This is a genomic window from Bdellovibrio bacteriovorus HD100 (genome assembly GCF_000196175.1).
GTDB lineage: Bacteria > Bdellovibrionota > Bdellovibrionia > Bdellovibrionales > Bdellovibrionaceae > Bdellovibrio > Bdellovibrio bacteriovorus.
On the sequence record NC_005363.1, the window covers coordinates 57126 to 113356 of the forward strand.

Sequence of the window (56231 nt, forward strand, 5' to 3'; positions counted from 1 at the left end):
GCCCTGCCTTCTTATGCCAGTGCACAACCCGCAAAGTATGCGCTTGAAATGAATAAAGGCTGGTTCGATAAAAATAAAATCAAGATCGGCTCTAAGCTCAAGATCCACTAGATCAAAAGTCCAGTGATTTTCTTAGTGTTTGCATGACTTCGATCTTGTGCTTAGATTGTTAATAACGCTTAACTGAAACAGTATGTTTCGTGGCATCAATCAAGGATGAATACATGATGAAAAAACTCGTTATCTTACTAGCGTGCCTAGGTCTGGCATTCCAAGTAACAAGCTGTACGTCTAAAGATAGCCAAGCAGATGCGGAAGTTGCTTCCGACTTCGATTCCGCAGACCTTGAAAAACTAGAAGGTGATGACGCCCTTGAAATTGCTGGTGACGACTCTTTGGCCAGCGACCAACTTCCAGAAGATGCTCTGGGTGAAACCACCACGACCACCGAAACAACCACAACAACTGCTGAAACGACTCTAGGTGATGATCAGGCGACAACCGAACAGACCGACGTCGCAACAACCACCGAAACATTGCCAGCAGATCCGTTTGCAGAAGCACCGGCGGCGGACGTTCCGGCTCCGACAACGACTGTGGCTGAAACAACGACCGCGACAGACACTTCTTCCAACTCTGTTTTTGAAAGCTCTACGGTGACTGAATCCTCCACAACAGTGGTTGATTCCTCTTCTGAGGCTCCGAAGAAGGCCAGCGCGCCTTTGCAGAAGGTGGCAACGACTCCTTGGAAAGCCGGCGGCACTTGGTTCAACACCGTTTACTTCGCTCGTCCGGGTGACACTCTGAAGGGTATCAGTCAGATGATCTATGGCGCTGACAAGCGCAAAGAACTGAAAAAAGGCAATCCGACCTTCCATTCCCGTGATGTTCGTGCCGGTGACAAGGTTTATTACAACTCTCCCAACCGTCCGGACGATTCTGCCCGCATGATCACTTACTACGAAGACAACGGCATTGCGCCAGAGACTTACGTGGCTAAATCCGGAGACAATATCAGAACTGTTTCCAAAAACCTTCTGGGTTATGACAATGCCTGGAAAGAAGTTTGGTCATCCAACTCTGTAGATTCCAAAGGCAACATCGCAGAAGGCACTGAGCTTCGATTCTGGAGAGGCGGCGCTGTCGCTGCAGCTCCGGCTCCGGCGCAACCTGCGATGGAACAACCGCACCAGGAAGTGGCTGGCAACATGGCACAGGCTCCGGCAGAAGAGATCCCGGCTCCACCAATGCCGGAAGATCCAATGGCTCAGCAACAGGCTCAGATGGACATCCCGCCTCCGCCGATGGAGCCCGCGGGTGATATGGCTCCGCCTCCTCCGCCGCCAGACATGGCTCAGGACATGGCGCCACCTCCACCACCACCAGTGGAAGCAATCAACCCTCCAGCTCCGCAAGTGGCTGAAGAAGCTCCGACCGGCATGGACAACGACACAACAATGGCTTTGGCAGTTGTTGGTCTGGCAGCCGCAGGTTTGGCAGTCCTGATTGTGATGAGAAAGAAAAGAAAACAGAAAGAGCTTGAACAACAGGCGATGGACAACACTCACGTAGGAACATAATCAGTTCCCGGGTTCTCCAAAAAAGAAAAGAGCGAGTTTTCACTCGCTCTTTTTGTTTTTGCGGATCTTATCCGACTTTTTTAAAGATCGTGTCCATCACTGACCGGCGATCGTTTCGGGAGTTCTCCACGAAATAGATCAGGTCATCAACGATCTGAACGTCGCGATTGTTCACCGGCATGAACTTCACACCGACCCCAACGGAATTGGTCCAGATCACATGAGCGGCGATCTTGCGCTCACGACCGGCCACGATAATGACCAGGTTTAGTTTCTCATTGGCGCGAACTTCTCCGCCCTCAAACTCTAAAAAGGCTCCCGTGATGCTGATATTCTTAAGCGTGCCTTTGGTCTCTTCGCGCGCGTAATTGCGCTTAAAAGACACCTCGAGGTTAAGAGGGGTTCTTGGTGCCGGAACTGTATATGTGTCCTCCACGTCAGACTCCTTGTGCTTAAATTGGATACTATCCTTTCGGTATTACTTACCAAAAATTAATAGGGGGTCCGGGTGATTTTTAACTTTTCGGATTAAAATTCTGAAAACTGGACTTACTTAGGCTCATATTTAAACACCTGAAATAGCTTCATTTTTAGAAAACAAGAAAAGTGTTAAACCCTCGAACATTATGAACAATCTTCTGTTTCCTCGACCCCGTTTCAAGCTGGGACAGGCAAGGGGACCTGGGAGCCGCCAGAGTTTTGCTATTGACAAGCAGGGGGCGGCTCAAGGACAGTGAGGTCATAACGAATAAGCATGAATCCAATCGGATCAGCTTCCTATATATATCGCTCTTTTTTCTGATTAAATCCTACAAGGAGAATTTGTTTGTCTGAACCTAAAGATCAACAAGGCGTTGAGGTGGCAAAAAAACGTACTCGCACTGCGAAGAGTACATCTGAAGATACCTCCGCCCCCGCTGCTGAAGCTTCCCCAGCTCCGGCCGCCGAAGCCGCCCCTGCGGCCCCAGCACCTTCCGAAAATGCCCCTGTTTCAGCAGCTCCTGCCGCTGCTCCGGAAGCCCGCCAAGACAGACCTCAACAGCAAAACCAACAACGCCGTGAATTCCGCCCGCACAATCGCGACAACCGTGATCGTGGCGATCGCAATGACCGCGGCGACCGTAACGACCGTGGCGACAGAAATGATCGTGGTGGTCACCGTGGTGATCGTGGCAATAATCAGCGCCGCGACTTCCGTCATGACCGTGGCCGCGATGAAGCCCAGCCAATGGGTGACGATGCTCACTCAGCGATGCCGGCCCAGGTTCAGGACGTGGATTTAGCGGACATCTCTTTGACTGATGAGGAAAAGAGCTGGTTGTCCTCCAAGGACTTGAAATCAAAAAACATCACGCAGCTGACAGAGCTTGCGAACAAACTGAAAATCGAAAACGCTGCCGGTCTTCGCCGTCAGGACATGATCTTCGAAATTCTGAAACGTGCCGCGAAACTGGGTCAGGACATTTATGGTTCTGGCGTTCTGGAAATCCTTCCGGACGGTTACGGATTCTTGCGTTCTCCGGATTACAACTATCTTCCAGGTCCGGATGATATCTATGTATCTCCGTCCCAGATCCGTCGTTTCGGCCTAAGAACCGGTGACACCGTGACGGGAACTGTTCGCCCGCCGAAAGATGGCGAGCGTTACTTTGCATTGTTGAAAGTGGATTCTCTGAACTTCGAGACCACTGAAAAAGGCAAAGACAAGATCCTGTTCGACAACTTGACGCCGCTTTATCCGAATGAACGCCTGAAGCTGGAACACAACCCTGGTGAATACACCACGCGTGTTGTGGACCTGATGGCTCCGTTGGGTAAAGGTCAGCGTGCCTTGATTGTTGCCCCACCAAGAACAGGTAAAACCGTTCTGATGCAGCAAATTGCCAATGCGATCACACACAATCATCCGGAAGTGAAATTGATCGTTCTTCTGATCGATGAACGTCCGGAAGAGGTGACCGACATGCAACGTACCGTAAAAGGTGAAGTTGTTTCGTCCACGTTCGATGAGCCACCAACTCGTCACGTTCAGGTTGCCGAGATGGTTATCGAAAAAGCAAAACGTTTGGTTGAACACAAACATGACGTTGTAATCCTGCTGGATTCCATCACTCGTCTGGCGCGTGCCTATAACACCGTTGTTCCTCCATCCGGTAAAATTCTGTCTGGTGGTGTGGACTCCAACGCCCTTCACAAACCAAAACGTTTCTTCGGTGCGGCTCGTAACATTGAAGAAGGCGGATCTTTGACTATCATCGCGACGGCTTTGATCGATACGGGTTCCCGTATGGATGAGGTTATCTTCGAGGAGTTTAAAGGTACTGGTAATGCTGAGATCCATTTGGATCGCAAGCTGATGGAAAAACGTATCTTCCCTTGCATGGACATCAACAAATCCGGCACTCGTAAAGAGGACCTGTTGGTTGATAAAGCGGACTTGAACCGTCTGTGGATCCTGAGAAAAGTTTTGGCGCCAATGAACGTTATCGACGCGATGGAATTCCTGATCGATAAAGTTGAAGGTACAAAAACGAACAACGACTTCCTGAAAGCGATGTCCGGACCGGGCTAAGCTTTGCTTCGCACTGAAAATTTGAAGTTATGAAAAAGGGAGTCGATGAGACTCCCTTTTTTTATTTATGGATTGGGTTGTGGTTGAGGCTCGGGCTGGGGCTGGGGCTGGGGCTGGGGCTGGGGTTCTGGCTGTGGTTGTGGCTGTGGTTGTGGCTCAGGCTCTGGCGTGGGTTCGGTTTTTTTCAAAGTATCGGTTTCGCAACCGCCGTAGATTTGATCGGTGTTGATCACACCTTCAAACGGATAGACGAAGTCGGACATTCCGTCAGAGCCCTCTTTGGTCGTATTTACTGTCAGCTTGTGGTTCAGGCCTTCAGAGGTGATATGAATCAGGCCGCCTTTATCAAAAGTCACTTTGCCGGTCAGTTCAACCGAACCCTGATCCGGAGTGGAGACTTTCACTTTGTTGGTGTCGGAATTATAGGACACAGAAATAAATGGCTCAGTGAAGGTGCAGTAGATGCTTTCAGCCGAAGCCACATGGGACAGGGTTAAAACGGCCGCAAAAGGGATCAGAAATTTCATGGAAATCCTCCTTGTTATAGTGGCTCAAGGGTAGGTGCGCCCGGGGTGGCTCTCAAGAATCCGTCAGGGGCGAAGGTAAAATACAAGGGGCTGTCAGCTTCGGGGAGGTCTGGTTTTCCTGGGGGGTGCAAGAACACCGGAAAGCAATCGCCACCCGCCCTGGATATTACTTAAATATATGTAATCACGAATGTTTGTGTGAACTCGTCGGGCTTCTGAATGGGGTGTCTGTTGCTAAAAAAAGCAGCGATTTCTGCTCGACACGGGGTAGTCAGTATGTTACATCCTTACAGCTTAAGACCCATAGGTTAAATTATTTAGAAGGAATCAGGTCATGAAACAAAACCTACACCCAAAAGTAAATACTGTTGTATTTAAAGATATCTCTTGCGACTTCAGTTTCTTGGGAACATCTACTCTGCACTCTTCCGAAACTGTTAAATGGGAAGATGGTAAAGAATATCCACTAATCAAAGTTGAGATCTCTTCTGCATCTCACCCGTTCTTCACTGGTAAGCAACGTGTGATGGATACTGAAGGTCGTATCGATCGTTTCAAAAAACGTTACGGCAAGAAGTAAATTTCAGACCTCCGTTCGGAGGACGTTCTTGTATGAAATGCGGTTCAATCTTCGAACCGCATTTTCGTTTTCAGCGATGGTCCCAATCCCGATCAGCATGATGTATCAGACCTATCAATCGATCCGTTAGTACCAGGAGCCTCAGCCATGTTCTCGAAGTTAGATGCAGTCGAATCTCGTTACGAAGAAGTCAATATGGCTCTTCAAAGACCCGACATTGCCTCTAATCAGACGCAATACCGTGCTTTGATGAAAGAACTGGGCAATCTGGAAAAGATCGTTCTGGTTTATCGCGACTATCGCAAAAAAACTGAAAATCTGAAAGCCAGCAAAGAGCTTCTGACCGCGGAACAGGATGCAGAAATGCGTGAGCTGATCCGTGAAGAGGTGAAAGAGCTTGAGGCTGAGCTGCCTGATCTTGAACAACAGCTTAAAATCGCATTGATTCCCAAAGACCCGAACGATGACAAGAACACCATTCTTGAGATTCGTGCCGGAGCCGGCGGGGACGAGGCGGCTTTGTTCGCGGATGAATTGTTCCGTGGTTATGTTCACTATGCCTCCACTCAAGGGTGGAAGGTGGAAATGATTTCTTTCTCTGAAGGCAACGCCGGCGGAGCCAAAGAGATCATCGCCAGCATCACGGGCGATTCGGTCTTCAGCAAAATGAAGTATGAATCCGGCGTTCACCGTGTTCAGCGTGTTCCTAAAACCGAGGCTGCGGGCCGTATCCACACGTCTACTGTGACTGTGGCGGTGATCCCAGAGGTTGAAGTTTCTGAAATCAAGATCCCGATGTCTGACGTGAGAATTGAGACCATGCGTTCTCAAGGTTCCGGCGGTCAGTCGGTGAACAGAACTGAATCCGCGGTTCGTGTCGTGCATTTGCCGACAGGTATCGATGTGAAATGTCAGGAAGGTAAGTCGCAGTCCACGAACCGTGAGCGTGCTTTCCAGATCCTTTACGCAAAACTGCAGCAGATCGAGGACGAAAAGGCCCGCAAAGAGGCCTCCGATGTCCGTCTGGAGCAGATCGGTACGGGAGATCGCTCTGAGCGCATCCGCACCTACAACTTCCCTCAGACCCGTATCACCGATCACCGCATCGGTTTGACGATCCACCAGCTGGATCAGGTTATGAGCGGTTCATTTGAGTTGCTGATTGATCCACTCATTGCTAACTTCCAGGCAGAGGCACTTAAAAAACAAGTCTCTGCTTAATGAATGAAACTAAAAGAAATACTCGATAAAACCACAGCTTTCTTCAAAGACAAAAAAATCGACACTCCACGTTTGGATGCGGAACTGCTTTTGGCCCACGGGCTGAAGCTGGAACGCATTCAGCTTTATTTGCGCTTTGATCAGCCGATGAAGGATGAAGAGCTGGCCGTTCTGCGGGAACTGGTACGTCGTCGTGCTTCCGGAGAGCCGGTGGCGTACATTATGGGTTATCGTGATTTCTTCAATCACCGTTTCGAGGTGAACAACCAGGTGCTGATTCCGCGCCCGGAAACTGAACACATTGTGGAAGACGTTCTGGCGTGGGCTTCGGACAAAGAAGCTTCCTTGGGTCTTATTGACCTGGGATGTGGTTCGGGGTGCATTGGATTAAGTCTGCTGAAGGAATATCCGAACGCCAAACTGATCGCCGTGGACCTGCTTCCGGGAGCCATTGAGGTGGCTCAAAGAAATGCGCAGTCCCTGGATGTGGCCGATCGGGTTCAATTCCTGAACTTGGATGCGGGGAATGTGGAAGCCATCATGTCGGCTTACAAGGACTTTACCGGTCAGAGCAGCATTGATGTGCTGGTTTCCAACCCTCCGTACATTGCTTCGGACGATCCGCAGGTGGAAGAAAACGTTAAGAAGTTTGAACCCAACTCGGCTTTGTATGCCGAAGACAGTGGCCTGGCCCTACTAAAGGGATGGTCCAAAGCTTTCGCCCCCTACCTGAAGACACCCGGCTTGATGTTGATGGAAATGGGAATGAGTCAGGGACCGGCGATGAAGCAGGCCTATGAAAGCTTAAAAATATTTAACGAAATCAGTGTCATCAAAGATCTTTCTGGGCATGATAGAGTCATCCGCGGAGAAACACATGGATAAAATGGTCGTCATGGGCAATGGCCCACTAAAAGGTACTGTCGCTACGAGCGGCGCAAAGAACGCTGCTCTGCCAATTTTGTTTTCGACTCTTCTTGCTGAGGGCAACCACGTCTTCACAAATATGCCGAAACTGAAGGATATCGAATCCACTTCTGAACTTCTGAACAGCCTGGGCTGCGAAACGAAGTGGGTGGGTGATGAGTTTCACGTCACGGTGAACAAACCTTCTTCTTTCGAAGCGTCTTACGACCTGGTTCGCAAGATGCGCGCAAGCTTCCTGTGCATGGGCCCGATGCTGGCAAAATACGGTGAAGCCGTTGTGTCCCAGCCGGGGGGGTGTGCTATCGGAAGCCGTCCGATTGATTTGCATTTGGACGGTTTCAGAGCTTTGGGTGCCACAATCACACAAAAAGAAGGTTACGTTCACGCAGGTTCCCCAAAACTAAAAGGTGGAACCTTCCTGTTTGAAACTGTGACCGTGGGTGGAACTGAGAACGTGATGATGGCAGCAACCCTTGCTGACGGTGTCACGGTTCTTGAAAACGCTGCCAAAGAACCCGAGATCGTGGATCTGGCCGAATATCTGAACAAGATGGGCGCCAAGATCACCGGTCACGGCACCAGCGTGATTCGTATTGAAGGCGTGGCAAAACTGACGCCGGCCAAACACTCCATCATGCCGGATCGTATCGAAGCAGGAACTTTGCTGATTGCAGGTGCGATCACCAAAGGACAAGTGACGGTGACCAAATGTGTGCCGGCTCACCTGGAGGCATTGATCCTGAAAATGCGCGAAGCGGGTTTCAAGATTGAAACGACCAAAGATACCATGACGGTCTTCCCTTGTGATCAGTGGGAGGCGGTGGATATCACGACGGCCCCTCACCCCTTGTTCCCGACAGATCTTCAGGCGCAGTTCATGGCGTTGATGACGGTGGCTCACGGGACCAGTGTTATCACTGAAACCGTTTTTGAAAACCGTTTCATGCACGTGACTGAATTGTCCCGCTTGGGTGCGGATATCACTCCGAAAACCCGCGTGGCCGTTGTGCGTGGTTGCCCGGGTAAACTGACGGGCGCCCCGGTAATGGCAACGGACTTGCGTGCCAGTGCTTCCTTGGTGCTGGCGGGCCTGGTGGCTTCGGGTGAAACCGTTGTCAGCCGCATCTATCACCTGGATCGTGGATACGAAAAGCTTGAAGACAAGCTTTCATCCCTGGGTGCGAAGATTCGCAGAATTGAATAACAAAGAAAAGGCTCCTTCACGGAGCCTTTTTTATTTCTGCGAACTATCTTCCAACACAAGCTTTGATGGCTTTGCTGAACGCCGAAGATCCGGTGATGGAAGTTCCGGAGTTTGTATAACGAGCCCCCGCCTTCACCACGTATTGTGCGCGGCAACCGCCGTGAGTGTTGATCCCGACAAGTTCATTGGTCTTTTCATTGATCACCGGTGCACCCCAGCTGCCATACGAAGTATCGGCATCGTGTTCGATGATTTCTGGAATCAGGAAGATGCCAGCCTTCACCAGCTTTCCATGGGACACTTGTTGTGCAAAGTGCATTTGGTCCGGATTGGAATTCGCCGGCATATCGCCGCGTTTGATGTCATATAGATCATTCAAAGCGTAGCCATAGCTGACAACACGGATGGGATCATTGTTCTGGGATTTCTTTGTCGCCATACGATAGAAGCCCTGAACAGCTCCTGCATTTTTGCCAGTGACTTCGTTGGGTTTCAGTCTTAGCACAGCCCACTGATGTCCTATGCCGTCCGCTTTGTGGCGTTCCGTGCCTTTTTCTACATAGTAACGGTCTTCCAGGGAAGACTTCTGCGCGACACCTGCAACGGATACTGGAACGTTGAATTCGACATAGTCACGATCCAAGGCGCACGCCCCGACCGTCACAACACAGTTGTCACTGACCAAAGTCACTGTGCAGCCTTGAGTGGCACCGTCTTTAACCAGGCGGCCGACTTTGCTGTCGAAAGAAAGAGCGCGATCATCAGTCCCACCGCAGATTTCAGCGTGAGCCAAAGACGAGAAGACAGAAGCAAGCAAAAGAGAAACAACGAACTTCATTGAAAGACCTTTCTGGAAAATTTTGAAAGATCTAATGGGACAACCAACAACAAATCAAAAGAAAGATATTCACTGCAACCATTGGCTGCGTAAAGACATGCGTTCCAAAATTTAGCAGAAACAAAAAGTGAATCTACAAACCAAGAGCATCCATTTTTTCTTTTTCGTAAGTGTCGCTTTCGCCGGGATAGCGAAGTTCGGATTCGTGCTTTCCGCTTTCTTTGGCCAGTGCCCAGATCAGGCTTTGTCCTGAAGGCATGTTATTGGGAAGCTTTGTGAAGACCGGATCCTTGAAGGCTTTTTGGGCGTCGATGACTTTCCATCCGCGTTTTTTAAACATCGCAATCAGATCATCCAGGAAAAGGGCATTTAAAAGATTATAGTGAACCAGCAAAGTGTGTTTCACTTCGCGGCTCAGAACCTTTTTGGAAAGGTCATTGTAGTACTGCGCCCGGTCCCACATGTGCTGCAGATAAAAATCACGGAATTTGGTAAGATCAAAGTTGGGGTCTGTCGCAAGCTTGTCGCGCAGGCGTCGGTCCACATACCAGTCGGAAGCATCGATGGTCACATGGCCATTGCGATAGGAGTTCTTTTTCATCCATTCACGAACGGCATCGCGTTTTTCAGCAGTGTCCCCTTCCGCCAGCATGGGAAAGCGGAAGATCTTTTCAAAGTTCTTCTGGGTTTTCAGCTGCTCGTCGCATTGCTGGATTTCGGCGATCTCGTCAGTAACGCTGACCTTGGCATCGAAGCGCTTGTGATTCACCGTGTGGTTGCCGATCAGGTGGCCTTGGCGGGACCATTCGGCCAGAAGCTTTTCATCTTGCGGGGATTTCAGGTGCTTGCACGTCACAAACAAGGCGGCTTTGATTCTGTGCTTTTCCAGGGCGCCCAAGATGGCTTCATTTCTTTTGTCGGCAGGAAGTCGGGTTTCTTCATGCACATTGAAGTCGTCCATGGTGATGCTGACTTCGGCCGAGTGGGCGAAACTGGAAACGATCAGGGACATAAATACAGTGAGGAATGATTTCATTAATCAACCATGGCATTTAATTTCGAATTTTTGAATTTTAAAAAAGAAAAAGGCCTGCAAGGAGGGGGATCCGCAGGCCTTTTAAGAGAAAAAAACAGTCTCAGCCCGCGGAGGGGATGGGGCTGAGACTCATGATTGAGATTACTGAGTAACCTCGCTGATACCAAACACAAAGAAGACGACCGTTTTGTTCCCGAAGCCGAAACCAGGGAGGGGGTCCACAGTTTCCAGCTCAAAATTGGGAGCAAGTTGATGTTCAAGTTCAATACCGCTCATCATAACTTTAAAACCAATGTAAGGAGTCAGGTCGATTTGTGACTTCAAAAGGAAGAATGTTTGCTGGTCAGCCATCGCCAAAACGAGAGAGCCGTCAGCCAAAGCCACGATTTCACCTGTGTGAGTTTTGAAGTTGTAGTTTTGAAGATCGGAAACACCGACTTCTTCGCCCATTGCATTGTTTGGCAAAACACCAGCACGCGCCACCGCGGAAATCGCCAGTACTACCAAGATATATGCTGCAATCAAAGCGTTACGAATCACTACTTACTCCCCAATTCACGAACTAACGATGTCTTATAAAGCAAACCCTGTGCCAATATGAGACAGTCCTGAAAGTGCATTTAATTCGATTTGAGGTCGGCCAGGCTCGACTTAAGCACTCAAATCGGAACCAGGGGTAATTCCATAATGGGTTTTAGGTTCTATTCTGGAACCAGCTTCCTTGACCAAAGCACAGACCTTGAGACGCCCCCATGAGGGTCGTAACTTTTGTCAAAAAACCTTTGTATAATCAGGTGTCTATGTCACGCATTCAGGTCACTTGGGTTGTTAAAACAAGAAAGGGTCAGGTCAAAGGACCTTACTCCACCGAAGCCATTCTTAAAATGATTGGTGAGGGTGTCTTTTCCGGTCAGGAGATGATTTCTAAACTTCCTGATGGCCAGTGGACTCTGATTTCCAAAGAGCCGGCTTTCTACGACAAACTTCTGGAGGCTTTGGAAGGCGTCGTAGATGTCGATCCGAAAAAGGCCCAGAAGATGGAAGCCGAAACCGTGATCGTGCAGGCACCGAAAGCTCCGCGCAACAACACGAACACGGGCAGCACCCCTTCTCCGGAAAGTTTCGCCAACGTTCAGCCGCAAAAGCCGCTGCTGCAGCAAATCGATGTGCTGGACACGCCCGCCTATGTTCCTCCGGCGCAAAAGATTGCTTCCGTCAGCTCGGGTGATTCCAAGTCGGACTCCGTGATCGAACTTTCCAACATCAAAAACATGGAAAAAGGTGAAATTGCCAAGTCCCTCAAGCTCCCCGCACTGATTCTGGCGGTGGTGATTGTTCTGGGGGTGTGGCTGCTGTGGGACACCGGTCCTGCGGATGGATCCAAAATTCATCTTTTGGCGCCTGGAAAATCCACCGCCACCCTTTCAGATCAGCAGATCAAAGAAAAGCTGAACGAAGCGCTGTTTGCGATGGAGCAAGACACGTTTGAATCTTACGTGGCCGCCCAAAACAAGCTGGTCAGCATCGTTGAAGGCGCGCCGATGAACATCGAAGTGCGTGCGCTTTTGTGTGTCGTGTACTTTGAACTGTGGCCCCATGCCGTTCAGGATGCCCAGGACATCAAAACCATTGCTGGTGTGACCCAGGCCACGCGGGCCCTGAATGTAATCAGCCCGTTTGGACAGGTTTGCGAGGCGGTGAAACTGATGACCGCCGGTCGTTACAAAGAAGCCAAGGGCACCATCGAGGCGACTTTGGAAGGCTCTGAGCCGTTCTCGTTGTTGCCAGTGCTTTACGATTTCAAGGCCGAGCTTTTGGCGGGTGAAAAAGACTATGTGAATGCCGTGCCTTACTATGAAAAAGCCGCTCAGCTTTGGGAAAAGTGGCTGCATCCGCAGGTTTCTTTGGCCGAAGCGCTTTATCATCAAGGTGACTTCACCACGGCCGCCGGGATTCTAAGAAATGTTCTGACAAAGAATCCCAAACACAAAGAAGCCAAAGTCTTTGCCGGGATCGTGGAATACAACGGCTTTAAAAAATCCGACACCGCTTACGCTTTCTTGAATTCGGGATTGGAATCCAAGGGTCGCATTCCCTCTTTGATCGAGGCGGAAGGTTACGGCGCCCTGGCTGAAATCTTTGTCCTGCGGGGAGAGAAAAAGAAAGCCCTGGAAGTCGCGCAAAAAGCCTTCGGATTAAATCCCAATAACGGGGAACTTCGTCAGTTGGTGATCCGCCTGGGTGGCACTGACAAGGTGAAGGGTGATAAAGGCCGTAACAACGAGTTGTTGTATCTGGGAGACCAGTACGTTCGCCAAGGGGACTTCCTGGCGGCCCAAGCTGAATTCAAAGCGGCCTTTGAGGCGGATCCGAAGAATGGCACCGCGGCCATGAAAGCCGCCAAAGCGCTGTGGCAGTTGAATCAAAGTTTTGAAGCCATTGAATGGTTGAATAAAGCCATCAAAGCCGAACCCAAACTGGTGTCAGCTTACGTGCTTCAGGCTGACTATATGTCCCAGCGTTTTGATTTCATCGGGGCTTTGCAAATCCTGACCAATGCCATGCGAATTGCGCCCAACAACTATGAAGTTTTGCGTGGACTGGCGCAGCTGGAGTTCCGCAAGAACAACATGCCCGGCACCGTGAACTATGCTCTGCGGGCGGCGAAAGCCTATGATGGGGACATTGATACTTATATCTTGCTGGCTAAAGCCAACGGACTGCTGGCCCGCTCAATCATGCCGATCAACAAAAAGGAAATTGAGCGCAAAGACAACGCCTCCAAAGATGCGATCCGCTATGCCACCAAGGCTGTGGAAATTGACGCCACCAATCCGGACGCTCAGATCACTTATGCGAAGATGCTGGCGCAAACAAACGGGGTGGATTCCGGAATCACATACTTAAGCGAGCTGATCAAACGTTTCTCCTACACCTTGGATTATCGAATCGCCCTGGCGGAAGTGTATAAATCCGAAGACCGTTACAGTCAGGCCAAGGACATCTATGAAAAAGTCACCGAGGCGGATCCACGCAATAAGAAAGCGTGGTTGGGACTGGGTGAAAGTGAAAAGGCCCTGGGATTAAACGACAAAGCCCTGAAGGCGTTCTTAAGTGCGGCGGTTTTGGATCCCACTGATGGGGAGGCTTTGTTCCAGGCCGGGAAGTTATACTTGGAAACCAGCCGTTTTGAGGAAGCCATCCAGCAGTTTAAACGGGTGCAGCGTCTGAACGCCAACTACCCCCGCACGCACTATTATATTGGGAAGGCGGCGTTTGCTTCCGGGGATTTTGCGACCGCTTTGGAAGCCTCTAAATCCGAAAAGAAGCTGAATCCAAACGTGGCTGATTCCTATATTCTGGCAGCGGAAGTGTTCACCGCCCGCCGGCAGTATGCCGAATGTGCTGCAGAGTATTCGACCGCCATGAAGCTTCGTCCGCAAGGGGCGGATATTTATGTGAAGTCCGCCCAGTGTTATCGTCAGTCGGGATCCCTGGATGTGGCTGAAGACATGCTGGCCCTGGCGTCGGCCCGCGAAAGCGGTTATGCCGAAATCTACCGGGAACAAGGGGCCATTTACGAAATGAAGGGCGACACCCGCTCTGCGGCGCAGGCCTACAATAAATATCTTGGCCTCTCGCCAAATGCTTTGGATCGTGCTGAAATAGAAGCGAAAATTATGAGACTGGGCAACTAGGGACGGACAACGGAAGGAATTTAAGCCATGGGAATCGGCGATAAAATGCGTGGACTTGCCAGCAGCGCACAAGAGGGCGTGAAGTCTACAACAATGTCACTCTTTCATATCAGCTTGCGACTGATCACAGGTTTGCTCCTGGGGTTGACGCTGGCTTTGATCGGCCAGGAGCTGGCGGGGTACGGAACATTTGCCCTGCTGTTTGTCATGGTAGTGGTTGTGGCCGTTATCATGAAACTGCTGGCGAACTGGAGCTTTGGTCAGATTTTAATTTTTGATCTGATCTGTGTGCTTGTGGTGATGCTTCTTAGAATGTATATACTGGTCGCGCCTTAGTAGAGGCGCTAGTTGGTTAAAAGGACGTTGAGATGATTGATATTAAACTTCTTGAGAAAAAAGCTGAAACCGGAACTTCTTACTATGATGAATACAAGCAGGGTCTTGTGAATCGTGGTGCTTCGACCGAAGTTCTTGAGCAGATCATGGAGCTTAATAAAAAGCGTAAAGAACTGATCACTCAGGCGGAAACGGCCAAAGCCAGTCAGAACAAACTCAGCGGTGAGATCGGTAAAATCAAACGCGAAGGCGGCGACGCTTCTGCCATTTTGGCTGAAGTCGACGTTTTGAAAACCCAGGTGAAAGAGCTTGAAGCCAAGGCTGCGGAAGCCGACCAGCAGGTGACAAACCTGGCGTTGGTGATTCCGAACAAGCCGCACTCTTCTGTGCCTGTGGGTTCTTCTGAAAAAGACAATAAAGAGATCAAAGTTGTTGGCACTCCGACCCAGTTTTCTTTTAAAGCCAAAGAACACTGGGAACTGGGTGAAGCGCTGAACATCATTGATTTCGAGCGTGCAGGTAAAACCACCGGCACTCGTTTTGCCTTCCTGAAAGGGGCGGCGGCGCAAATGGAGCGCGCGTTGATCCAGTTCATGATGGACAAACACTCCATGAAACATGGTTACACCGAAATGATTCCTCCGTTCATGGTGAACAGCAACAGTTTGTTGGGCACCGGGAACTTCCCGAAATTCAAAGAAGACGTGTTCCATCTGGAAGGCTCTGACTTGTATCTGATTCCAACCGCGGAAGTGCCGGTGACGAATTACTACAACAACGAGATCCTGGATGAAAAAGATCTGCCACAAAGCTTCTGTGCGTATTCTCCGTGCTTCCGTTCTGAAGCGGGCTCAGCGGGTCGCGACACCAAAGGTCTGATTCGTCAGCACCAGTTCGACAAGGTTGAATTGATGGTGTTTGCTCATCCGGACAAGTCCCATGAAGTTCACGAGGCATTGACCTCCCACGCTGAACAGATCCTGATGGATCTGGAGCTTCCGTTCCGTCGTGTGCTTCTGTGCACCGGGGACATGGGCTTTGGATCTGCGAAAACTTATGATCTGGAAGTATGGTTGCCGGGTCAGAATGCGTATCGTGAGATCAGCTCTTGCTCTAACTTCGAAGATTTCCAGGCTCGTCGCGCGAACATTCGTTTCCGCAGTGCGGGTGGTAAACCTCAGTTCGTTCACACCCTGAACGGCTCTGCTTTGGCGGTGGGAAGAACCTTGGTGGCCATCCTGGAAAACTACCAGCGTGAAGACGGTTCCGTGGGCATTCCAAAGGCTTTACAGCCTTATATGGGCGGCCGTACGGAGATTCGTAAGTAAGTCCTTTAAATCCAGGCAGCATGAGGCGGCGACCTCGTGCTGCGTCATGGAAACAACTGCTTGAATACTCTCGTCAAAACCCATAAAACGGTCGACGGAGAGTTGGTAGAGCGGTTGAATACACCAGTCTTGAAAACTGGCAGCCCTTCGCGGGGCTCGAGGGTTCGAATCCCTCACTCTCCGCCATTTAGGTTTCTTCCCCAAAAAATCCTGTAAAACTGAATAATGTTTTCCCCGGAACCCGCTTTCCTATTGCGTTTGCGGCTGTGACTTGATGTGATTCGGACTTCAAAACAATGAGGTGATCACTATGTCGGTTCTTTTCAAGATCTGTGTTTCATTGATGTCTTTGGCTTTGCTTGCAGGCTGCGACAGCGGCGGTGGCTCGAAAGATGGCAACAACAACGCCAACGGAAAACCCAGCGTAAAAAACCGCATCAACTGGTCTTCCATTCCTTCTAAATACAATCCCTCTATTGAAGACGTTGAGTTCCGCGTGGACGGTTATGAAAAGATCAACGTGAACGTCTTTGGTTTTGATGACGACGTGGAAGTGGTCTATTCCAAAGATCTGCGTGCCGACTCCGGGCTCCTGCGTATCTATCGTGTCTGGGCGAAATCGGCTTCCTGGGGTTCTGTGAATGAAAGGCCCAACGGCACCACTTTGGATCTGATTGGTAACGGCAGCTATTCTTGTTCTATAGCCACTAGTAACCGTGAAATCGTGCAGCTTGAAGGCGGCTGTTATGTGCGCATTCAGGTCTTCATGCCAGCGGGTGCCGAAATCGAGGTTTATAACGTCAACAAACTGATGACCAAAAGATTCTTTGCCATCAAAACGGATGTGATGCTGGAACAACTCGACAGAGCCTCCCGGGATGAAGACAAGTTTGCGGTGATTGAAACTTATCTGGCTTCTTATCGCGGGTTGAAAAAGAAACCCGAAATGCAGGCGGTTCAGCTGGGTGACGTGGTATCTGAATTCCCGTTCTCTGAAGGAAAATTCAAAGCGCTTCGTTTGTTGCATGCGACAGTTGTGGACCGAGAAAACCTGTCCAAGATGATTGAAGACAGATTCAGTTACTTCGATCGCGCAGAGGCCCGCCGCATCGTCGGGATCTGATTTTTCTTGCGCTTGGGGGCCAATGCTAAGATTCTGGCCCCTATGATGGAACTCATTGATATTATATTGCACCTTGATAAGCACATCGCTGAATGGATCGTTTTCTTCGGACCATGGCTGTATGTGATTCTTTTCCTGATCATCTTTGCTGAAACCGGCCTGGTGGTGACACCGTTCCTGCCGGGGGATTCCCTGCTGTTTGCACTGGGTGCTTTCACCGTGGTGGAAGGTGGTCTGAATCTTTGGGTGATTCTGATCAGTCTGACCATCGCCGGGATTCTGGGCGACACCGTGAACTATCATATCGGGAAGTATTTAGGACCGAAGGTCTTTGAGTCGGATTCCCGCTTCTTCAAGAAAAAATATCTGGAACAAACCCATGCCTTCTATGAGCGCTGGGGAGCTTTTACAATTGTAGCTGCCCGCTTTGCTCCGATCGTTCGCACATTCGCTCCGTTTGTAGCTGGTATCGGTGAAATGCAATACCGCAAGTTCATCGTTTACAACATCGGTGGTGCGATTGCGTGGGTGTGGATCTTTGTTCTGGCAGGTCACTTCTTCGGAAATCTTCCGGTGGTGAAGCAGAACTTCCATATCGTTATCTTCGGTGTGATCGGTGTTTCTTTGTTGCCGATGGTGTGGCCGTGGGTTTCAAGTAAGCTTAAGAAAAAGCAGGCTTAATCAGCCAGTCAAGCGCGAGACCAGTTCCTTCAAGTGAGGGTTGGTCTCATAGAACACGGGGTCCACGGACTTATAGTGCTCACCCAGTGACTTCACAACAAAGCGGCCGCTGGCGACGAACAGCGGATTCTTGGAATCCAGATATTCCTTCAGCTTCTCGGCAAGTTCCTTGTCCATATTACGCTTACCACTGACTAACAAAGCATCCGCAGACACTCGGTTGTTCTTGGAATAAACAAATCGTCTGAGGAAGGCGATGTCTTCAGCCAAATCGCCCAGAACAATAATTGTGTTGGCCTGAACGCGGGGATCTGTATGTTCCAGACAAGAACTTAGGACTTCCAGCAGGGATTCTTTCACCAGATAAGAAGGCACAAAGTTCGATGCTAGAGAGATAGCGGCAGAAAGAACTTTGTCGTTGGCTTTTCCGGCTTTGTTGGCGTTTTGAATGGTTCGCAGGAAGCTTGTGAAGGCTTCGGCCTGCATTTCGCCGCTCATTCGCACCTTGTAGGTTTTTAAAATGCCAAAGGCTGTGAAGAAAGACTGATCTTTTCCAGATTCAATTTCAGCACTTAGAAATTCATAAGCGGCGCACAGGTCTTCATCGCTGCGGAAGTAAGTCAGAAGGCTCACGTCTTTCTGCAAAGCTTCAGTCACCGTGGTGAAGTTTTTTGCGCGGAACAAAGTCGAAGGCTTGGAGAAGCCTTTCAGCAAAGTTTCTTTCGTGTCAGAGACGGTGCAAAGACCCTCCACCGAATCGGCGGCTTCCGCATAGAAAGTGACCGAACTTGAAGCTTTGTCATCCACCTGACTTAGCAGGCGTGCGGATTCAATCAGGGGCAGGCCACTGAGGGCGAAGCCAGAATCCTGATTCACAAAACGGATCTTACCCAGGACAAAACTGCCCTTTACTTTGAAATAGTGATCAGCCCCTTCGGGAAGGCTTGCTTCAATCTGCTGGGCGGCTTCAAAGACACTGCGCAGGCACGCCAGCGCCAGGGCTTGGGAGTTCTGCTGGTCTTCTTTGATATGGAAAACGATTTCATCCCCCACGTACTGATAGATCAAACCGTTATAGCGTTCAATCAGTTCGCGGGCTTTGATGAAGTACGTGTTCATGATCTCGGTGACGTACTCGTCTTTCTTGTCTAGGAAGATCTGGGTGTAGCCGTTCAGATCCACGCGGATCATGGTGCTTTGGAAAGCATAGGGAGCTTTCTGGCCGGACTTCATTTCATGCAGGATCGCCGGAGTCAGGGAATCTGAGTAGTATCTGTTTTCGTGTTCGAGATACTTTTTTGTGCTTTCGTAGGTTTGGGTGGCTTTTAAAAGTGTACGGCCCTCTTTGGAAAGGGTCTTAATACTGGCAAGCTTTGAGCGATCACGATTGGAAAGAATCTGTGTGATGTCCAAAATGTCTTTCAGGAACAGATAAACGACCAAGCCCACAATCAGGGTTACGATCAGAAGATCCTGTAGGATCAGCCCTTTCATCGACAAAGCTGTTTGCAGCATGATCTGGTTTTTGTCCTGGAAAACGCCCACGGTGAAGCGATAGTCCATCAGTTTGATGGTGCGAATGGCGAGCTTGTCAGTTTCAAGAGTTTGATTGAAGTTTTGATAGTCGACATTGATTCCAGCTAAGTTATCAAAGTTGTTATACCAAAGAACCACCTCTGGTCCATTCTGAAGAATGTAGAAATCAATCAGGAACAGGTTGCGGGCACCTTCCAGTCGGTCCTTCAACTGAGTGAAGTTTTCGGTGATGACCAGCGGAGTGAAGCTTTCTTGCACGAAGCGCATCTGTATCAGGCGGCGTTCGACTTCGCGGTCGGTCAGCTCTTTCACGTTTAGATAGAACTGTACCGCAGAGGCGATCACGTACCCGATCCAAAACACACTGACGATCAGGACAACGACAGACTTGTTCTTTTTATTTTTGGCGAACAAAGCGATCTCCTTGATCCAGGAAGATCACCTCACCTTTGGTGGCCCCAAATGAATTGCCATACAGATCCAGAACGGTGATTTTCTGGGACTCAAGCTGCTTACCGAATGCTGGATCCGAAAGCTTCTTTTTTGCCTGAGCATAGTTGCTGTTTGAAATAAATGTGATCACTTCATCCCGCGCGGCGCTTGGCGCCGAAGATCCAGTGTCGGACTTGGCATTTTTCACAGGTTCCTTACCGCCGCCGTTAGGACGAGTGGCAGCCGGGCCCCGAACGGGAGATTGTGCTGGAGCCGATCCCAAGCTTGCGCCTGCGCCGGAACCACTATAGGAGCCTCCGCCCCCGCCAAAGGAAGCGCTGCCACCAGCCACTTCCCCTCCGCCACTGCCGCCAACAGAACTTTCATTCGCAGGAGCGCGGGAGGCAGAAGGTGCAGAAGTGCTTGCGACATTTCTAGAAGAAGAGGCAGCCGCTGGGGCCGATGGAGCTATGTTGGAGCCATCCAGCGTGATTTGTTCAACCACCCTTTCATCAGAGGCCATGGATCTGGTAGAGGCCTTCAATAGGGCCGCGCCAGGGTTGGAAGAAGAGCCCTTGATGGCAACATTGGATTTTGTCGAGGCGACAGAGCGAGAGACTTCAGAAGATCCGCTGCCAGCTTCCGAGCTGCCAGCATCAGTGGCGGCCAGAGCTTGGGTGTTCATCGCACCAACCAGATTGTTGGCCATGCGTAACATGCCACCGCTTTCAGACGCTGAACGGACCAGGGCCTGCTGGGAGCCGGCCTCGGTAGAGGGAGGTGGACTTACGATGGATTCAGACAATGTGGGAGCTGGCGGAACCTGAACTTGCGCCACGGTCAGCTCTACCGGAACATTGGCAGTCGAGGCAGCTGCTGCTTGCTGCGAGCCTCCTTTGACAGCGGCCGATGTCGCCGCCGAGCCCATTCCTTTATCGAATTTATTAGCGCTGGCTTTGGTCTTTATCTCTTGATCCATTAGATTGGCAGTTGACTGGGTGGCCGCCTGTTCCGCGCCATCTTGAGCGTTCTTTTTCAGGGTTCGGGTCATACTGAAGGGAGTCATGTCTATTGCGGAGATCTTCGGGTAATTGTCGGGGTGTCCTTTGCAGAAGTGTTCAACTGCAGCAACATCCTTTTCGCTCTTCAATCCCGCCCGATGTAAAAGTTCATGGGCCATGCTTGATGGTGATATCACCGCATTGGATTTTTTGTTGGTCTCCGGGGTCGCACCGCTCAAAGCTTCCGGATCCAGATGAATGAATCCGGTCGTCTCATCCGTGCTGAGGGCAGCCTTTTGGTCCTTCGCCTTTTCGCACTTGACCAGCGGCCCATAGTTTTTAGGTTGTTTTCCCAACTGGGCCACTTGCAACTGATACTTGGCCGCCAGCAGTTCGGGTTGAACCGGAATTTTATCTTTGGAGAAGGCTTTTTTGAACTCTTCGCCGTTCAGGCAGTCAGTCAGTTTGTTGGAGGAAGTCAGATTTTTACTGAGTGAATCAGTGAGGCTTTGCAGGAAGTCTTCGGATAATTTGTCCTGGCAACCACTGTCAATAAGGTGCTCTTCAATTCCCATTGCGAGTGCGCGACGGTTAAGATCGTCGCCTAAAGAAGTGATTTTCTTTTTGATCGCAGTGACTTCGCATCCCTCGTCCTGCAGGTTCATCAGGGTCGGCGCGCGAACTCCGGAAGCTTCAAGCGTCCATCGACCACCCGCCATCGTATAAGAAGCTTCGGTGATGACATTTCTTTTGTTGGTGCGAACTTCCCAGCGGATAGGATTTCCATCTGTGAAGTGAGTGTAAATTTCAGTGGAGCCTTTTTTCAGATACCAGAAGTCAATCTTTCCATCGAGATTGCTATCCAAGCGGATGTCTTCGAAATCTTTGTAGGAAATGACGTAGCGGCCAGGTTTGAATTTGCCGGGGTTGTAAACGATCTCGTCCGCCTTCAAATAGGTCTTCCCGGGGCTTTGAGCCCACGCAGATTGAAGGAAAAAGATGGCGGTTAGAAGGTTCTTCACAGTCTATAAATCGGCATAAATGCCCGATTGGTTTACGGTACTTAGATCTGGCTGGTCTATGGCCCAGTTTTGAGTTGGCACCATTCCTTAAGATCTTCCGCTCTTTCATCATATCAATATGAGACAAATTTTTACTTTGCTGGTGCTGTTTTTGGTTCTAATGACCGTAAATGCTGGAGCGGCGCCTGCGCGCAAGCTGAAGATGTTTACTCCCGAGACCAAAAAATACGTCGTTGTTTCTGTTTTGGATTATCAGGGACTGACGCTTTCTGAAAGCTGTTTAAAGAATGGCAAAATGAACTGCGACGCCTGGAAAGCGGCACAGACCAAGTTGGATGTGGCGAAGACTCCGAATGTGGGTGTGATCGGCAATCCAGCCGCTCGTTATTGCCTTTCACATAAGGCTTTGAATCGTATTCTTCTTGATGCCAAAAAAGCAGAGTACGATTACTGCGTTTTTCCGGACGGCTCGGTGATTGATTCGTGGACTCTTTATAACAAACACTTTTCCAAGAAGCAGTAGGTTGAGGCAATGAAGAGACTGTTGGTGGCATTTTCAATTCTGTTCGGAGCCAGTACAACGCTGGCCGAATATGGAATGATCCCGCATTCCCAAATAAAGTATGGAGAGGGCTACGCCTTAAAGGGTGAATCCACTGTGCAAGTGACTAATATGCCAAAGGTGAGATCTCAGGACAGCTTCGGGATCTGTTATGCTGCGGTGGCGGCAGTGCTGGTGGATGAGGCAAACTGTGTGCAAAGTGGAAATGCCAGCTGTGCCACTGCTCCGGATTCACAAAGGGTCTCGGCTTTGGATGTCACTCGGTACAGCCGCGCCCCTGAAGAAGGCGCGGATGGGGAAATGTGGCGTGACTACAAGGGACTAAACGAGGGAGGTATGCCCGTCTTCACTCTTTTGAATATCAACAAAGCCAAAGATGCCGTCAGTGAGCAGTGCGCTCCAACGGATCAGATCGTCGCCAGGGCTGGCAGCGAACAGGCGGCTCAGGATCTGGAAATCGCCATGTGGAAGTCGCTGAAAGATTCTTATGAGAGCTTCAGAAAGAAAAATGCCGAATGTACTGAGTGTGGTCTTGAGTATGCCACTGCCAAAGCCAACGATATTAAACAGAATTACAATCTGAAAGCTTCGAACAAAGAGATTCTGGATGCGTTTTCACAAGAGTCCTATTCTTTGTTCCTGGATAAACTTTTGATTCCTAAAGAATGCCGTAAGATGTCGGACATGATCAGTCTTGAGGGTAAGTGGGCGGTAAAGTCCTTCCCTATGGAAGGTGAAAAAGGCGACTACAAGTCGTCCATCAACAAAGTCAAAGAAGTCCTTACACAAAAAAGACCCTTGGCCCTTAGCTTCTGCGCTCAAGATCCTCTGTCGGTGAAATCCAACAAAGCTTGTGGAGAAATCAAGGACGCTTCGGGGAACGTGTCCGGTGCGGGTCACGCGGTGGTGATCAAAGGCTATCGCGAAATCTGTAATTCCAAAGGTGTCTGCCGTCAGGAACTTCAGGTGCAAAATTCCTGGGGTGAAGGCTGGCAGAAATCAAATGATGACGGCTGGGTGGATGCAAAAGAGCTTCTGGATCGCACCTTCTATGAGACCTACGCTTTAAACTGGTTGCAGCCTCGCAGCTAAACTTAAAATACAAGGGAAGCTCAACTTGACTAACTCCATGAGTCCCCATAAATTCGTCGGCCTATGAACAAAGAATTTATGTTAAGAGCCATCGAGCTTTCCAGAAACAACATGCGTGCCGGCGCAGGCGGTCCTTTTGGGGCAGTCATTGTTAAAGACGGCAAAATCATCGGTGAAGGTTGGAACAAAGTGACTTCCTCCAACGACCCTACCGCGCATGCTGAAGTTTCTGCTATCCGCGACGCTTGCTCCAAAATCAGTAATTTTGAACTGGCTGGTGCGGAAATCTACACAAGCTGCGAACCGTGCCCAATGTGCCTGTCGGCGATCTACTGGGCCCGCATTGAAAAGATCTATTACGGCAACACCCGTAAAGACGCCGCTGAAATCAACTTCGACGACGACTTCCTTTATCAGGAAATTCCAAAAGACCTCAAAGACCGCAAAGTACCCATGGTTCAATGCGCTCACACAGAGGCATTGGAAGTTTTCAAAGAGTGGGACAGTAAGACCGACAAGGTTCCGTACTAAAGCCCAGTAAATAGTTTTGGGACTGCAGTCCCATTCACAAGTCAGAGAGAATAAAGGAATGAAAGCACTTTCATTCCTTTTTCTTTTTTTGAGCGTTGTTGTCTCTTTGTCCTGCCAGCACAAGGAAAAACAAATCCCCCGCGATATCGCTTCTCTTCAAGCCAATGGCGGCATGGAAGGTATTTGGTTCTTGCAAGGAACTTCCTCCACCCGCGGGCCTTATAATGGTGAGCTGGAACTGCGCAAGGCATCCGATGGAACTTTTGATGTGGTTCGCGTGGTCACCTACATCAACTACTTCTTTGATGGCTTGAAAGTGCAGGAAGTATGGACCGGAAAGGCCGTGGCCACGCATGATTCCCTGACGATTTCCTATGACCTTCGCCAGGGTGATTTCATCACAAAGCTTGGCAATCAAAAGCGAGATCCGTCGGACTTCGATGCTCCGATCACGGTGCTTTCCCGCTATGTGGTGACTCCGAATGGCCTTGCGACTCACTATGCAGATAAAAAAGTTTCTAACTACAACGAATGGATCACCACCCGTCGTGATCTTGAAGCGCAACCGTTGTGGGTGAATCAGCGCCAGACCATCAGTGCCCAGGGACCGAAAGTTCCTCTGGTGGTTCGTGGCGTGATCAATCTTTTCAAAAAAGACATTGGTTACGAAAAAGATCCTTTGGTGAAGTCCTACAAAAACCGCCCCGAGTATAAAAACGAAAATCCGTACATCGTTTTTGATCCCACGGACTTCCAGTTCTATCGCAACAACAAGGATGTGATTCGTGTCACCAACAAGATCGTCGATGACATCAGCATCACCGAAGCGGCGGTGAAACGAAATGCCTATGCTCCGACGTTAGAGGAAAAAGCCAACAGCTATGACAAAAACACCCGTGACTTCCATATCAATGAAGCCGGCATGGTTGCGCACGCCGTGCTGGACGAAAACGGAAGACTGTTGAACTATTCCTTTGATGGGGATGCCGCCCTGTGGACGGGAATGTATCTGGGCTCTCAGGCGATGCGCTATCTGAAAACCAAGGACAGCGAAGCTTTGGACAACGTGAAAAAGTCCCTGCGCGGTCTGATGACTTTGATGGAGATCACCAATGATCCGCAGCAATTCGCACGCACGTTGGCGCTGTACAATCCCGCCCAGCCGGTTCCGGCCAAGTGGCATCGCGGTGAAGGCAAGTTCCAGCACCTGATCTGGCTTGAAGGCGGCAACAACGACATGATCAAAGGGATCACTCACGGCTTCTTGTGGGCCGGAATGGTGCTGCCACAAAGTGAAACCGAACTTTGGAAAGAGCTTCGTGCCAATTCCCGCAAGCTGATTGATCTGCAGGTTGTGAACGACAAATCCCAGAACCGTCCGGCGGCGTTGGGACTGGCAGCCTGGCTGACAAATGATGCCTCTTTCAAAGAGCAGTACATCAAGTACTATGACAAGATTAAAACCAAGGTGACTGGTTACAGCTTCGACACCACTTTCTACTGGCATGGCTCTGCGGACTGGAGTGGGATCAATTTGGGGTTGGTGGGTGATATCACCGACATCACGCTGGCAGACCTGCTGGGTCAAAGTAAGATCCGCGATCAGTTGCGCGAACGCCTGATGGATGCCTGGGTGACGTATTCACCGGCGCAACGACATCTGCAGACGCTGGTGGCTTACGGCTTTGCTTATAAACACGGAACCCGTGGTGGGAACTTCCGCTCCGAAAGCAGCGAGGCGCAGTTTAATGCTTCGTTGAACCAGGCCGCTTGGGGTCTTCGTGAAATCCCGTATCCGCGCCCGAATCTGGATGTGACGATCGATCATTCATTGCGCCCGGATTGGTGCATGTCTCCGATTCCAAGGTTGTTCTGGAAGTCCCTGAAAAAGCCGGAACCACCGGTCAGCTATTTCTATCAGGGTTTGTATAACTACCCTGTATTTGAGCTGCAGGCCTTCACCAGTAACTTTGTCTGGAAAGACGGGGCCTTCCTGTATCAGGATTCTCACCGAAAAGGTGTGGAAAACTCAGGGGTGGATTACCTGTATGGCTATTGGCTGGCTCGTTACATTGGCGCCACCAATATCAACTAGGCGCCTGTAAAAGATACCGTTGCTAATCATGGGGATATCTCTTAAAAAGGTCCCCATGAAAAAGAAAAACGGCCGTGATTCCAAAGAGCTTGCTGATTTCGCCTTGGGTGAAAGTCAGACCAACTATCCAGAAACATATGCTCCAGAAGTTCTGGAGGCCTTTGACAACAAAAACCCGGGCAAGATCGCCTGGACCACTTTTGTATGTACTGAATTCACGTCCCTGTGCCCTAAGACCCGTCAGCCGGATTTCGCAAAGATCTTCATCAACTACATTGCTGACAAAAAAATGGTCGAATCCAAATCCCTGAAACTGTATCTGTTCAGCTTCCGTAACCACGGGGACTTCCACGAAGACTGCGTGCAGACCATCTGTGATGATCTGGTGAAGTTGATGAAGCCTAAATACATCGAAGTTATCGGCGAGTTCACACCGCGCGGGGGGATTGCGATTTACCCTTACGCGAACTATGCGGCGAAAGATAAGTTCTTCCAGGAACTTTATAAAAAGCGCATGAGCGAATACGCTCCGGGCAAGTATTCTATGGAGCTATCCAAGCTCTATTAGAGCTGGTACCTCTTGAGAGCGCTTTGCTCTCAAGAGCCCACAAATTGAACTGATTTCACAAAAACGTCGAATTGATGGTCGTTCAAGTCTCGGGCTTCGCCTGCTAAGTAGTTAAAAACATTGCGTCAGTTCCTCTGGCATGTCCGTTGCTTTTCGTCTCTTACAAATACAATAACTCAAAGCCTCCGCTTCGGCGTGCTCTAAGAGTCCATATCTGTAAGAGGTGTCTTATGAAAAAGATCATGATTGCTTTACTTTCCCTTGGGTCGATGTTCCTTGCGACGGTCTCTCAAGCTTCCGAGGTGGGCACTTACACTCTTAACAAATCCCGCTCTTTGTTTAGTGGCGCTCAAGTGTTCCAATTGGAGCTGTCAGAGGGCTATCAAATGAGCTTTACCAGCAAGGAACTGGGTCATTGCAGTACCAGCAAAAAGCTGACGAACACCAACTATATTTATGCTTTGGCAGAAGGCCCTGGCATGGCCGAAAATCTTTGGGGCACCGTTTTCTGCGATAACAAGCAGTGGTTCACGGTTTACCTGAAGGTCAAAGACGGTTACCTGCCAAGATCCGGCGAAACAGTTTCTGGCAGTCTAAGAATTTCGGATTCTTCTTTTGATGAAGTTCTGGAAGTCAAAGTTGCGATTACGAAACACTAGATAAATTCCAATACTGCGAATCAGAAAAGATGAACTTGAGAGCAAAATGCTCTCAAGTTTTCGCTTTACTCCCGCCTCAAGGTGCGCGCTAATTGTGCCATGACATCAAGTGCGGCGACGACCAAACCTCAGTTAAAAGACTATCTGAATGTCACCTTCTTTCTGAAGGACATCTATGCCTTTCGTAAGGCACATGAAGACAGCTTTTCCTATGAATCCTGGGCCTTTGAGCTTGGCTTTGAACATCGCTCCTTCCTGCGTCAGGTGGTGATCGGGCGCAGGGCTTTGACCGATACCACCGCCGCACAGATCAGCCAGCGCATGTTCTTTACCGAGGCGGAGCGGGAGCACTTTATGGTTCTTTACCGCTATTCACGCAGCCGCACACAGCCCGAGCGCGATCTGTTCGGCAAAAGACTGATGCAGATTCTGAAGGACAACTATTATCAGACAGAGGTAGAAGTTTCAGAAGACTTCCTGCGCTCTCCGCTGTTCCCGCGCATGCAGGTTCTTTTAAGTCTTGGTGATAAAGCCAAGACGGTCGAAGAAATGGCACGGCTGTTACAAGCCGATGTGCTGGAAGTGGAAAAAGGCATTGTGATTTTGACCCGTTTGAATCTGGCAGAACAGGTGGGGGCCGGCTACCGAGCCACAGTCAGCAGCTTCAAAGTTCCCAGCAGCCTTGGCAACGAGGTTCTGCTGAATTACCACAAGAACAATCTGCAAGAGGCCATCTCGGCGACCAACTTGCCCGGCCATCTCAGACGCTATAAGAGCCTGATTCTGGCCATGTCCCAGGAAGAGTTTGAGCAGTTCCTTAAAAACATGGACGCTTTCGTTAAAGAGCAGCTGCATCGCTTTGACACGTCCAACGAGACAGAGTCCCGTCGTCTATTTCAGGTGAACATGAACCTGTTTTCTGTCAGCACCCAACTGGATTAAATCTTGAGAGCGGACTGCTCTCAAGGGCGCGTAATTTGAACTGATTTCACAAGAATGTCGAATCGGTGATCGGTGGTCTTTTGGGCTGGCAATCCTAAGTAGTTAAAAACATTCTGTCAGGTTCAATGGCACATCCGTTGCTTTCTACCCTTTGCAAATAAATCAACTCAAGGCCTCCGCTTCGGCGTGCTCTAAGAGTCCATATCTGTAAGAGGTGTATTATGAAAAAGATCCTAATCGGTTTGCTGTCTTTCGTCGCATTGTCTTCTGCTTCAGCCAAAAGCACTTCGGGTACTGGCCAGATCGGCTCTGGCACTGTCAGTCTGACAGAAAAAGATTTTGCAGGCAGCTATATCGTGGGTCGCCTGGCTATTGAGGGCCCCTATTATGTGGTTCAGTTTGAAGTCAGCAAAAAAGGTGATGTGGTGGTGTTCAGACAAGCCAACATGGACCAGGTTTCTGAAAACAACGACTGTATCGGTGACGGCTTTAAAATCGACGGCGACATCCTGAATGTGGGTGTGGCTTGTAAAAGCCTGGGCGGCGCGGTTTTGAATTTTGAAATCAACGTGGCTGGTCTGACCAAGGCAGACCTTGAAAAAGGCGCTTCCGTGATGGTGCGCAGTGAAGCCACCGAAGGTGCCTGGATCCCGTTTGAGATCACAAAACGTAAAAAGTCATTCTTCTAAGAAGTTTGAAGGTGAAGGCGTAACTCTGTGCTTGTCAAAAACGATGGGTGCAGAGGGATGCTTAAAGAATGCGCAAAAAGTGGCGGAGAGGGAGGGATTCGAACCCTCGGTACACTTTTGGTGTACGAGCATTTAGCAAACGCTTGGTTTCAGCCACTCACCCACCTCTCCGCGGTCGGTTTTCTCGACTGAGGATCCAAAGTGCCATAGGCCCGCCTGTTAATCAAGGTCTTGCCCCGACTCTTTTTGTAAAATTATCAAGAATGCTTGATTTTTCCGTGGCCGCAGTCTATCTATACTTCTCTTTCACAGTGCACTCGTAGCTCAGCTGGATAGAGTACATGACTACGAATCATGTGGTCAGAGGTTCGAATCCTCTCGAGTGCACCATTTTTTTCTTTCAATAATTCTCCTTAAATTAGAAACTATAATACGCAGCGCGCCAAATCAGCTTTTGCCGGCCCGTCGTTGCTATTTCGCCTTCACGATCGATCCATCAACCGGGTTGAAGTAGATTTCGACCTTCTTTCCTTCCTTATTGGTTCCGTAAATTTCGTAGCAAGTCCCCGGCTGCTTGAACTTCGAAATTTTGTATCCCTCGGCTTCGACCTTTTTCTTAAAGGCTTCTTCGGTCATCCATTTATCTTTTGGTTCTGAGGTACACTCTTTTTTTGCATGGGCTGAAATTGAGATGGTTGCCAATAGAATTGTAAGGGCTAGCTGTTTCATGTTTTTTCTCCTTTTGATGGGATTAATTCCCTATCGCTTAGACTCAGTATCGCTATTCGCCGAAGATTGAAAATGGTCTGAATGCCCTAAGTGTTGGAATAAAGGCCGGATAGGCCATTTGCCCAATGGACGACTTTTTAAAAAGAGACGATTTTAAAGCTTCAGAAGCGCAGAATTCAAAAGGAGGCGTAAGATGCGGTCCACTTTGATATACGATTTGCCGACACGGCTTTTTCATTGGTTGTTTTCAGCCCTGTTTCTATTGTCATTTATCATTGCCAAAACTGTTGATGATAATTCGGTGGTCTTTAGCTACCACATGCTTTCCGGACTTTTGCTTGCCTGGCTTGTAGTATGGCGGTTCGTCTGGGGCATCATGGGTACAAAGCACGCCAAGTTCTCGGGATTCAGCCTGAACCCCCTTGAGCTAAAGAATTATCTTGTTGGCGTATTAGTGGGGTCCAAAAGGCGCTGGTCAGGGCATAATCCTGCCTCCAGCTGGGCCGCGATGGCGATGTTTGCCTTAGCACTGGGGTTGGCAGTAACGGGTTACCTGATGACTATGGGGAGCAAAGAAACCTTTGAAGAAGCACACGAACTAATGGCCAATGCGTTTGTTGTGATTGCGGCCTTTCATGTGGTCGGCGTGATTCTTCACTCGCTGAGGCATCGGGATGCCATCGCACTAAGTATGCTTGACGGAAAAAAAGAGGTGGATGGTGATGGGGCCGGAATTTCCTCTTCCAAGGGAATTGCGGCGGTGATCTTACTGTCATTGGTTGTCGTGGGTGGCTTGTATCTGACTAAAAATTTTGATTCGCAAAGAAGAACTCTTTCACTGCCGGGACAAACACTGCAATTGGGAGATGCGGAAGTATCCACGGAAGGTGATGACGACTAAAGTAAATTTTCGTAGGATCTGAATATGAACCAAAAAGAACGTGCAGTTCTTATAGCAGTGTTGGCGACCGTTACCTTAATGGTTGCTGTGGATTTGGCGACAGACTCTCAAGAGGGCGTCGCTCTTTGGCATGTTCTGATCGAGGGTGGAGCAGGTTTGGCGGCTCTTTTCGGAATCTTCTTCCTGATGAAAGATTCATTCAACCTGCAGCATAAGTTGTCAGACTCTTTAAATGAAAATGCCAGGCTTAAAAGTGAGGCCCAGGAATGGAAGCAGGAGGCACGAAAATACATCGAGGGCCTTTCCCATTCCATTGATTTGCAGTTATCAAAATGGAGCCTGTCGCTGGCTGAAAAAGAAGTGGCTCTGCTGTTGTTGAAGGGACTTTCACTTAAAGAAATTGCCGAAGTTCGCGGCACCAGTGAAAAAACGGCGCGAGCCCAGTCGATAGCTATCTATTCCAAGTCCGGATTGGCGGGCCGGTCCGAACTGGCCGCCTTTTTCCTTGAGGACTTGCTGCAGCCTCAAACAGCGGAATAGCCGGTCATGTTATAGCTAGCCAGTTTCAACTCGCCGAGTTACGTTTGAGCGATGAAAAGCACGTTTTATCTTAAAATCGGCATGATGGTTCTGGCTCTGGTGGGTGTTTTCTATGGCATGAAGGCCCTGGATGGCGGCGCTTTAGAGGACAAGGCCTCGGACCCGCAAAGTGCGCTGGGTCTTCTGATCGGCAGCGACTATCGCCCCTTGAACTGGTGCCCGGAAAAAACCCAAAAGGTGGAGCTTTTTGACCCAGCCGGCGCCGTGACTAAAACCCTGGAAAAGCCTGAAGACATCAGCTCCGTCTGTGAAATCATGATGGGGGCCTTTTCCATGGAAGGGATTGAGGAAAGCTCATTTAAAAAGAGCCTGGCAGCCCATGGACCCTCGGGCGGACCGATTGTGATCCTGGAACAGGTTCCGGGAAAGCCTGTTTTCCGGGTCAAAGGCATGCCTTTTAGCTCTCCGATGCTTTCCAAGGCTTTGGATAGGCTTGCAGTTCCTTAAGATTATTTCTGTTTGACAACAGCCGCCCAAAGCCGCTAATTTAGCCCTTCACCGAGTTCAGAAGTAGCTCAGTCGGTAGAGCAAGCGGCTGTTAACCGCTGGGTCGGGGGTTCGAGTCCCTCCTTCTGAGCCAATCTTTTTAGATTGTGATTAAGAAAACCAAGTCCATAAGACTTGGTTTTTTTATTTTTACCCCCTGTAAAATTCGATAGCATGGAATCTCCAAAAGGAGTTTGCCATGAAGCTTTGGATTTTCAGCGCGTTGATTCTTCCCGTTCAAGTTCTGGCTTCGGCCCCGGCTTTTCAAGAGTCCATTTCTGGCATCAATCCTCACCTAAAAAAATCCCCGAAATTTGAAATCCCTGTCGCCAACGACAAGGACCTGTACCTGCGCATGGAAAAGGCACTGACCTCGGAACATCCCGAGCAGTCTTTGCGCATTTTGGCCGAAGAAGGTGACTTCACCACATGCTCAGCCTTTCAGGCCACGGCACCTTCCGGTTTGCTGCCGATGACGGGGCTTTTGGACATTTCAAAAAAACTCAATGACGAGGCGATCGCCGCAAAATCCTGGGAACAAAGTCTGAAGCTGGCGAATCTGTGGTGGCACTTTGGCAATTGTGAAATGCCGGTGATCACCGGACAGATCGGCATGGCACTTTTGAAGGATTCCCTGACGGAAATGGCGAAACTTTCCAAAGAAAATATGAGTGATGAAGATCGCACAAAGTTGTCTGAGTTAAAACGCAACATCAAGGATTGGAATCCTTCCGCCCACTTGGAAAAAGAACTTCGTTTTGAGATGGTCTTAACCCCCGCTTTGCTGCTGCCCGAGCTGAAATCGGGAAAGTTTGAATTTAACAAAGAAGAGCTTGAAGAAGAAAGTTCGGAAGAAACCGCGTTGGTTGGATTTCCGGGCCTGATCAAACTTTTGTATCCGGATGGTTATGGCACCTTTGACTGGAGTGAAGGGGCAAAACCCGTGGCGGCGGCGGTGGATCAAATCAAGGGCGCGAAAAATCCAGCGGCCGCGATGGGAAAGGCCGTTGATGAGCAGGAAGCAAAATATTTGAAATCCTTCTATGAACAACTGAGCCTGCGCGATCAGGGGGTGAAGTCTGTGAAGGATCTATTGAAAGATGCGAAAGCCACCGCGCTGATTGAAACTTTGCAAAAAGACGAAGAGCTGCTGAAGGCAAAACGCGAGCTGGCGCAAATCTATAAAGACAAATCCGCCTTCATGATGGCAGTGCTGGTTTTCAAACGGACGACGCCGAACTTTTCCAGATCCATCGATAAAAAAGCGCATTCCCTGCACAAGGATCTGATCCGACTCAGCAAGCCTTTGTAAGTCTCGAATGGCCCGGGGGCCCAATCCGGGCCCGCCTTTGTATCAATTTCCTGTAAAGCCTATTTTGTCTCAAAGTGACCCAAAAGGGCCTCTTTTCGGGGTCCAAATCGTTTATATTGCAAATGAGCCATCTTTCGCCGGGCATAGCCTTTGTATTATGGGGACTTGGAATTATCGGACGTCTGCTGGAGGACTCATGCGCCTTATTAAATATCTGCCCCTTATCGCCTTTTGGAGTCTGACGACTTTCACTATGAAAGCGGGCGCCGAAGTAAAGAGCTATCGGGAGTGGAAAACCGAAAGAGTTCAACAGGCTCAGGTCAAAGTCACAACTTTGAAGTCCCAGATCGATGCCCGTAAAGGTATCCGCCTGGCTGCGGGCGGAACGGACCCCAATATGGCTCACCGCGCGGGTTTGGAGGCGGTGGCTTCTCAGGATATCTCTGTGGAAAAGCTGGAACGCGAACTTCGTGAGGAAATCTATGACCTTGAGGTCGCTAAAGACCTGTCCGTGACGGACTATTTCGTGGGTTATCTTACGAAGGTTCAGGATAAAAAGACCGCCTTCAATGAAGTGGCCGGCAAACTGTCCCCTGAAGAGGTGGCGGAGCTGATGACGGCCTATGCGAACTCTGTGTTCGGGGCGCATTCTTCGGACCTTCCGGCCAGTGCGAATAACTTCGGAAAAGACGGCGTTAAATAAGCCCTCGAAAATTCTAAATAAGTCTTAATCTTTATTCGGCGCGCCAAAGTGTTTCATTCAGGAAAATTGGGCGCCCGACCTTGACTCTTTCCACAGCCGATTCATATTAGCTTCCGTAAATACAGTTTATACATAACTGAGTTTTAAACGGAGGCTCACAATGGCTAAGAACGAAATTGGCGTTCGCCCACTTCATGACAGAATTCTAGTTCGCAGAATGGCGGAAGAAGAAAAAACCGCTGGCGGTCTTTTCATTCCTGACACTGCAAAAGAAAAACCACAAAAAGGCGAAATCATCGCGACTGGCAAAGGCCGCGTAACTGAAGATGGCAAGATCCTTCCATTGGAAGTTAAAGTTGGCGATAAAGTTCTTTTCGGCAAATACGCTGGAACTGAATTGAAACTGGATGGCGCTGAATACCTGATGATGCGCGAAGAAGACATCCTGGGCGTATTTAACTAAATCTAAATATCTACTCCAGCGAAGCTGGAGTGAATAAGAATTGAACGGAGACAATCATGAGTAAAGTAATCACATTCTCAGAAGACGCTCGTACACACATCCTTAAAGGTGTGAACACTCTGGCGAACGCAGTAAAAGTAACTTTGGGCCCTAAAGGTCGCAACGTTGTTATCGACAAATCTTTCGGCTCCCCACTGATCACTAAAGACGGTGTGACTGTTGCGAAAGAAATCGAACTTGAAAACAAATTCGAAAACATGGGCGCTCAGATGGTTAAGGAAGTTGCTTCCAAAACCAACGACGAAGCTGGTGACGGTACAACAACTGCAACAGTTTTGGCGCAAGCTATCTACCGTGAAGGCGCGAAACTTGTTTCCGCTGGTCACAACCCAATGTCTATCAAACGTGGTATCGACAAAGCTGTTGGCATCATCATTGAAGAATTGAAGTCCATGTCCAAACCGGTAAAAGGTTCCAACGAAGTGGCTCAAGTTGGCGCTATCTCTGCAAACAATGACAAAGAAATCGGTCAGATGTTGGCAGACGCTATGGATAAAGTAGGCCGTGAAGGCGTTATCACTATCGAAGAATCCAAAACTGCAAAAACGGAAGTGACTGTAGTTGAAGGTATGCAATTCGACCGTGGTTACCTTTCTCCATACTTCGTAACCAACGCAGAAAGAATGGAAGCAGTTCTTGAGAACGCTTACGTTCTTGTTTACGACAAAAAAATCTCTTCCATGAAAGACATGATCGGTATCCTTGAAGGCGTTGCAAAACAAGGCCGTCAATTGTTGATCATCGCTGAAGACGTTGAAGGCGAAGCATTGGCAACTTTGGTTGTTAATAAGCTGCGCGGCACTCTGCACATTGCTGCAGTTAAAGCTCCGGGCTTCGGTGACCGTCGTAAAGCTATGCTTGAAGACATCGCGATCCTGACTGGCGCGAAAGTGATCTCTGAAGACGTTGGTTTGAAACTTGAGGCGGCGACTGTTGCTGACCTTGGTGTTGCAAAACGCATCGTTGTAGACAAAGACAACACAACAATCATCGATGGCGCTGGTAAAAAGAACGACATCAATGGCCGTGTTGGTCAGATCAAAGCTCAGATCGAAGAAACTTCTTCTGACTATGACAAAGAAAAACTGAAAGAGCGTCTGGCTAAATTGGCTGGCGGTGTTGCAGTTATCCACGTTGGTGCTCCTTCTGAAGTTGAGATGAAAGAGAAAAAACACCGCGTAGAAGACGCTTTGAACGCGACTCGCGCTGCGGTTGAAGAAGGTATCGTTGCTGGTGGTGGTACTGCTTTGCTTCGTGCTTCCACTAAAATCGACAAATCCAAATTCTCTGAAGAAGAGCAATTCGGTGCGACGATCATCAAACGTGCTTGCGAAGAGCCAATCCGTCAAATCGCGGCTAACGCTGGTTTGGATGGCGCGATCGTTTTGGATCGTATCCTTCAGAACAAGTCCACGACTTGGGGCTTCAACGCTTACTCTGACGAATACACTGATCTGATCAAAGACGGTGTTATCGATCCAGTTAAAGTTGTTCGTTGCGCTTTGACTAACGCAGCTTCCGTTTCTTCTTTGATGCTGACTACAGAGACTATGATCGCTGAAGCACCTAAGAAAGAATCTGCAGCTCCTGCAATGCCTGGCCACGACGGTATGGGCGGCATGGGTGGCATGATGTAGTCTTCCGACTACTGACTGTGCTTAACGCAAAAAGCCTGGGTTTATAGCCCAGGCTTTTTTTTTAGAACAGGTACTGAACCCCGCCAAACAACGTTGTCATCTTGTGACTGGTGCTGGTGGCACGGGTCGCGCCCGAGAAGTCCGTGCTGTAGTTTTCAATCATCAGCTCACCGCGGATCTTAAATCGCGTTTTCATTTTATAATCCATAAAGAAGCTGAACGAATTGATCTTGCTGTCAGATCCTGAACCGCTGTCCTGGGATTCGCTCATGCCGGGATTCATATAGAAATCAAAGCGTCCGCCGATATCCACAGGGATTTCCTCAGACAGCGGGAACTGACCGGCCAGGCTGATCAGGAAGCCGCTATAGTCCATGCTGGTGAACGTGGTGGGCGTGCTGCCATCCACGGTGAACTTGGTTGTCATATAGCCGGCACCGATTTGCAGCTTCGGACCGAAGAAGTCATTAGTCAGCAGGAAGTTATAGCCCGCATTCACGCCGTATTGGCCCACAGACATGTTCAAAGACGAAGGGGAGCTTCCGGTTTGGTTATTATCAATTGAGAACACCGACTGGCGCAGGTGAACGCCCATGTACCATTCCGGGTTCAGCCACAGTTCACCACGCACTAAAATATTCGGGGCGAAGTTGTTGCTGCCACTCACCGACTCTGGTGTGGTCAGGCTGCTGTTTTGGGTGTAGTTGCCAAAACCCGCCATCAATTCCACTTTACCGAATTGCGGAGGCATTGTCGGCAGCCATTCGGTGGGCTCTTCGCCAAAGGCCACGTCCTTATCCGGGCGGGTGCTGATGTCCTGAAGAACCTTTCCTGAAGGGGTGGTGATGGGTGTGGAGTATTTTACAAACTCATCCGGCATCACTTTGGATCCGACGGCGATCACGCCCGGGTCTTTCTCCATTTCGACGTAACCAAAGCTCATGAATGGTTCGACTTTGAAAAGTTTCACGCGGCCTAGAACCTCTTTTTCGGTGCTGACCATGAATTTGAGTTTTGGATGACGGTTGATCTTGATGATCTGAACGACGGACACACGGCTGTCAGGTTTTAGCCCATAGTTGCTTCCCAGATTCAGGGTCACCTGCTGGCCACGACGGCTCAGAATGGTGGCGCGAAAAGGCATGCGGTACTTCAGATTTTCAAACAGACGACGGACTTCGTTTTTGATTTCCGCAGTTTCAAAGCCCTTGTAGTCATTCAGGGATTCCTGCAACAGCGGCAGGCCTTCGCGGCCCACAAACAAGGTCAGCGTGATGGAAATCCCGCGGGGACCACGGATGATTTTTGAAGTCAGGGCGGCCTCGCTTTGCGTGGATTGCAAAACGGTTTGAACTTCCGACGGATTTTCATCCAGAGTTTCTGATTTGATTTTCAAATCTTTTGGAAAGTTGGACAAAGACCACTGTTTGTCTTCGTTCAAAAGATTTCTAAGTTCTTCTTCCGCAGGTTTTGCGTAGATGCCACCCACGTTGTCGGTGGTTGGAACCAGCACGATGGATTTAATGGCAAGATCTTGGTCGGCGGCACTGATATAGACGTTCTGGGCATTAGTCTGGGCCCACGCGGTCGGGCTGATTGAAATGAAACAGGACGCGACGAAGAGGGAACCTAGGAAGAATGATTTCATAAATTTATTCTGCCCTGCCTCTGAAAACAGGTCAATTTGGCGTCAAGTAATACGGACCGAAAGCCGAAAGATTTCTTATGAAGTCTTCATTTTCCTTTCTGATTTTTGCAGCGCTCTTTGCTTCTGCCTTTCCGGCGACGGCCCAAGTGGGTCTGGAGGGTTTTTCCTCCGGACGTTATGAAGTTCGTAAAGCGAACAAGCGCAGTCCAGCGTCTGAAGCAGAAGCAACCCCGGTGATCACAGATTCTGAGGGCGTGGCCGTTAGAACCTTGAAGACCAGCGAGCTGGAGGCCGAGAAAAAGGCTGAGGCAGAAAAGAAAGAAAAAGAACTGGCTGCCAAGAAAGAAGCGGAAGCCAAGGCAGCTGCGGAAACTCAGGCGGCGACGGCTGCTTCCGTAGCTCCAGCGGCGGCGCCCAAAGTGGCGGGTGCTGAAGCCTCGCCTGAAGTCGAGGAGCCGACGATCGGTGAACAGGCGGAAAGCCTTTTCTCTGACAAGGCTTCTAAAATTTTTGAATTCTACCGTGAACAAATTCACGAAGACGACATTCGCAACAACCGTCTTGAGCTGGATGTGATGCCGGTGGTGGCCTATAATGATTCCCAGTCCAACTACACTTTCCGTGACTATCAGAGTTTCTTTAATGCGCTAAAAATTCGCAGTAATGTTTGGTTCACGCCACTTATTGGTGTGAGCGGACAGATTCTATTTTCGTTCGCTGCGGATGTGGACTCTGTCCAGGCGGATCAGTCCCGGGTTTCGGCAAAGTATGAATTTGTCGATCTGGGATTGAACTTCCGCAAGTTCTTTGGGGTGTCCCGCAAATCCAATTCACTGGAGTTCTCTTTATTGCTCAGTGATAACAAAATGACCGTACCCAGTGACAACACCTCCCGCGCCCGCATTAAGACCCAAGGGTTGGGTGTGGGTTTGAAGGCGCGCATTCCAACGTCCGCGAATTATGCCTGGACCTTGGGGGGAAGCTTCTTCCCACGTCTGCAGCATTCTGAAAGTGCCACGGGTGTAAACATCCAGTCCGGCGCTTCGGAGGAAAGTGTGCGCATTGGTCTTGATGTCGGTGGTGAATGGAAGTTCACCCGCGAAAGCCAGATGATCTGGAGCTTGGGGGCTTCGGCTGAAAGAAACGTCTTTGACGGTGCGGCCGGCCTGCCAGACCCTGGTACAGGTTTGACTCCGAACAATGTCAGCGTGACCAATTCGCTTTATATGTTCTCACTGGGCTATCGTTGGGGTCACTAAAATCCACTCACAAAAAAGCCTGCTAAATTCTATACTGGCGGTATGAAGATTCGTTTTGCTGTTATTGATGATGCCGCCTTCTTGCGTGAACTAATCAAAAATATTGTGACCTCGGAAGGGGGCCTGTGCGTCGGCGAGGCTGCCAACGGGGACGAGGCGGTGGAGCTGGTGTCAGCCACACTGCCCGATCTGGTATTTTTGGATATGGTCATGCCTCTTCGTAACGGCATTGAGACGGCAAAGATTCTGAAAGAGCTGCATCCTGATATCAAGATCATCGGTTGCTCCACAATTGATCAGGAAGCTCTGGTGCAGAAAGCCTTCGAGGCGGGCTTTGATGCCTATCTGCCAAAGCCATTCAGCAAAGAACAGCTTTTAAAAGAAATCACAAAAGTATTACCGCATCTGGGAGAATCCACTCATGGAAGAACTTAAATTTGTATTCAAGTGTTTTGCCGCAACAGCCTTGCTGATTGTTTTGATGCAGGTGAAAGTAGCTGGCAATTCGATTGAATCTCATTCTTTCCGCTGGTTGCAGAAATCCACGGTGTCTCAGTACATTCAAAGTGCGGCAGCCGGTGGTGCCATGGCGATCAGAAATCTGGGGCGTTCATTGGGTGATGGCGTGGCCAGCACGGTGGACGGATTCCAGGAAGGCGCTCACGAAAAGGCGATTCGCTAAGACACCCTTCCCTTTTTAAAAAAGGGAAGGGAGAGCGACTGTAAGGGGGGGATAGTCACTCTCCCTAGGGGGCATATTCAATTCAAGCCGGGGCGGATTAGTTCCAGCCTTTGCTTGTTTTCTCTTTTGCGGTCTTCGTCGAAGTGTCCTTGGCAACTTTTGCCTTGAACTCTTGTTTGAACGCTGTCGATGAATGGCGACCGCTTCCGCTGTTGTTTTTGCAAGAAACACCCGTGTTCGCCATTGCCACAGAGGCGATCAAAGACATAGCAATAGTGGCTTGTACGATTTTCTTCATAAAACTCTCCTTTTTTCTTACACACTTAAAAACATCATTAAGAACTCAATGAAGGCTATTGCATCGCGTGTGCCAGATTTTTTGTCTCAGGATGAGACGAATCGGAGGGTTTCAGGGCAAAAAGAAAGGGCTTTGGATATCCAAAGCCCTTTTGTGTAAGGCGAGTGTCAGGTTTCTAGACAGATGGGATTACTGTCTTCCAGTCCCGGCTTTCTCAGATCCACCAGGCGTCGCGCTGGAGCCTTTGATTTCTCTGGAAACGGTGTCGTCATGGCGACGGGAGCCTTTGCCCGTGGTGGCGCCGGTACGGTAGGCAATACACTCACGGCAGTCGCCCAAAGCCGATGTCGTGGCTTCAAACGGAGTGGATCTGAAGGCCTCATTAGGGTCTTCGCCAGGGTTTACCGGGCGGTTGGCATTTTCGTCAGCAGAGGCTGTTCCCGCAAAGGAGAAGCCCAGGGTCAGCAAGATGGAAAGGACCAAGAGTCTTTTCATATAATCACCTTCTCCTTACAGGTAAAGTTCCGCAGTTGCGGGAGCAATGATATCCAAGAGGTTATTAAATGTGCTGGCTACCTGCATAGCTACAGATGGCCCCTCTTTGCTGTCCACCTTGTTGATTTCACCATTTGGTTTATAGGATACCACAATTGTGCCCAAACCGGGACGGGTAACTACAGATGGCTTCCCATAGCGCTCCTCGTACTCGATTTTAACCACTTTCTTGGCCTGATCTGTAATGGTCGCAATACGGCCGCGGTTATCATATGTCATATTGATCTTCTGGCCATCGCTGTTCTGGGCGAAAGAAAGATTCCCTTTGCCATCGTATTTGAACTGAGCGGCCTTCGTGGCTACTTTGGCACCCTTCTCGTTAAAGTAGATGCTGTTCACCGAACTGACCTTTTTGACCTTCGGATCGTATTCAAAGGACATCTTCATGTTCGGTGCGGCTTTCACCTTCACCAGGCCATCAGGATAGTATTCGTAGGAAATACGGTCGGCGTTACGACGGATGGAAACCGGCTTGCCGAAGACCTCATGGTAAGTGATGTCGGTGACGTTGCCGTTCACAGTCGTCATCACACGCTGCAGATAGTATTGACCGTCTGCGCGCTGTTGATGCCAGAATTCGTATTTATTGTCCGCCATCACTTCCTTGCCGCAGGTCTTTTTCACTGTGGACCAGTAGTGATTCTTTGGATCAGTCGGGGAATCTTCGTATTTGTAGGTCTCGATACATTTATCGCGGTCGGCAAACGCCAGAACCCAGTCTTTTTGTTTGTCGTACTTCAAAGCGACAAATGTTTTATCCGGCCAGGTCGCCTTGGTCAGATTGTGAAGCTCATCGTATTCGTAAGTGTACGTTTTCAACCAGGCATTCTTTACGGAAGCCAGGTCATCCAGATTGGCGAACTTGTATTCCGCCATCAGACCGTTGGGGCCAGTGATGGTTTTAACTTTTTTGTTCTGGAAGTATTTGAAAGTCAGACGACGACCGTTGTTGTCCTGGAGCGAGGAGATCACGTCCTTGTCATAGTCGAATTTCAGGAAGTTGTTGTTCTTGTCATAGATATGAGTCAGTTTTCCCTGTGGGCTGAAGCGCTGGGAGCTGCCGTCAGGAAGATTTCTTGTGTAATACGTTTTGTTGAACGTGAAGTGCTCAACTTCGCGGCCGTTGGCGTAGAACTTGGTGCCTTCTTTAACCGGAACGGTGATTCCATACTGGCGGGCATAGTCCGCACGCAGACTGTCGTCTTCTAGCAATTGTGTTTTCAGCGTGTTGATTGCCGCCTCAGTCAGGCCGACTTTCTTTTCCGCTTTCATTTTGTTCACGATCTGCGCGATAGAGCTGTCGACATCCTTGCGGGTGATTTCGCGGGGAGAGAAGGTCACCTCAAGACCGCCACCGCATTCTTTCACCTTGATATTGCCTTCCGCAGTGACTTCCATCGCGGTTTCAAAATCAGAGCACCAGCCGAAGCCGAACATGCCGTTGAAAAGAGAACGGCTGTTATAGGTGCGCACAATTTTCAGATCATACCCGCTGCCCGGAACATCCATATCAATCCAGGTGTTGGAGTAGTTGGCATTTTTCATATCCACAAGCGCGAACGCCTGGGCAGAAAAAAGAAAGGCGAACGCCAAGAGTGCTTTCTTCATTATCGATACCTCTTCCTTGAAACTGACAAACTACACTTTGATGGTAACAAGCTTTTTAATAAGCACGCCACCGATTATTTGCAGACCCAGCATCGCTGCCAGTAACACTAGACCTAGGGTTGTGTTAAACATTGGTTTGATGAATGCCGGATCGATCACCAGGAACACCGCCATCAGGATAAATGGAATCAGTGTGACGATTATCCCTTGCATCATCCCCTGAGCTGTCAGGGCTTGAATTTTTTTCTCTACTTTTTGTCTTTCACGCACGACCAGTACGATGGTCTGGAAAGTCTCTGCCAGATTACCACCGGTCTCTTTTAAGATGTTGATGGAGGTCACAAACATCTGCACATCCGGGCGCGGAATGCGGTTGCCCAGATCGTTCAGCGCGCTTTCAAAGCTGTCACCCACTTGCATCTGATACAAAACTTGCGCAAATTCCTGACTCATGGGATTTCCCATGATCTCCACAACACGTTTCATGGATTCCTGCGGATTGGATCCGGCCTTGATACCGTTGGCCATGATGGTCAGACCATCCACCATCTGATCCACGAATTTGGTGCAGCGCTGTTCATAGATCATGCGCACCAAAAGCAAAGGCAGCTGCCAGCCCGCGACAGTGATGGAAGCGCCAAAGAACGCACCCATCAAAACACTGGGCCAGAAGATCAGGAACACCAAAGCACCCAAACCGAAACTCATCAAGAGGATGATCAGGGTGACTTTCTTTTCGTCCACATCCATTCCCATCACACGAAGAATCTTGATCACCTCGTCGCGCTGGCCAAGGCTGCGCTTGTGCAGCCACGCAATCGCCTTGTCAGCCCAAAGGATGACGATGACGAAAACACAGATGCCAAACAGAGGGATCATAACCCATTCGTTAAACAGGAAACTCATGGCTTACCCCGACTTTTTCACTGGAGCCACGCCTGGCATTTTCGGCGCCATCGCAGCTGGGATTGGTGGTTTTGCAGCAGCGGCCGCCGCCGGTGTGCCTGCATTCGGGTCATTGGCAAAGATCTCACGCGGAATCACAACACCCTTGTCGCTCAACTTTTGGATAAAGCTTGGGATGGTACCTGTGGCCTGGAAGACGCCCTGGATTTTTCTGTTCTTATCGTACCCGGTTTCTTTGAATCTGAAGATCTCAGCCAAAGTCACCACGTCCCCTTGCATGCCCGCGACTTCGGTGATGCTCAGGATCTTACGGCTACCGTCAGACAGACGGGAAATCTGCACAATCAGATTCACCGCGCCGGCGATCTGTTCACGGATCGCACGCATTGGCAGGTCCATACCGGACATCATACAAAGTGTTTCCAGACGGGCCACACACTCACGCGGAGAGTTGGCGTGAGTCGTGGTCATGGAACCATCGTGACCCGTGTTCATGGCCTGCAACATATCCAGGGCGGCGCCGTCACGGCACTCACCGACGATGATGCGGTCAGGACGCATACGCAGGGCATTCTTGATCAGGTCACGGATGTGAATGGCGTTAGAGCCTTCCATCGAAGCCGGGCGTGTCTCCAGGCGCACCACGTGCTCCTGTTGCAGCTGCAGCTCGGCCGCATCCTCGACCGTGATGACACGTTCGTTGGACGGGATGAAGGAAGACAGCATGTTCAGCAGGGATGTTTTACCTGAACCGGTACCGCCAGAGATCACCACGTTCAGACCGTTTTCCACGCAGATGCGCAGGAAGTCGATCATGTTCTTGGTGATACTTCCGTAACCGATATACTTTTCAGCGGTGATACCGCCCTTTTTAAATTTACGAATAGTCAGTGCCGGACCGTCGATCGCCAAAGGCTCAATCACGGCGTTCACACGCGAACCGTCTTTCAAACGCGCATCCACATACGGAGTGGAGTCATTGATCTGACGACCCAGTGGCGTCACGATACGCTCGATAATTCGGCGCAGGTGATCGTTGGAGGTGAAGGTCACAGGACTTAGCTGAACCTTACCGCTTTTCTCGACGAAGACTCGTTTGTTACCGTTGACCATGATCTCGGTGACATCAGGATCCGCCAGCAGATCTTCCAACGGGCCCAGTCCCAGGGCTTCTTCCAAAACCTCTTTGATCAGTTTGGAGCGTTCTTCGCGCGCCACGTCCGGGGCCTCGCGGTCCACGATCAAGGTGATTTCACGTTTGGTTTTTTCGCGAACTTCTTTTTCTTTGTTTTCATCCTGCTTGCCGTCGACCAATAGCTTTTTTAGATCCACGGTGCGGATCAGTTCGTTATGGATGCGGATTTTCAGCAGGGTGCGTGCATCCATCCCTTGAGTCGATCCCGTGCTGGCGCTGTCGCCAGCGGCCGCCGCCGCCGCAGGGGCCGGTTTCGGACGGGACAGAGTTTTCAGGCGCTGCAAGATGCCACCAGTCAGTTTACGGGCAACATCATAGTACGCAGCCGTGACCGGAGCTTTCGGAGCGGAGATCACAAACGGCGTGTACTTTTGCAGGGACATCATGGAAGTGGCTTCATCCTGAGGAATGATTCCCAGGAAAGGCAGTTGCAGCTGATTGGAGATCGTCTGCGGGGAAAGACCTGTCGGAGAAGCTTTGTTGATCACCAGCTGGAACATGTCTTTGGGTAAAGTGGCAGAAAGAAGTTCATTCACCAGACGCTGCGTCTGAGTGACCACCAGAACTTCCGGAGTCGTCACGATCATGATCGCAGTGGCTTCCTGAAGCACGGCCATTTGCGCCGGGCCCAGTTCCGTACCCACGTCGACGATGATAAATTTATAAGCGCGGGAAAAGAACTCCACCAGTTTTCCCAAAAGATCCGGATTGATGTTCAGGCTTTCTTCCGGTCCGCGAACCGCACCCAGATAAGCCAAACCTGACTGGTGCATGGTGACGAGTGTGTTCATCGGCTGGGAGTTCAAAGAGCCCTGGAAGCTGGCAAGTTCCTTCAGTGTTTTTTGGGGTTTCAGACCCATGATCACGTTCTGATCGCCGACGCTGCGAGCATCAGCATCGATCAGAAGAACCTGGCTGCGGAGTTCGTTCATGATGGTGCAGGCGAAATTGGCTGCGAAGACGGATTTTCCAACGCCGCCTTTACCGCCAACCACTGCGATGAGATTACAATTAGGATTGATAGCCAAACAGACCTCCAGCTTTCCTATCGGCTGAAACAGGAGGTCCGTTTACGAGACCCTAGTCGCGTAAACGGAACTTCTTCTTAATTTGCTCAGCCCCGGAGCTGGCAGAAGTCTTAACTATCGGTGTGACAAAGACCACGAACTGGCTTTGTTGCTTGATGAAGTCCTTGGATGCATAAAGGCTGATGATCGGGTTCTTCTGACCAGCCGGACGATTGTACCCGGTCGAGGTCGAGTTACGGATCAAACCACCCACCGCCGCGCTCTGACGATCTCGCACCGTCACGGTGGAGGTCATTTCATTCGCACTGGTGATTGGCGCACCACTTGGGGTGTTCCCCAGAAGGCTGGACACCTTAAAGGCCATTTCCATGTGCACGCTGCCGGACTTTTCACCCAGTAAGACCGGTGTGATCGCCGTCACGATACCCACTTCGGCAAAGGCAGTCCCTTGAGTTCCGTCTTTACCGATGACTGGATACGGCTGATTGGTTACTTGTTTGATTTCACCTTTTTTACCGTCTTCCACAATCAGACTGGTGCTTTCAAGCACGCGGGCATGACCGTGTTGTTTTGCCCAGTTTAATTTAGGCAAAAGATTGGAAACGGTTCCGGTGATCGAGCTGATCACACCACCCGGAGAATCACCACCGGTCTGGAAGGTCATCTGCGAGTTGTCACCCAGTTCCGGGGTGAACTGGAACTTGAAGGCCTTGGAATAGTCCTTGTTCAGTTCCACATAGTGCACCACCAGCTGGATCATTTTGCTTGGTGGTTTGGCCGGAGCTTCCTTGATCTGAATCAGGTTGATCACACCATCATTCGCCGGGCGGCGTTTCTTGATCACACCTTTTTCCTCGGCTGCCTCGATCACGATGTCGGGCAGATAGGTTTTGGCGATGATTTCGGCACGTTTGGCTTCTTCATCAGAATTGGCCCAGCCCTGCAGAATGATTTTTTCATTCACGGCACGGACTTCGATTTCCGGATTATTGATGTCACGGGCGATGAACTCTGCGATTTTCTTTTGCGCCAGTGGGCTCAAGGTCACAAGCGAGGACGCCTGTTCACCGAACTGCTGAACCACGTTATAGATACGCGCCAGGTCTTTCGGCAAAAGGATCTGACCGTCCACAACCACGCGGTTGTTCACGATCTTGATGTTAATACCCTCAATGTCACCCAGAAGGGCGCGCATTTCCCGCACCACTTTGTCGAGCTTGCTTTTTTTGACGTCAATGCGGAATTCCGCAACGATCTTGCCGTTTCGTTTGTCGTGAATGGTCAAGGTCGCAAAACCCTCACCTCTTGGAGTGAAACGGATGACGTTCAGATCCTTGGCATAAGCCGCAGTCACGATTCGGCGGAAGTCACCTTTAAATTCAATGCTGTCCGGAAGCGGGGGAAGCTTCTCGTCCTGCTCAATGCCGAGGGTGAGATTGATGAATTTGCGAGAACGATATACGCCCTCTTCACCTTCTGTGGATGATGTCGGCGAGGCTTCCAGTTCTTCCTGGGCCCAGGCCACACTTCCACTGATCATAAACAGACTTAGCAGTCCGGTGATCAGAATTTTACGTCTCATATATCCCCCTTAAATTCCCCTAAATCAGACCCAATTACAAAGTTTGAAACCCGTTGGCGCGTGGTCTTTGTGCTGGCGGAGGTGCTGCCCTCTGTTGTTGAACCGGTGGTACGTAAGGTCGTGGCGGCATTGCGATTGCTGGCGCCGCATCCACAGATACCATCGGTTTTCCCAATACACTGTCAGAAGTCGAACTTGGCATGCGCGGTGGAATTGTTCTGTCGCTTGGATTTCTCAAAGCCATGAACAAGTTCCCCGGAGCCGTGGAAAGAATGTAGAACAGATCCTGCGCCTCTTTCGGAGTCGCTTCGACCGTGATCGTGGTGTACTTGGTGTCACCAGTCAGGGCGATCTGGGTCAGGTTCTTTCCGGTTGAATCCAGTTCAAACATGCGGGGAATGTTGTTCACAACACTCACACCCGTTGCCAGAACGACCACGTCGTTCATCATGGTGAAGACTTCACGGCGCTGGTTCACACCTTTGCCGGAATCCACCGCGGCGTAAATATCAATACGGTCCCCAGGGCGGATCAGCTTCGCAACCCCGCGCACTTCATCCACGGGAATGGTGACAGCACGTTTGCTGGGCGCAACCTGCAGGGAAATCCCTGTGTCCGGGCCCGGAGTCAAAAGGTTGTTCTTCACGACCATCTGACCTTTTCTGATAGGAACAGCGGCCACGTTACCGATAATCTCGTCAGGAATTGTGATGGCATCAGGCTGAATGAAATCCGCCGGAAGCTCTTTGGTTTCAACCATCGTGTCATAGATGGTCTGCATTTCAGCGATGTCCTCTTTGGCAACAACCACACGCTTTGTGGAACCGAAGCGTTTGTCGTACTCGGCCTTCTTTTCCTGGGAATAGCTGTAGAGCAGGAACGTCGCAAAGACACCTGCAGCAATCGAAAGCCATAAATTTCTAGTTTCGTTTGATCCCATAATGTCCCACTTCTCTGTTAACTGCCGGTGCCCGCGCACTCGGCGTTAAGACAAATTCCATAAGTCGTTTTAATCCAGATCGGGTTCACCGAAAGGGTCTCGTTTCTTCCGCCGGGAAGAGAACGGGTTCTTTCGTGTTCCGGTTTTGTTCCCGCAATTTCTGCGGCCTCACGCTGCAAAGCCATAAAGTCAATGCGGCGGGAGCTGGCCACCCAGTCATTCGCACCTTCTTTGGTGTTTTCAGACAGGGTTCCATGCACACGCATGCCGACCTTATCGTACGTCAGGGCCACATCCGCATTCGGAGTGGAGCGGAAGTACGTCAGATTGGCGCGGTTGCGGAAAGTTTCAAAAGCATAGTTCCGGGACGCAATTGAATTTAGAATCCCGGTGTGGATGGCGCCGAAGAACCCCAAAGAGAAGTTCACCAGCAGCACGATCACAATGATAATAGGGACGAGCTCTAGCACAGCCATCCCTTTCTCGTTATTGATGGAGGATCTGCGTTTTTGCTTTTTCAGCATCCGTTGTCCTCCGAAGGAACATAGCCTGCGGTGTCGCGGGCCAGTTCTTTAAAGCGTTGATCCAGATTCAAAACCGCTTCATAGCGGCGCTTGATCTGAAGTTCGTAACATTCCTTCTGGGTCGGTTCACGAATCAGGAAGGCCGTCACTTTGGCGCTGAAACCTGCATCGTCCTCGTTTGTCGGCCCCAGGAAGGCGACTTTCAGACTGAGCAGTTTGGCTGTAAAATCAAAACGCACGCCCACTTGCGGGACGCGCTCTTCGGTGTAGCGATAGTCGCTGTCAAAGGTGCGACCGGATTCACCACCACCACGAACATCAATCTGCGGGGACAGGACGAACCAGCCGCCATCAGGTTTGTTGAACAGAGGTTTAAGCTCTTGGTTGTTGATCAGGGAAAGGTATTTGTCTTTGGCCATCTGTTCCTGCTTGTCCTGATCGATGTGCCCGGCTGCGTGGGCGCGGGAAGCAGAGAACGCGATATACTGGGCGATTTCGGCCATGGACAGAGTGAAGTTCAGAGCGAAGAAGACAATACAAAGCCCCGCCGCAATGACGATGGCAAAAATGAACTCTGCGGAAATCATCCCGCGTTCATTTTGTATTGTTCTGGAGAAGCTCTTCGTTCTGCTCATTCTCTCCTTTTAAGGTTCTGCGGTCAGAGACCGGCGAACCTGGTTGGGATGCTTGGCCCGGGCGCTTTCCGGGGTGTCCCAGACGCCGGATTCAATCATTCCGGAAACTTTCTGCCAGGGGCTGGAGATCAGTTTTGCAAGATACTTGTTCTCGCGCAGCTGACCGGTTGCCCAGATCAGAGCTCCCACCATGAAAGTCATCAGCAGGACGGACTCGACAAGGAATTGGCCTTTGTTGTTGTTAACATGCCTTTTCATCTTGTTTCTCCGTCCCAGCCAATGTGATTTCCATCAATGGGTTTGAAACCTGCTCCTGTCGTGAGCTGCTGTTCGATGCGCGCACCCAGCCGCGGGCCTGATGTTTTAAAGGCCTCGGCCGGAGCAGTCATGAACGCCTTCAGGATAAAGAAGAAGGTCGCAAATAGTAAAAGCACATACTCTACGGTCATTGGGTCCCCCTTTTTATTCCCAGCTAGACAGCGGAAATCGTCAGGAGAAACTAGTTACCGCTGAAGCCTGTGATATCACTTGCCAATGAACCCACTTTTTCTTCCATTGCAGTTTTGATTCTGTCTTTGAAGATAACCACCAAAGCGACGACCACCACCAGCAACAGGATGTATTCTGTCGCACCTTGGCCGGATTCATTCTTCAATAGCTTCTTGGAAAAGTTCTTAAACTTTTTCATGGATGTTCCTCCTTAGAGACAATATCGGATAATTTTGGGATTCTCTTTAGAGGACGGATTACAGAAACTGAACAACGCACCTGTCTCATTCTGAGAAAATGAAAAGGGAGGTCCCTGGACCTCCCTGGCGTAAATAACTTAGACGATTTCTCTCTATTTACACTCTGCTTTGTCGGCGAAAGTCTTGCCAAGATCCTTGCCATCAAATTTGACAGTCACGGATTTTTCGGTCAGGGTGCCTTTGCGGATGATTTTAGAGGATTTTTCGCCCCATTTCATGCAAGCCTCTTCCGTGTCCAGTTTTTTGGATTCTTCGGTCGGGTTTTTGCCGTTGTAAGGTTTCATGGCTTCCGTTTCTTTGCCCGCGCAGGCCTTACGGCTGATGGTGATTGTGCAGTCACCGGCGTGTGCAGCTGCAGAGCTTAGCAGGATCAAGGCTGCAATCAGTGTGGTTTTTTTCATTTTGTTCTCCTTAAATGGCAGAGACGATTTCTTCGTTCTCTGGTTTTGTTTCATTATTCTTTTCTGTATTTTCTTTATGGCCGACCAGAATGTGAAGTTCGCACATCATTTTGTGTAATTCTTCAGACTGGGTTTGCATGTCTTCAGTGGAACCCGTGACCGCGCCCATGGAGGAGGCAACACCCTGCAAACTTTGGTCGATCTGGGTCAGGGCCTTGTTCACCTGCTCAATACCCTGGGATTGTTCCTGGGAACCTTGTGCGACGGTTTGAATCAGATCTGAAACCTTGCGGGTGTTCTCCACGATGGCTTTTAGGGCCGACTCGCTGTCGGCGGCCAGATTCACGCCCTGTTTGCTTTTTTCGGAAGCCTCATGAATTAAGGAACTGATTTCCTTGGCGGCACCCGAACTTTTCTGCGCCAGTGCCCGGACTGCGTCAGCCACCACGGCAAAACCCTTGCCCTGTTCCCCGGCACGGGCGGCTTCGACCGCTGCATTCAGCGCCAGTAGATTTGTCTGGAAGGCAATGTCGTCAATCATTGTCAGGATCTCTTCGATCTTTCGCGAGTTGTTGGAAATCTCGCTGATCACCTGAACCAGCAGCTCCAGTTTCTTCTGCCCTTCATCCACGGTGCGCTGACCCTCGATGGAAATGCTGGCCGCCTGATTGGAGTTCAGGGAATTCTGGCGAACCGTCGCCGTGAGCTCTTCCATGGAGGCCACAATTTCTTCAAGAGAGGCGGCCGTGGAGGTGGAGCTTGACGAGATTTGGTCACTGGAGGTCACCAGTTCGCTGGCGCGGTTGCGGATGGTGGAGGAGCTCTCATCAAGACCACCGGCCACCAGGTTCAGGGATCTTTGCACCTTGCGAATGTTCCAGAAGCTGACCAAAAGGCCCAGCAGCAGGCTTACGCCCACGACGGTGGAAAGAATATAGATGGTCAGCTTGAAGTTTTTGGCGACGTTTTCAGCGTTGCTTACGCCCGCCATATAGCTGTCGTCGGTCAGCTTCTTCAAAGAGTCATATGCTTTGGTGTACTGGGCGTTGGAGGTCCCTTGCAGAATTTCTTCGGCCAGTTTTTCATTTTCCTGGTCCACGGCGGCCTTGAACTTTTCACTTTCCGCCTGGTAGGAGTCCCAGCCGGCCAGAAATTCTTCATAGGTTTTTCTGAGATCGTCCGTGGTCAGTAAAGGATCCAGCACTTTGGAATAGATGGTGATGTTGCCCAGAAGACTGTCCATTTCTTCCAGAATCTTTGTGCGTTCGTCAGTGCTTTGCGTGGCCAGCAGATTGAACTCCAGCTTGCGATAGTTGGCCAGATTGATGTTCAGATCGGCGGCTTTGCTGACGGCCGGAAGCCAGATTTCACCAATTTCTCCGGTGACTTTGTTTTGAAAGCGCAGTCTGTCCAGAGAAAGCAGATTGGTGATCAACGCAATCGCCATCAGCAGCCCAGTCACTATCAAGAAGCGGCCTTTGAGTGAAAGTTGGGTCATAATTAGGGATCCTCCGGCCAGATTCTTCGGAGTCCTTAAATGCAAAACGGAGTCTGGCCCGACCTTTTTGGGCGATCCAGAAACTGAATACGAGGTGGTATTAAATCTTATATATGCGGGTTTTGTTTAGAAATTTGGACCTAGGTTGGGGTCCTGTGTTGACGAAGGTCTTAAGACTCTCTAGATTGGGGCTTAGGAGACTTCTCAGCATGCCTAAGCACCTAGTTTTTCTCTACGCTTTTTGTGTGGTCATTCTTTTCGTCGTGAACGTCGTCGTTTCTTAACGACGTCCCCGTGACTAGTTTTTAAGAGCGTAAATATCCGGATAATTTCTTCCGAGCTCTTCGGAATCCATCCCGTATCCAACGACATAACGATCTTCAATAGTCTTCCCGATGTAATCAGCCTTGATCGGCAATTCACGGCGGGCAGGTTTATCCAGCAGGGTCACGATTTTCAATGAAGCCGGAGCGGAAGCAAACAGACGGCTTCTTAGGAAACTCAGGGTTCTGCCGGTGTCGATGATTTCTTCAACCACGATCACGTGTTTGCCTGCGATGTTTACAGAGATGTCTTTGACGATCTTGATCGCGCCACCGCGCTCAACCGCCTGCACGTGAACGAAATCCACTTGCTGAGGCAGGTCCACTTTGCGCATCAGATCCGCAGTGAAATGGATCGAGCCGCGCAGAGGGCAGATGAACACAATTTCCTTTCCTTCATAGTCAGCTTCGATTTGCGAAGCCAGGTTTTCGACAAGCTCTTTGATCTCGTCGCTTGTCAGGAAGGAAACCATTTGATCTTTAAGTTGTGCCATGTTGTGTGCCTCTTACAAGTCGATGGAAGTGATGCCAGCAGCCTGCGCCATTTTCAGATAGCGCAAAGCCTCGGGATGTTGCGGATCCCGAATAAGGATATTCTCCCATTGTTCCGTGGCTTCAGCAATATTGTTTGAATTGTAGTAAATCGCCCCCAGCTTCAGTCGAGCTGGAATAAGGTGTGGGTATTCGCGGATCAGGGACTTCAGATCCTTGATGGCGCGGTCCCCCTGGCCCAGTTGCACATGAACTTCAGCAATGCGCATGGTGATTTCTGCTTTTCTGCTGGAAAGTTTCTGTGCCTTCAGAAGCTGTTCCAAAGCTTCGTTGTAGCGTTTGTACTGATAATACAAGTCCGCCAGTTCCTCGTGTTTGGAGGCGATTTTTTCGTCCACAAACGGGTCCTGTTTGCCGGATTTTTTCTCCAGCTGGGATTGAGCATCCAGGAACACCTGTTTGCCTTCATCGTATTTACCCAGATCATTCAGAATGATGGACAAACCCACGCTGGCGTCGGTGTAGGTGGGATCGATTTCCAAAGCACGACGGAAGGTTTTGATCGCCTTGCTGAACTGGCCTTTGTCGTAAAAGATCGTCGCCAGCATCTGATAAACTTCCGGATTGCGGGTGTTTTGCAGAAGCATCTGGTTCAGAATCGGTTCGGCCATCTTGTAGTTCCCGTTGATGAAGTATCCACGGGCTTCAGAGAGCATATCGTCATGAAGAGCGTTCATTACTCAAGCTCCTTTTCAGCGTCTTTCAGTTCGCGGCTGCCAGGGAAGTCACGGGCCAAAACGGCTTCGTATTTTTTCGCTTTTGCGGTGTCGCCGATTTTCTGTGCCGAGATCGTTGCACGGGAAAGGGCTTTGGCGTCAAAACCAAGTCCGCGATAATTGTTGTAAAGACCTTCATAGCGGCCCAGGGCACTGTCGAAGATTTTACGTTTGAAGTAGAAGTCCGCGATGTATTCTTCTTTTTCCGCCAGCATGCGAATCGCAGCGGTGCGCTTTTCTTTGGCTTCATTCACGAACTCAGAGTTCGGATATTTCTTAATCAAATCAGAAAGATTCAAGATCGTGTCATTGGCCAGAGTTAGGTCGCGGTCAATGGTGGAGGGAAGCTGGTTGTAATAGCTCATGCCGATACGGAACTGAACGTAGTCTGAATTCGGAACGGTGGGGTGAAGCTCTTTGAACATCTGGTAAGACACTTGCGCTTCCGCGTAGGATTCCTGTTTGTAGTAAACATCCGCGATGGCCAGTTCGGATTTCGTGGCGAAATTGCTGTACGGGAATTTGTTTTTTACTTCAGTGTATCTGCGGATGGCTTCTTCATAACGCTCAGATTTGTCGTACTCTTCCGCAATGGCGAAAGCCCCTTCCGGCGTATTGGAGTTCTTTTCAGTGGAGGCACAGGAAACCAGAGTTCCCAGGGCCGCGAGAATGACTATGACTCGGAGCGTTTTCAACATAGAGGTAAATCATATTTTGACCAAGGTCCAGCTGTCAACGCGTCAAAAGCAGGGAGGATTTTTTAATCCAGCCGGTAAGAGAGCCTGGGTAAGTCACCTGCACCCAATCCCCCTGGGTGGTGTGGGCCACAACCTCCATTCCGCCGTATAAATCGAGGATGGAGACCTGGTTTTCACCTGGGGCGGTTTGCAACGCGACTTTCTCTTCGATGATGGTTCCGCGGGTCACAGACAGGTCATAGATTTTCAACCCCAAAAGCCCTGTAAATATAACAAAGCCCAAGGTCAAAATGACGGCCACAGTCGGGAATCTGGGCAGTGCGGTTTCTTCAGTCAGGGCGCGGCGTCTAGCTCCGGCATAACCCAAAAGCAACCATCCAGCGACAAAGAAAAGCAGAGTGGAAAGAATGAGATACGCAGTCAGAGGAACGGGTTGCAGCAGGTTCTTGCGAAGGGTTTCGTAAGTTTCAATCTGGTGCGGAACTTCCTTTACCTGCATCTGTGACAACACAAACTTTAGTCCAGCAACTGCCGTAGAAAGTTCCGGTTCTGAATCCAAAGCTTTGCGCAGAAGGCCAACAGCCAGGGGCTTGTTTCCAAGTTGAAATTCACTCAAAGCAAGATTGGTCAGAACCGTCGCGTTGTGCGGATCATTCTGCAGGGCTTTAGAGAAGCTTTCCTTCGCTTTAGCATAGTCTTTGGCGACATAAAACTGAGTTCCCTGCTTAAAAAGATCTGCAGAGGTCTCTGTTTGCGCCGCACCTAGAGAGGGCAAAATCAGAAAAAGAAAGAACACAGAGAGCAATTTCAAGTTCGACATAGCTCTCAAAGTTTACAGATAAAAGTCTCTTGATGTCTAGGGCGTGGCTTGTCTTAGTCCTGACCGAGGAGTAAACTAGACGGGCATTTCAAAAAACAATGGGTCCTGCTTAGATTAGGCCCCGCGAAAGGTATTATGAGTTCTCTTGTAGGTCATCAGATACAGCAATCCGATAAAATCAAATCCATGATTCAGGATCTTGTTGGCGAAGTTGGAAAACTAAACGCACAGATCACTGGCATTCGCGCTCCGATGGATGAATTTAAAGATTCTGGAAAACAAAAGATTGATCTTGCCGGTCAGTTCCGTGGTCGTCCTTTGCACTATCCGTACATGGGTACGGGCGCGGGCCGTGGTCCTTACGTGGAGCTTGAAGATGGCAGCGTGAAACTGGATTTGATCAACGGTATCGGTATTCACCTGATGGGCCACTCTCACCCACGTGTGATCGCAGCGGCAGTTCGTGGTTCTTTGGCGGACATCCTGACTCAAGGGAACTTGCAGCCGAACAACGAATACCGTCTGTTCACGGAAAAGATCGTCAAACTTGCCAGCAAAAAAAGCCGTATGAAATACGCGTGGATCGCAACCTGCGGCACCATGGCCAATGAAAACGCGTTGAAACTTTCGCGCCAGAAAAATTCCCCGGCTCGTTTTGTGATGGGCTTTAAGGACGCCTTCGCGGGTCGTTCCACCATGATGGCCGAAGTGACCGACAACCCGGCATACAAACAGGGCCTGCCAGAATATAACGAAGTTTTGCGCGTTCCTTTCTATGACAAGCGTGATCCAAAATCCGGCGAAAAAGCTTTGAACGTGATGAAAGAGCACGTGGCAAAACACGAAGGCAATATCTCTGTCTTTGGTTTTGAGCCGATGCTGGGTGAGGGCGGTTATCAGGCGGCTCCGCGTGAATTCTTCATCCCGCTTTTGGATTTCTGTAAATCCAAAAACATCGCAATCTGGGCGGACGAGGTTCAGACCTTCACACGCACAGGTGAATACTTTGCCTTTGAAACTTTGGACATCGGCCAGTATATCGACATCTGCACGATCGCAAAAACAGCGCAGGTGGGTGCGACTCTTTACACCGAAGAATACAATCCAAAACCAGGTTTGATTGCGGGCACATTCTCGGGCTCCACGCCGTCTTTGACAGCGGGTATGGAAATGCTGGACATGCTGGGCGAAGGTTTCCTGGGTCCTCAGGGTCGTATCAATCAAATTCACAGACGCTTCATCGACGGCATCAACCGTCTGAATGAAACATCCTGCAAAGGCATCGCTCAGGATGCGGGTGGTATGGGTCTGATGATTGCGTTCACTCCGCACGATGGCAAAAAAGAAAGCGTGAATGCCTTCCTGAATAAACTCTTCCAAAACGGCGTGATTGCTTTCCCTTGCGGTAAAGATCCGGTTCGCGCCCGTTTCCTGGTGCCGGCGATCATTGAAGACGCTGACATCGACATCGCTTTGAAAGCGATCGAAAAAACTTTGCTTGAAGGAGTCTAGTTGGACTTCATCGAGGCCTGCCGACAACTGATCGCTATCGACAGCTCACCCACTCACGGCAATAAAGAATTGTCCAAGTGGGTGGCGGCCTTTTGCCGTCAGCGTGGATTGCACGTTGAAGAGCAAGAGGAGGTTGTCGGGGACCTTGAACAGGCGAATGTGATTGCCCGTCCGGTGGCGGAGCGCCCGGAAGCCGAGTTCCTGCTGCAAACGCATCTGGACACGGTGGATCCGGGGCCGTTCTCGCTTTGGACAGATACGGGCAGCAATCCGTTTGATGCCCATATCATCGACGGAAAAATCCACGGCCTGGGGGCCGCGGATGTAAAGCTCGACTTCTTGTGCAAACTAGAAGCGCTGGCATCGTTCGGACCTGATCGCAAATGGCGTTTGCCGCCAGTCCTGGTGGGGACCTTTGGGGAAGAGTCCGG

Annotated in this window: 59 protein-coding genes and 4 tRNA genes (2 of these 63 cut by a window edge); 35 read left to right on the top strand and 28 right to left on the bottom strand. The window is 50.0% G+C overall.

Translation table 11 applies throughout. The features are described from left to right. Positions 1-111, top strand: the 3' end of a protein-coding gene (locus tag BD_RS00290) for a DUF192 domain-containing protein (protein WP_011162684.1). The gene continues 315 nt to the left of window position 1, outside the view; the window shows 111 of its 426 coding nt (coding positions 316-426); its start codon lies off the left edge, out of view; its stop codon occupies positions 109-111. 113 nt (positions 112-224) lie between these two features. Next, positions 225-1580, top strand: coding sequence for an LPXTG cell wall anchor domain-containing protein (locus BD_RS00295; protein ID WP_226987871.1), 1356 nt, complete (start codon positions 225-227; stop codon positions 1578-1580). A 67-nt stretch (positions 1581-1647) separates the two neighbouring features. On the opposite strand, the gene BD_RS00300 is transcribed toward BD_RS00295, so the two are convergent. Beyond that, complete coding sequence (locus BD_RS00300; RefSeq protein WP_011162686.1) at positions 1648-2016, bottom strand: PilZ domain-containing protein; 369 nt, start codon at positions 2014-2016, stop codon at positions 1648-1650. Positions 2017-2406: 390 nt separating this feature from the next. On the opposite strand from BD_RS00300, the gene rho reads away from it, so the two are divergent. After that, positions 2407-4152, top strand: coding sequence for a transcription termination factor Rho (gene rho, locus BD_RS00305; protein ID WP_011162687.1), 1746 nt, complete (start codon positions 2407-2409; stop codon positions 4150-4152). A 65-nt stretch (positions 4153-4217) separates the two neighbouring features. Here rho and BD_RS00310 read toward each other — a convergent pair whose 3' ends face one another. Next, a complete protein-coding gene (locus BD_RS00310; RefSeq protein ID WP_011162688.1) occupies positions 4218-4679 on the bottom strand; it encodes a hypothetical protein in 462 nt (153 codons plus the stop codon). Between the two features lie 334 nt (positions 4680-5013). Between BD_RS00310 and BD_RS00315 the strand changes: the two genes are divergently transcribed. The 4 genes from BD_RS00315 (at position 5014) to murA (ending at position 8611) form a co-directional block, all read left to right on the top strand. Beyond that, positions 5014-5259 carry a type B 50S ribosomal protein L31 gene (locus tag BD_RS00315; RefSeq protein WP_011162689.1) on the top strand — a complete coding sequence of 82 codons (246 nt, stop codon included), beginning with the start codon at positions 5014-5016 and terminating at the stop codon, positions 5257-5259. Positions 5260-5406: 147 nt separating this feature from the next. Beyond that, complete coding sequence (gene prfA, locus BD_RS00320; protein ID WP_011162690.1) at positions 5407-6480, top strand: peptide chain release factor 1; 1074 nt, start codon at positions 5407-5409, stop codon at positions 6478-6480. A gap of 3 nt (positions 6481-6483) precedes the next feature. Further along, on the top strand, positions 6484-7365 hold the full coding sequence (gene prmC / locus BD_RS00325) for a peptide chain release factor N(5)-glutamine methyltransferase (RefSeq protein WP_011162691.1): 882 nt from the start codon (positions 6484-6486) through the stop codon (positions 7363-7365). Beyond that, the gene (murA, locus tag BD_RS00330; protein WP_038450462.1) at positions 7358-8611 is read left to right on the top strand and encodes a UDP-N-acetylglucosamine 1-carboxyvinyltransferase; all 1254 of its coding nucleotides are present in this window, start codon (positions 7358-7360) and stop codon (positions 8609-8611) included. Before prmC ends, murA begins: the two co-directional genes overlap by 8 nt. Before the next feature lie 43 nt (positions 8612-8654). Here the strand turns inward: murA and BD_RS00335 are convergent, their stop codons facing one another. From BD_RS00335 to BD_RS00345, 3 genes are all read right to left on the bottom strand, one after another. Continuing rightward, positions 8655-9449, bottom strand: coding sequence for a trypsin-like serine peptidase (locus tag BD_RS00335; RefSeq protein WP_011162693.1), 795 nt, complete (start codon positions 9447-9449; stop codon positions 8655-8657). A gap of 133 nt (positions 9450-9582) precedes the next feature. Then, positions 9583-10485, bottom strand: a complete 903-nt coding sequence (locus BD_RS00340; RefSeq protein ID WP_011162694.1) for a polysaccharide deacetylase family protein — start codon at positions 10483-10485, stop codon at positions 9583-9585. 141 nt (positions 10486-10626) lie between these two features. Further along, positions 10627-11025 carry a hypothetical protein gene (locus BD_RS00345; RefSeq protein WP_011162695.1) on the bottom strand — a complete coding sequence of 133 codons (399 nt, stop codon included), beginning with the start codon at positions 11023-11025 and terminating at the stop codon, positions 10627-10629. Positions 11026-11285: 260 nt separating this feature from the next. Between BD_RS00345 and BD_RS00350 the strand changes: the two genes are divergently transcribed. From BD_RS00350 to BD_RS00375, 6 genes are all read left to right on the top strand, one after another. Continuing rightward, entirely contained in the window at positions 11286-14183 is a 2898-nt protein-coding gene (locus tag BD_RS00350) for a tetratricopeptide repeat protein (protein ID WP_144313890.1), read from the top strand. 27 nt (positions 14184-14210) lie between these two features. Next, positions 14211-14519, top strand: coding sequence for a hypothetical protein (locus tag BD_RS00355; RefSeq protein WP_011162697.1), 309 nt, complete (start codon positions 14211-14213; stop codon positions 14517-14519). Between the two features lie 32 nt (positions 14520-14551). Beyond that, on the top strand, positions 14552-15847 hold the full coding sequence (gene serS, locus BD_RS00360; protein ID WP_011162698.1) for a serine--tRNA ligase: 1296 nt from the start codon (positions 14552-14554) through the stop codon (positions 15845-15847). Positions 15848-15943: 96 nt separating this feature from the next. After that, positions 15944-16033, top strand: a tRNA-Ser gene (locus BD_RS00365). A 124-nt stretch (positions 16034-16157) separates the two neighbouring features. Continuing rightward, complete coding sequence (locus tag BD_RS00370) at positions 16158-16970, top strand: DUF4476 domain-containing protein (RefSeq protein WP_011162699.1); 813 nt, start codon at positions 16158-16160, stop codon at positions 16968-16970. 45 nt (positions 16971-17015) lie between these two features. After that, positions 17016-17651: a DedA family protein gene (locus tag BD_RS00375; RefSeq protein WP_038452044.1), complete on the top strand. Its 636-nt coding sequence runs from the start codon at positions 17016-17018 to the stop codon at positions 17649-17651. Here the strand turns inward: BD_RS00375 and BD_RS00380 are convergent, their stop codons facing one another. Beyond that, entirely contained in the window at positions 17652-19601 is a 1950-nt protein-coding gene (locus tag BD_RS00380; protein WP_011162701.1) for a nucleotidyl cyclase domain-containing protein, read from the bottom strand. It lies immediately after the preceding gene. Next, complete coding sequence (locus tag BD_RS00385; protein WP_011162702.1) at positions 19585-21642, bottom strand: hypothetical protein; 2058 nt, start codon at positions 21640-21642, stop codon at positions 19585-19587. Before BD_RS00385 ends, BD_RS00380 begins: the two co-directional genes overlap by 17 nt. A 118-nt stretch (positions 21643-21760) precedes the next feature. Between BD_RS00385 and BD_RS00390 the strand changes: the two genes are divergently transcribed. From BD_RS00390 to BD_RS00425, 8 genes are all read left to right on the top strand, one after another. Beyond that, the gene (locus tag BD_RS00390) at positions 21761-22165 is read left to right on the top strand and encodes a DUF333 domain-containing protein (RefSeq protein WP_011162703.1); all 405 of its coding nucleotides are present in this window, start codon (positions 21761-21763) and stop codon (positions 22163-22165) included. 9 nt (positions 22166-22174) lie between these two features. Next, a complete protein-coding gene (locus BD_RS00395) occupies positions 22175-23296 on the top strand; it encodes a hypothetical protein (protein ID WP_011162704.1) in 1122 nt (373 codons plus the stop codon). Positions 23297-23359: 63 nt separating this feature from the next. Then, positions 23360-23827 (top strand): nucleoside deaminase, encoded by a 468-nt coding sequence (locus tag BD_RS00400; RefSeq protein WP_011162705.1) that lies wholly within the window; start codon positions 23360-23362, stop codon positions 23825-23827. A 58-nt stretch (positions 23828-23885) separates the two neighbouring features. After that, a complete protein-coding gene (locus BD_RS00405) occupies positions 23886-25922 on the top strand; it encodes a hypothetical protein (RefSeq protein ID WP_015089289.1) in 2037 nt (678 codons plus the stop codon). Between the two features lie 55 nt (positions 25923-25977). After that, positions 25978-26490 carry a preQ(1) synthase gene (queF, locus tag BD_RS00410; RefSeq protein ID WP_011162707.1) on the top strand — a complete coding sequence of 171 codons (513 nt, stop codon included), beginning with the start codon at positions 25978-25980 and terminating at the stop codon, positions 26488-26490. Positions 26491-26720: 230 nt separating this feature from the next. Beyond that, the gene (locus BD_RS00415; protein ID WP_011162708.1) at positions 26721-27149 is read left to right on the top strand and encodes a hypothetical protein; all 429 of its coding nucleotides are present in this window, start codon (positions 26721-26723) and stop codon (positions 27147-27149) included. 99 nt (positions 27150-27248) lie between these two features. Beyond that, positions 27249-28091 carry a DUF4423 domain-containing protein gene (locus BD_RS00420; protein ID WP_038450475.1) on the top strand — a complete coding sequence of 281 codons (843 nt, stop codon included), beginning with the start codon at positions 27249-27251 and terminating at the stop codon, positions 28089-28091. Positions 28092-28312: 221 nt separating this feature from the next. After that, the gene (locus BD_RS00425) at positions 28313-28780 is read left to right on the top strand and encodes a hypothetical protein (protein WP_011162710.1); all 468 of its coding nucleotides are present in this window, start codon (positions 28313-28315) and stop codon (positions 28778-28780) included. An 80-nt stretch (positions 28781-28860) separates the two neighbouring features. Here the strand turns inward: BD_RS00425 and BD_RS00430 are convergent. Continuing rightward, a tRNA-Ser gene (locus BD_RS00430) sits at positions 28861-28951 on the bottom strand. 142 nt (positions 28952-29093) lie between these two features. On the opposite strand from BD_RS00430, the gene BD_RS00435 reads away from it, so the two are divergent. Beyond that, positions 29094-29170: transfer RNA gene (locus tag BD_RS00435), tRNA-Arg, on the top strand. Positions 29171-29251: 81 nt separating this feature from the next. Here BD_RS00435 and BD_RS00440 read toward each other — a convergent pair. Beyond that, positions 29252-29509: a PepSY domain-containing protein gene (locus BD_RS00440; protein WP_011162711.1), complete on the bottom strand. Its 258-nt coding sequence runs from the start codon at positions 29507-29509 to the stop codon at positions 29252-29254. A gap of 193 nt (positions 29510-29702) precedes the next feature. Here BD_RS00440 and BD_RS00445 point away from each other — a divergent pair, with 193 nt between their 5' ends. From BD_RS00445 to groL, 8 genes are all read left to right on the top strand, one after another. Further along, positions 29703-30410 (top strand): cytochrome b/b6 domain-containing protein, encoded by a 708-nt coding sequence (locus BD_RS00445; protein ID WP_011162712.1) that lies wholly within the window; start codon positions 29703-29705, stop codon positions 30408-30410. A 24-nt stretch (positions 30411-30434) separates the two neighbouring features. Next, complete coding sequence (locus BD_RS00450; RefSeq protein ID WP_011162713.1) at positions 30435-30950, top strand: helix-turn-helix transcriptional regulator; 516 nt, start codon at positions 30435-30437, stop codon at positions 30948-30950. 51 nt (positions 30951-31001) lie between these two features. Beyond that, the gene (locus tag BD_RS00455) at positions 31002-31457 is read left to right on the top strand and encodes a hypothetical protein (protein ID WP_011162714.1); all 456 of its coding nucleotides are present in this window, start codon (positions 31002-31004) and stop codon (positions 31455-31457) included. A 57-nt stretch (positions 31458-31514) separates the two neighbouring features. After that, positions 31515-31590, top strand: a tRNA-Asn gene (locus tag BD_RS00460). 105 nt (positions 31591-31695) lie between these two features. Beyond that, the gene (locus BD_RS00465) at positions 31696-32808 is read left to right on the top strand and encodes a hypothetical protein (RefSeq protein ID WP_011162715.1); all 1113 of its coding nucleotides are present in this window, start codon (positions 31696-31698) and stop codon (positions 32806-32808) included. A gap of 196 nt (positions 32809-33004) precedes the next feature. Next, complete coding sequence (locus BD_RS00470) at positions 33005-33511, top strand: hypothetical protein (protein WP_038450485.1); 507 nt, start codon at positions 33005-33007, stop codon at positions 33509-33511. A gap of 175 nt (positions 33512-33686) precedes the next feature. After that, positions 33687-33974 (top strand): co-chaperone GroES, encoded by a 288-nt coding sequence (gene groES, locus BD_RS00475; protein WP_038452046.1) that lies wholly within the window; start codon positions 33687-33689, stop codon positions 33972-33974. Positions 33975-34030: 56 nt separating this feature from the next. Then, positions 34031-35671: a chaperonin GroEL gene (gene groL, locus BD_RS00480; protein ID WP_011162718.1), complete on the top strand. Its 1641-nt coding sequence runs from the start codon at positions 34031-34033 to the stop codon at positions 35669-35671. 61 nt (positions 35672-35732) lie between these two features. Here the strand turns inward: groL and BD_RS00485 are convergent, their stop codons facing one another. Continuing rightward, on the bottom strand, positions 35733-37319 hold the full coding sequence (locus BD_RS00485; RefSeq protein WP_011162719.1) for a porin family protein: 1587 nt from the start codon (positions 37317-37319) through the stop codon (positions 35733-35735). Positions 37320-37396: 77 nt separating this feature from the next. Here BD_RS00485 and BD_RS00490 point away from each other — a divergent pair, with 77 nt between their 5' ends. The 3 genes from BD_RS00490 to BD_RS00500 are packed head-to-tail and all read left to right on the top strand — an operon-like array spanning position 37397 to position 39260. Beyond that, positions 37397-38578 (top strand): hypothetical protein, encoded by a 1182-nt coding sequence (locus BD_RS00490; RefSeq protein ID WP_011162720.1) that lies wholly within the window; start codon positions 37397-37399, stop codon positions 38576-38578. Between the two features lie 42 nt (positions 38579-38620). After that, positions 38621-39013, top strand: a complete 393-nt coding sequence (locus tag BD_RS00495; protein WP_011162721.1) for a response regulator — start codon at positions 38621-38623, stop codon at positions 39011-39013. Continuing rightward, complete coding sequence (locus BD_RS00500; protein WP_011162722.1) at positions 39000-39260, top strand: hypothetical protein; 261 nt, start codon at positions 39000-39002, stop codon at positions 39258-39260. Before BD_RS00495 ends, BD_RS00500 begins: the two co-directional genes overlap by 14 nt. Before the next feature lie 97 nt (positions 39261-39357). Here the strand turns inward: BD_RS00500 and BD_RS00505 are convergent, their stop codons facing one another. The 18 genes from BD_RS00505 to BD_RS00590 form a co-directional block, all read right to left on the bottom strand. Further along, a complete protein-coding gene (locus BD_RS00505) occupies positions 39358-39558 on the bottom strand; it encodes a hypothetical protein (RefSeq protein WP_038450492.1) in 201 nt (66 codons plus the stop codon). Positions 39559-39747: 189 nt separating this feature from the next. Next, positions 39748-40053 (bottom strand): hypothetical protein, encoded by a 306-nt coding sequence (locus BD_RS00510; protein WP_011162723.1) that lies wholly within the window; start codon positions 40051-40053, stop codon positions 39748-39750. A 15-nt stretch (positions 40054-40068) separates the two neighbouring features. After that, complete coding sequence (locus BD_RS00515; protein WP_011162724.1) at positions 40069-41721, bottom strand: DUF6531 domain-containing protein; 1653 nt, start codon at positions 41719-41721, stop codon at positions 40069-40071. 30 nt (positions 41722-41751) lie between these two features. Then, complete coding sequence (locus tag BD_RS00520) at positions 41752-42627, bottom strand: type II secretion system F family protein (RefSeq protein WP_011162725.1); 876 nt, start codon at positions 42625-42627, stop codon at positions 41752-41754. Between the two features lie 3 nt (positions 42628-42630). After that, the gene (locus BD_RS00525; RefSeq protein WP_011162726.1) at positions 42631-44850 is read right to left on the bottom strand and encodes an ATPase, T2SS/T4P/T4SS family; all 2220 of its coding nucleotides are present in this window, start codon (positions 44848-44850) and stop codon (positions 42631-42633) included. Positions 44851-44902: 52 nt separating this feature from the next. Continuing rightward, complete coding sequence (locus BD_RS00530; RefSeq protein WP_011162727.1) at positions 44903-46432, bottom strand: BON domain-containing protein; 1530 nt, start codon at positions 46430-46432, stop codon at positions 44903-44905. A gap of 34 nt (positions 46433-46466) precedes the next feature. Beyond that, entirely contained in the window at positions 46467-47372 is a 906-nt protein-coding gene (gene cpaB, locus BD_RS00535) for a Flp pilus assembly protein CpaB (protein ID WP_011162728.1), read from the bottom strand. Between the two features lie 17 nt (positions 47373-47389). Next, positions 47390-47896, bottom strand: a complete 507-nt coding sequence (locus BD_RS00540; RefSeq protein WP_011162729.1) for a hypothetical protein — start codon at positions 47894-47896, stop codon at positions 47390-47392. After that, a complete protein-coding gene (locus BD_RS00545; protein ID WP_011162730.1) occupies positions 47890-48531 on the bottom strand; it encodes a hypothetical protein in 642 nt (213 codons plus the stop codon). Before BD_RS00545 ends, BD_RS00540 begins: the two co-directional genes overlap by 7 nt. 9 nt (positions 48532-48540) lie before the next feature. After that, complete coding sequence (locus BD_RS00550; protein ID WP_011162731.1) at positions 48541-48789, bottom strand: hypothetical protein; 249 nt, start codon at positions 48787-48789, stop codon at positions 48541-48543. Further along, positions 48786-48980, bottom strand: a complete 195-nt coding sequence (locus BD_RS00555; RefSeq protein WP_011162732.1) for a hypothetical protein — start codon at positions 48978-48980, stop codon at positions 48786-48788. Before BD_RS00555 ends, BD_RS00550 begins: the two co-directional genes overlap by 4 nt. Before the next feature lie 50 nt (positions 48981-49030). Beyond that, a complete protein-coding gene (locus BD_RS00560; RefSeq protein ID WP_011162733.1) occupies positions 49031-49219 on the bottom strand; it encodes a Flp1 family type IVb pilin in 189 nt (62 codons plus the stop codon). A gap of 153 nt (positions 49220-49372) precedes the next feature. Beyond that, positions 49373-49681, bottom strand: coding sequence for a hypothetical protein (locus tag BD_RS00565; protein WP_011162734.1), 309 nt, complete (start codon positions 49679-49681; stop codon positions 49373-49375). A 10-nt stretch (positions 49682-49691) separates the two neighbouring features. Next, on the bottom strand, positions 49692-51179 hold the full coding sequence (locus BD_RS00570; protein ID WP_011162735.1) for a HAMP domain-containing methyl-accepting chemotaxis protein: 1488 nt from the start codon (positions 51177-51179) through the stop codon (positions 49692-49694). A gap of 298 nt (positions 51180-51477) precedes the next feature. Continuing rightward, the gene (hpt, locus tag BD_RS00575) at positions 51478-51996 is read right to left on the bottom strand and encodes a hypoxanthine phosphoribosyltransferase (protein WP_011162736.1); all 519 of its coding nucleotides are present in this window, start codon (positions 51994-51996) and stop codon (positions 51478-51480) included. Between the two features lie 12 nt (positions 51997-52008). Beyond that, positions 52009-52731, bottom strand: coding sequence for a tetratricopeptide repeat protein (locus BD_RS00580; protein WP_011162737.1), 723 nt, complete (start codon positions 52729-52731; stop codon positions 52009-52011). Further along, complete coding sequence (locus BD_RS00585; RefSeq protein WP_011162738.1) at positions 52731-53468, bottom strand: outer membrane protein assembly factor BamD; 738 nt, start codon at positions 53466-53468, stop codon at positions 52731-52733. The genes BD_RS00580 and BD_RS00585 overlap by 1 nt, the downstream gene beginning before the upstream one ends. A 34-nt stretch (positions 53469-53502) precedes the next feature. Further along, a complete protein-coding gene (locus BD_RS00590; RefSeq protein ID WP_144314012.1) occupies positions 53503-54264 on the bottom strand; it encodes an SH3-like domain-containing protein in 762 nt (253 codons plus the stop codon). A 159-nt stretch (positions 54265-54423) separates the two neighbouring features. On the opposite strand from BD_RS00590, the gene BD_RS00595 reads away from it, so the two are divergent. Both BD_RS00595 and BD_RS00600 read left to right on the top strand, forming a co-directional pair. After that, a complete protein-coding gene (locus BD_RS00595) occupies positions 54424-55800 on the top strand; it encodes an aminotransferase class III-fold pyridoxal phosphate-dependent enzyme (protein ID WP_011162740.1) in 1377 nt (458 codons plus the stop codon). Continuing rightward, on the top strand, positions 55801-56231 hold the 5' portion of the coding sequence (locus BD_RS00600) for a M20/M25/M40 family metallo-hydrolase (protein ID WP_011162741.1). It continues 916 nt past the right edge of the window; 431 of the gene's 1347 nt are visible here — the first part of the coding sequence; it begins with the start codon at positions 55801-55803; its stop codon lies off the right edge, out of view. It abuts the gene before it with no gap.

Excerpts from the sequence above, each read along its gene's own strand:
- BD_RS00400 (WP_011162705.1), top strand. The coding sequence starts at position 23,360 with ATGAACAAAGAATTTATGTTAAGAGCCATCGAGCTTTCCAGAAACAAC.
- BD_RS00415 (WP_011162708.1), top strand. The coding sequence starts at position 26,721 with ATGAAAAAGATCATGATTGCTTTACTTTCCCTTGGGTCGATGTTCCTT.
- BD_RS00530 (WP_011162727.1), bottom strand. The coding sequence starts at position 46,432 with ATGAGACGTAAAATTCTGATCACCGGACTGCTAAGTCTGTTTATGATC.
- BD_RS00465 (WP_011162715.1), top strand. The coding sequence starts at position 31,696 with ATGAAGCTTTGGATTTTCAGCGCGTTGATTCTTCCCGTTCAAGTTCTG.
- BD_RS00490 (WP_011162720.1), top strand. The coding sequence starts at position 37,397 with ATGAAGTCTTCATTTTCCTTTCTGATTTTTGCAGCGCTCTTTGCTTCT.
- BD_RS00540 (WP_011162729.1), bottom strand. The coding sequence starts at position 47,896 with ATGCTGAAAAAGCAAAAACGCAGATCCTCCATCAATAACGAGAAAGGG.
- BD_RS00520 (WP_011162725.1), bottom strand. The coding sequence starts at position 42,627 with ATGAGTTTCCTGTTTAACGAATGGGTTATGATCCCTCTGTTTGGCATC.
- BD_RS00560 (WP_011162733.1), bottom strand. The coding sequence starts at position 49,219 with ATGAAAAAGTTTAAGAACTTTTCCAAGAAGCTATTGAAGAATGAATCC.
- BD_RS00570 (WP_011162735.1), bottom strand. The coding sequence starts at position 51,179 with ATGACCCAACTTTCACTCAAAGGCCGCTTCTTGATAGTGACTGGGCTG.
- BD_RS00310 (WP_011162688.1), bottom strand. The coding sequence starts at position 4,679 with ATGAAATTTCTGATCCCTTTTGCGGCCGTTTTAACCCTGTCCCATGTG.
- BD_RS00395 (WP_011162704.1), top strand. The coding sequence starts at position 22,175 with ATGAAGAGACTGTTGGTGGCATTTTCAATTCTGTTCGGAGCCAGTACA.
- BD_RS00545 (WP_011162730.1), bottom strand. The coding sequence starts at position 48,531 with ATGAGCAGAACGAAGAGCTTCTCCAGAACAATACAAAATGAACGCGGG.
- BD_RS00445 (WP_011162712.1), top strand. The coding sequence starts at position 29,703 with ATGCGGTCCACTTTGATATACGATTTGCCGACACGGCTTTTTCATTGG.
- BD_RS00515 (WP_011162724.1), bottom strand. The coding sequence starts at position 41,721 with ATGAAGAAAGCACTCTTGGCGTTCGCCTTTCTTTTTTCTGCCCAGGCG.
- BD_RS00425 (WP_011162710.1), top strand. The coding sequence starts at position 28,313 with ATGAAAAAGATCCTAATCGGTTTGCTGTCTTTCGTCGCATTGTCTTCT.
- BD_RS00555 (WP_011162732.1), bottom strand. The coding sequence starts at position 48,980 with ATGACCGTAGAGTATGTGCTTTTACTATTTGCGACCTTCTTCTTTATC.
- serS (WP_011162698.1), top strand. The coding sequence starts at position 14,552 with ATGATTGATATTAAACTTCTTGAGAAAAAAGCTGAAACCGGAACTTCT.
- BD_RS00450 (WP_011162713.1), top strand. The coding sequence starts at position 30,435 with ATGAACCAAAAAGAACGTGCAGTTCTTATAGCAGTGTTGGCGACCGTT.
- BD_RS00455 (WP_011162714.1), top strand. The coding sequence starts at position 31,002 with ATGAAAAGCACGTTTTATCTTAAAATCGGCATGATGGTTCTGGCTCTG.
- murA (WP_038450462.1), top strand. The coding sequence starts at position 7,358 with ATGGATAAAATGGTCGTCATGGGCAATGGCCCACTAAAAGGTACTGTC.
- BD_RS00315 (WP_011162689.1), top strand. The coding sequence starts at position 5,014 with ATGAAACAAAACCTACACCCAAAAGTAAATACTGTTGTATTTAAAGAT.
- BD_RS00335 (WP_011162693.1), bottom strand. The coding sequence starts at position 9,449 with ATGAAGTTCGTTGTTTCTCTTTTGCTTGCTTCTGTCTTCTCGTCTTTG.
- BD_RS00375 (WP_038452044.1), top strand. The coding sequence starts at position 17,016 with ATGGAACTCATTGATATTATATTGCACCTTGATAAGCACATCGCTGAA.
- hpt (WP_011162736.1), bottom strand. The coding sequence starts at position 51,996 with ATGGCACAACTTAAAGATCAAATGGTTTCCTTCCTGACAAGCGACGAG.
- BD_RS00295 (WP_226987871.1), top strand. The coding sequence starts at position 225 with ATGATGAAAAAACTCGTTATCTTACTAGCGTGCCTAGGTCTGGCATTC.
- BD_RS00405 (WP_015089289.1), top strand. The coding sequence starts at position 23,886 with ATGAAAGCACTTTCATTCCTTTTTCTTTTTTTGAGCGTTGTTGTCTCT.
- prfA (WP_011162690.1), top strand. The coding sequence starts at position 5,407 with ATGTTCTCGAAGTTAGATGCAGTCGAATCTCGTTACGAAGAAGTCAAT.
- BD_RS00595 (WP_011162740.1), top strand. The coding sequence starts at position 54,424 with ATGAGTTCTCTTGTAGGTCATCAGATACAGCAATCCGATAAAATCAAA.
- BD_RS00440 (WP_011162711.1), bottom strand. The coding sequence starts at position 29,509 with ATGAAACAGCTAGCCCTTACAATTCTATTGGCAACCATCTCAATTTCA.
- BD_RS00350 (WP_144313890.1), top strand. The coding sequence starts at position 11,286 with ATGTCACGCATTCAGGTCACTTGGGTTGTTAAAACAAGAAAGGGTCAG.
- BD_RS00500 (WP_011162722.1), top strand. The coding sequence starts at position 39,000 with ATGGAAGAACTTAAATTTGTATTCAAGTGTTTTGCCGCAACAGCCTTG.
- BD_RS00510 (WP_011162723.1), bottom strand. The coding sequence starts at position 40,053 with ATGAAAAGACTCTTGGTCCTTTCCATCTTGCTGACCCTGGGCTTCTCC.
- groL (WP_011162718.1), top strand. The coding sequence starts at position 34,031 with ATGAGTAAAGTAATCACATTCTCAGAAGACGCTCGTACACACATCCTT.
- BD_RS00390 (WP_011162703.1), top strand. The coding sequence starts at position 21,761 with ATGAGACAAATTTTTACTTTGCTGGTGCTGTTTTTGGTTCTAATGACC.
- BD_RS00355 (WP_011162697.1), top strand. The coding sequence starts at position 14,211 with ATGGGAATCGGCGATAAAATGCGTGGACTTGCCAGCAGCGCACAAGAG.
- BD_RS00370 (WP_011162699.1), top strand. The coding sequence starts at position 16,158 with ATGTCGGTTCTTTTCAAGATCTGTGTTTCATTGATGTCTTTGGCTTTG.
- BD_RS00420 (WP_038450475.1), top strand. The coding sequence starts at position 27,249 with ATGACATCAAGTGCGGCGACGACCAAACCTCAGTTAAAAGACTATCTG.
- BD_RS00495 (WP_011162721.1), top strand. The coding sequence starts at position 38,621 with ATGAAGATTCGTTTTGCTGTTATTGATGATGCCGCCTTCTTGCGTGAA.
- BD_RS00485 (WP_011162719.1), bottom strand. The coding sequence starts at position 37,319 with ATGAAATCATTCTTCCTAGGTTCCCTCTTCGTCGCGTCCTGTTTCATT.
- queF (WP_011162707.1), top strand. The coding sequence starts at position 25,978 with ATGAAAAAGAAAAACGGCCGTGATTCCAAAGAGCTTGCTGATTTCGCC.
- BD_RS00565 (WP_011162734.1), bottom strand. The coding sequence starts at position 49,681 with ATGAAAAAAACCACACTGATTGCAGCCTTGATCCTGCTAAGCTCTGCA.
- cpaB (WP_011162728.1), bottom strand. The coding sequence starts at position 47,372 with ATGGGATCAAACGAAACTAGAAATTTATGGCTTTCGATTGCTGCAGGT.
- BD_RS00585 (WP_011162738.1), bottom strand. The coding sequence starts at position 53,468 with ATGTTGAAAACGCTCCGAGTCATAGTCATTCTCGCGGCCCTGGGAACT.
- BD_RS00550 (WP_011162731.1), bottom strand. The coding sequence starts at position 48,789 with ATGAAAAGGCATGTTAACAACAACAAAGGCCAATTCCTTGTCGAGTCC.
- BD_RS00580 (WP_011162737.1), bottom strand. The coding sequence starts at position 52,731 with ATGAACGCTCTTCATGACGATATGCTCTCTGAAGCCCGTGGATACTTC.
- BD_RS00470 (WP_038450485.1), top strand. The coding sequence starts at position 33,005 with ATGCGCCTTATTAAATATCTGCCCCTTATCGCCTTTTGGAGTCTGACG.
- BD_RS00505 (WP_038450492.1), bottom strand. The coding sequence starts at position 39,558 with ATGAAGAAAATCGTACAAGCCACTATTGCTATGTCTTTGATCGCCTCT.
- prmC (WP_011162691.1), top strand. The coding sequence starts at position 6,484 with ATGAAACTAAAAGAAATACTCGATAAAACCACAGCTTTCTTCAAAGAC.
- BD_RS00340 (WP_011162694.1), bottom strand. The coding sequence starts at position 10,485 with ATGAAATCATTCCTCACTGTATTTATGTCCCTGATCGTTTCCAGTTTC.